Origin of the sequence: Clostridium sp. BL-8, assembly GCF_002006495.1 — a bacterium.
Classification (GTDB): Bacteria; Bacillota; Clostridia; order Clostridiales; family Clostridiaceae; genus Clostridium.
Window position 1 is genome coordinate 1 of sequence record NZ_LZZL01000004.1, and the last position, 57,671, is coordinate 57,671.

Below are 57,671 nucleotides of genomic sequence, written 5' to 3' on the forward strand. Positions count from 1 at the left end.
GGGGTGACAGGGATTGAACCTGCGACCTCATGGTCCCAAACCACGCGCGCTCCCAGCTGCGCCACACCCCGTAGCCATTTATAATTATATATTCAAGTGAGTTTTATGTCAAGGATTTTGATATTCATAGTAAAACAAGTATTTATAAAATTAATACATATAGTTACAACTTAAGAATTATAATATAAAAATTACAAGTTAATCTAGTTTATGAAAAATTTAAAGATTGAGAAAGATAAAGAATGAGCTAGAAAAAGAGGGGAATACGGACAATATACAGATATTACTAGGATAAACTAAATTCTCGCCAAATATAAGAATTGTCCATCTTTAATGAAAGTGTTATAATTGTTTGAGAATATAGATTGATGGAGGAGGGAAGGTTTGAAGACCGATAATGAATGAAGAGCAGAATTCTAGCTATTACGTTAGCGACAGTAATCGTTATAGGTAGCTCTATACCTGCGTTTGCGACGCCAGATAATCAACAATTAAGTGATTCGAGACAAAAATATGCAGATATTCAAAGTAAAATAACAGATATTGAAAATAAGATTTACGATTTAGATACGCAGATAGAACCGCTACAAGTAACAGTAGATAAAAATAAAAAAGAAATAACAAGTATAAATAATACTATTGATAATACTACAAAAGATATTGAACAATGTAAGAAAGATATTAATACATTAGATTTAGCTTTGGGTCAAAGAGTTAAAGCAATGTATACATCAGGAGATTTAGAATTTAGTTATTTAAATTTTATTCTTGAGTCAGAATCAACAAGTGATTTCTTTTCAAGAGCAGAAGCTGTAAGCAAGATATTAGGTAAAGATAAAGCTGCAATAGAAGATGTTACAAGTAAAAAACAGGAATTAAATGATAAAATTCAATCCTTAGAAGATAAAAAAGCTGAAATTGATAAGCTTAACAAAGAAATACAGACTAATTTAGATGAATTGGATGGAAAGAAAAAAGAAGAGGAAACATTATCAGCTCAAGCTAAAGATGAAAAAAGTAAGTTTGATGCGCAATATTTATCACAATTAGAAAGAGACACTGTAAAGACTCAGTTTGATGTTATAGATAATTCTAATAGTTCAGCATCAGATCTTCAATCAGCGATTGATCAATTAAGAAATATTAGAGATAATCAAATTAAGAGTGAAATTGTTACTTCTGAAATAAATGATAAAATAGAGAAAGCCAAAGCTGCGGTATCAACTAAAAAAGCAGCTGAAGTAAAATCTGCTACTTCTACAGCAAGTAGAGGTGGAAGAGTGGCTGTGCCATCAGCTGGAAATGCTCAAGCTATTTTAAATGAAGCATATGCACAATTAGGAAAACCATATGTGTGGGGAGCAACTGGTGCAAATAGTTTCGATTGTTCAGGATTTACTCAATATGTATATGAAAATGCTGCAGGCATTGATATATCGAGGACAACTTATTCACAAATAAATCAAGGACAAGCTGTTAGTCAAGATCAGCTTCAACCGGGAGATTTAGTATTTACACATCCAGGTCATGTTGGAATATATGTTGGAAACGGCCAAATGATTAATGCGCCACAAACAGGTGATGTAGTCAAAGTAGCACCAGTATATAGTTTTTATGCAGCAAGAAGAATTTTAAACTAGTTAACATAAGAAATTAGTTGTTAACATCTGATTTCAAGAGATAGTCCTTCTGTTTAAATACAGAAGGACTTTTTTTATTTGATTTGCGATGTTATAATGTGGAATGTATATAAGATCTATAATTTTATAGAAATATTAATAAATTTATAAGAGTATAAGTAAAATTCACATGAAGAAGTCAGAGGAAAAATAAATGGATAACAAATTAGAATATATAAAAGAAGATGAGACAGTAGATGATTTACAACTTAAAGGATTAAATTTGATTCAAAAGAAGGATGGATTTAAATTTGGCATAGATGCTGTATTATTATCTGATTTTGCCTGTGTAAAAAATAAGCATAGGGTAATTGATCTATGTACAGGAACAGGAATAATACCATTTTTAATATATGGAAAGTATGAGCCTAAGAGTATATATGGGTTGGAAATACAGGAAGATATGGTTGAAATGGCTAAGAGAAGTGTGAAACTAAATTCTTTAGATGAAAAAATTTGCTTTATAAATGAAGATTTAAAAAATGTAGATTTTTTGAAGAAACTTGAAAAGTTTGATGTAGTTACAGTAAATCCACCATATAAATTGAATAATTCAGGTATAATTAATCCAAATGATAAGCTGGCAATAGCCAGACATGAAATATTATGCAATTTAGAAGATGTGATTCATGCAGCGAGAACTTTATTAAAAGATAATGGCAGGCTTTTCATGATACATAGGCCTGAGCGTTTAGCAGACATTTTTACTTTAATGAGGAAATACAAGATAGAACCTAAGAGGATAAAAATGATTCATCCTAAAATGGGAAAAGCACCTAATATTGTTTTAGTCGAGGGACAAAGAGATGGAGGAGCATATTTGAAATGGGAAGCTCCATTATATGTCTATGATGATAATGGAAAATATACTAAGGAAATTGATTCAATATACTGGAGGATATGATATGAGCAATGGAAAATTATATTTAGTGCCAACTCCAATTGGAAATTTAAAAGATATTACATTACGAGCATTAGAAACTTTACAAGAAGCTGATTTTATTGCGGCGGAAGATACAAGACAAACATTAAAATTATTAAATCATTTTGAAATTAAAAAGCCTTTAATTAGTTATCATAAATTTAATGAACAGATAAAAAGTGATAAAATTATAGAATTGCTTATGGAAGGTAAAAATGTAGCATTGGTTTCAGATGCGGGAACACCAGGAATATCAGATCCGGGAAGCGTTATTGTTGAAAGATGTATAGAAAAAATGATTGATTTTGAAGTACTTCCAGGAGCAACAGCAATAACTACAGCGTTAGTTTATTCAGGTTTAGATACAACTAAATTCCTATTTAGAGGCTTTTTACCTAGAGAAAATAAAGATCGAAAGGTAGTGGCAGAAGAGCTTTTGCAAAGCCAAGAGACAATTATATTTTATGAGGCGCCTCATAGATTGTTAGATACGTTAACATTTTTAAATGAAGCATTTGGAAATAGAAAGATTGCAGTATGCAGAGAGTTAACAAAAATATATCAGGAAATATTTAGAGGTACTATAAACCAGGCGATTGAGTATTTTATAGAAAATAAGCCTAGAGGAGAATTTGTGCTTGTAATTGAAGGAAAAAAACTTGAGGAAATAAAGGAAGAACAAAGAGAAGCATGGATAAGTTTATCAATTGAAGACCATATAAGAAAACACATAGATGAAGGAATGGATAAAAAATCAGCAATAAAGCTTGTGGCTAAAGAAAGAGATATGCCAAAGAATGAAGTATATAAGTTTTCGACTAATATATAATAGTAGATTACTAAATTTAGATGTTTGAAGGAAGAATTAATAAAGTTAGAATAAATATTTATGTAGAAGAAAGACTATCTCAAAATTATTGAGATAGTCTCTTTAAAAATAAATATACAATTTATTTATTATTTTACAATAGGTAAACTTATTAAATAAAAATATTATCTATTATTTTTAATTTCATCTAAACATTTAGTACAAATGTTTTTACCTTTGTAGTTAATTACATCTCTTGCATCTCCACAGAAAATACAAGCTGGTTCATATTTCTTTAAGATTATTTGCTCACCGTCTACATAAATTTCTAATGCATCTTTTTCAGCAATATCTAAAGTTCTTCTAAGTTCTATAGGAATAACTATTCTTCCTAACTCATCTACTCGTCTAACTACACCTGTTGATTTCATACAAAACTCCTCCTAATTCCATGATTCGACATTCTACTATGATATATTACCAAGTATGTAATATAAAGTCAATGGATATTTCTCTTTATTTATAAGAAATTACAAATTTCAACCTTAATAAACATCTTATATAAAATATACTACCATATTTTAGAAAAGTCAAGAAAATTTATTTGCTAAATTATAGTGGGGATTTTAAAAAATAAATCAATAAATCCAACTTATAACAACAATTGAAAAATATTAATGTGTAAAGTAAGCAAATTGTCTATAATATGCTAAAATTATTTTACAAAAAAAAGAATAAAATCAGTATATTAACTATTTTGCAGAAACGCGGAGAATATAAGTGATAATGTCGAGCAATTACATAAATTAGATATTTTTTTATTACTATTCTACTTTGGATTTCATTAATCACATAATTATAATAATTTGGGAAAATATATATTTAGGAAAAATAAATTAGTAAAACGCTGTTTGAAGTAACTTGTAACGAGTTCATAATTACTATATAATCTATATATATTTAAAATTGGAAAGTATAGGTGTATAAAATGGGAAAAAAATTTGATTCTAATTATATAAAAGAGTTAGCGGAGGAAATGTCAAAAAATAGTTCGGTTTCATATGAAGAGCTTCCTAAATATGATTTGTTTTTATCCCAAGTAATAGATTATTTGAATGATAAATTTGTGGATGAAAGGTTTACTAATAACATAGTTCAAAATTATACTAAAAGCGAAGTTATAACAAAACCAGAGGATGGTAAAAAACGGGGATATACTAAAATGCATTTAGTTCAGTTAGTATTACTAGGTTATATGAGACCACTCTTAACTACAGAAGAAATAAAAAAGGTTTTTAGACTTGCTTTCAATGAAATTAATGATAGAAATGATGATATATTATCATGGGAAGATGCTTACAAGACGTTTACACAAATACAAAAAGAAAGTTTTGATGATTACTTTTTAACTTCATTAAACCATGAGAAAAAAATAGAAGAAATAATTAAAAATTTCGATTTAAAAGAAGATGATGAAGAGAGAATAAAAATTTTTTTATTAGTTCTTTCACTAATCGCTCAAGCAAGCGTTATTAAAAAGTTAGTTCAAAAAATAGTTAATGAATATGAAACAGAATAGTAAAATAAATATATAAATATGTTAAGAACACTTACTTAATTTGATGCTTAAATAGTTATAATGCAAATTAAGTAAGTGTTTTACGTGTAAGGTAAAGAACTAAAAGTTAACTTATATTATTCGAAATAGTGTTAGAAGTTATTACAGAGGAGAATAGAGATGGATAAGGTTATAATAAAGGAATCTGTAAGAAATCTAGTTGAGTTCTGTCTTAAGAGTGGTGACATAGATAATAGATTTTCGGGAAGTGCCAGAGCGGTGGAAGGTACAAAGGCACATCAAAAACTTCAAGATGATAATTTGAGTATTTATAAAAATTATGAAAAAGAAGTATATTTAAGTTATGTCTTTGAAACAAAAAAGAGTTTAATAAATATTGAAGGACGAGCAGATGGTATTATAATACAGGATGATAGAATAATAATTGAGGAAATTAAATCAACCTATAAAAACTTTGCATATATAGATGATTTGAATGAAGTACACTGGGCGCAGGCAAAAGTATATGCTTTAATTTATTGTAAACAAAATAATATTCAAAATACTTATGTAAGGTTATCGTACGTGCAGCTTGAAACAAGTGAAGTTAAAAGTTTTGAAAAACAATTTACTATAGAAGAATTAGAGAAGTTTATAGAAGCAGTATTAGAGGAATATGAGAAATTTGTTAGTTTGATTTATCAACAAAAAAATAGAAGAAATGAGTCTATAAGAACTCTTAGTTTTCCTTTTGATAAGTATAGAGAAGGACAAAGAAAACTAATAAATATAGCATATCAGACGATTAAGGAAAAAGAAATTCTATTTGCGCAGGCACCAACTGGTATAGGAAAAACAATATCAACGATATTTCCGGCAGTAAAGGCTTTAGGAGAGGAGATTGGTGAGCGGATTATATATCTAACAGCTAAGACCATAAATAGGCAGGTTGCAGAGGAAACGTTTGAAAGATTGAGGACAAAGGGCTTGAAGTTTAAGAGCATAGTAATTACTGCTAAAGAAAAAATATGCAGCAATGATAACTTTGATTGCAATCCAGAGAAATGTAAATATGCAAAGAACTATTATGGTAAGGTGAAAGAAGTAATATTTTATATTTTAGAGAATGAAGAAAGAATTTCCAGGGAAATATTGCAGGAATATGCTGAAAGATATGAAGTGTGTCCTTTTGAGTTATCTTTAGACTTAAGCCTTTATTGCGATGGAATTATTGGAGATTACAATTATATTTTTGATCCGAGGGTATCATTAACACGTGTGCTAGAAAGCAAAGGGAATATAGCCCTAGTTGATGAAGCGCATAATTTAATAGATAGGTCAAGAAACATGTATTCTGCATCTTTATGTAAGAATGAAATATTAAAGTGCAAAAAGTTAACTAAAGGCAAACTTAATAAATTACATGCTATATTAAGAAAAATCAACGATTATTTTGTTGAATTAAGAAATGAGTGTGAAGATAAAGAAGTAACATGGCTTTGTGAGGAAGGCTTACCAAGTGAACTAAGTAAGCACTTACAATTATATCTAAGAGAGAGTGAAGAAATTTTAGTAAGAGGAAACAAATTTGAAGGATATGAAGAAATATTGCAGTTATACTTTGACATAAATGCTTTCGTTTCTACAATGCAGTTATATGACGAAAATTACAGGACTTGCATGGAAAAAGAAGCACAAGAACTTATGTTAACATTATATTGTATAAATCCAGCTAAAAACTTAAAAGAATATTTAAAACGATGTAATTCAGTAATATTCTTTTCAGCGACACTAACACCACTAAAATATTATATTGAAATGCTTGGAGGTACTGATGAAACTTATAGAATAAAACTTCCATCGCCTTTTAATAAAGAAAATTTAAAAGTTTATGTTAGCCCAATTAATATTAGATATTCGCATAGACAAAGAACATTGAAATTGGTTAAAGATAAGATTTTAGATTTTGTGAAAGATAAGCTGGGAAATTACATAATTTTCTCACCATCATATGCATATATGGAATTATTATATGAGGAAATAGGCAAATCTCCTATTGAAGGCTTCGAATTTGTAAAGCAGAAGAAAAACATGAGTGAGGAAGAGAAGAGTGAATTTTTAAATGAGTTTAAAATAAAGAATAACTTGCTGATGTTTTGCGTACTTGGAGGTATGTTCTCAGAAGGTATAGATTTGCCAGGAGAGCAACTAATAGGAAGCGTTATAATAGGTGTAGGCTATCCAATGATAGATATGAAAAATGAAGTTATAAAAGAATTTTATAGAGAACGTGGATATGAGTATGCATACATATTCCCAGGAATAAATAAAGTACAACAAGCCGCAGGGAGAGTAATAAGAACAGAAAATGATAAAGGCAGAGTTTTGCTTATTGATGACAGATATGTAAGCAACAATTATAAAGTATTACTGCCTAGTGAGTGGTACCCCATTGGCAAGTTATGAGTTATGAGTTGAGGAAGAAAAGCTGCTGGCTTTTCAAAAAACATAATTTAAGAAATCTCCGAAAGAGATTTCAACATTAACTCATAACTTTTAACTTATAATTCTTAACTTATCAAGAGTACGTTGTTAATTGAAAATAAGTATGTTAAAATATTCATGTTAGTTTTTTGGAATGAAAGACGTTTTGGATAAAATTTGAATATTTGCTAAGTTTAGTTGAGTTAAAATGATAAATGTATAACTCTTCAATAAATAAGAAGAATTATTATAAAAATAACATATTTTCGTAAAATTAAGGAGCGAGGAAAATGAATATTCCATTAATTGATTTAAAAGCTCAATATAAATCTGTTTCTGAAGATTTAGATAGAGTAACTAAAGAAGTACTTTCTTCTGCAAATTATATTATGGGTAAGAACGTAGTAGAATTTGAAAAGGAATTTGCAGAATATATAGGTGTTAAGCATGCAATATCAGTAGGAAATGGAACAGATGCATTAGTTATTGCATTAAAATCTTTGGGGATAGGAAGCGGAGATGAAGTAATAACTTCTACATTTACATATTTTGCTTCAGCAGAGTCTATTTCAGCAGTTGGTGCGACTCCAGTTTTTGTTGATGTGGAAAAAGAAACATTTAATATAGATCCAGCTAAGATAGAAGAAAAGATCACTAAGAAAACAAAAGCCATTATACCTGTCCATATTTTTGGGCAAAGTGCTAGAATGGATGAAATAAATGAAATAGCAAAGAAACATAATTTAAAAGTTATAGAAGATGCGGCTCAAGCAGTGGGATCTAAATATAAAGGAAAGATGATAGGAACTTTAGGCGATGCAGCATGTTTCTCATTTTTCCCAACTAAAAATTTATCATGTGCCGGAGATGGTGGTATGATAGTTACAAATGATGATAATATAGCTATAGTAGCAAGAGCCTTAAGAACCCATGGAAGTGGAGAAAATGGACAAAAAGCTTTTAACTTCTTGAATAATATAAAAGAAGAAATAGAAACTTCTAAGGATGGCGATGATACTGTATATAATCCTTTAAAATATTATAACTATTTAATTGGCTTCAATTCTAGATTAGATGCTATTCAGGCAGCAATTCTAAGGGTTAAATTGCCACATTTAGATAAATGGAATGAAGGAAGAAGAAAAATAGCTAAAATATATGATGAAAAACTAAAAAATTCAAATGTAGTAACACCAGTTGTGGATAAAGAAAATGACCCTATATATCACCAATATGTTCTTCAATGTGAGGATAGGGAAACTATGCTTACAAAGCTTAAAGAAAAAGGAGTTGCAACTGGAGTTTATTATCCAGTTCCATTGCATTTACAAAAGGTATATAAGGATCTGGGATATAAAGAAGGCGATATGCCGGTTGCTGAATACTTATCTCATAGAACTTTTGCAATACCAGTTTATCCAGAGTTAACAGAAACTGAGGTAGATTATATTATTGAAAGCATAAAAGCGTAGAATTTGTAGAGTAAGATTTTATTTTGATACTTATAGAATAAATATGAATATGTGGAGACTAATATTATGAGCGATAATTATTTTGTACATGAGTCAAGCTATGTAGATGATAATGTGAAAATAGGAGATGGAACAAAGATATGGCATTTTTCTCACGTAATGAGCAATTGTGAAATTGGGGAGAAGTGTAACATAGGCCAAAATGTTGTAATATCACCAGGCGTAAAAATTGGAAATGGTGTAAAAATACAAAATAATGTGTCTGTTTATACAGGTGTTATTTGTGAAGATGATGTATTCTTAGGACCATCATGTGTATTTACCAATGTAGTAAATCCAAGAAGCTTTATAGAAAGAAAAAGTGAATATAGGGAAACTGTAATTGGAAAAGGTGCATCTATTGGAGCAAATGTTACGATTGTATGTGGACATAATATAGGCAGATTTGCACTAGTAGGAGCTGGAGCAGTAGTTACTAAACATATACCAGATTATGCGCTAGTTGTAGGAAATCCAGCAAATATATTAGGATATGTGTGCGAGTGTGGAGAAAGACTTGAATTTAAGGATGAACATGCAACTTGCAAAGCTTGTGGAAAGAATTATAATAAGAATGATGAAAAAGTAGAATGTATAAATGACTAATAGATAGAAGTGAATATTAGGATTAAAAATATAAAGAAATTCTTTAAGAATTTTATCATTAACTGTTAACTGTATATTGCTTGCAGGATACCATAAGGGCATAAACTGTTAACTGAAAATTGTGGAGGTATAAGATGTCAATGTTAAAACAACAATTATTAGACAAGATAAACAATAGAACTGCAAAGGTTGGTGTCGTTGGACTTGGATATGTTGGATTGCCATTAGCGGTAGAAAAAGCTAATGCAGGATATCAAACTATTGGTTTTGATGTTCAAGAACAAAAAGTACAAATGGTTAATGAAGGAAAAAATTATATAGGTGATGTAGTAGATGAAACTCTAAAGAAGTTAGTAGAAGCAGAGACTTTACAAGCGACTACAGATTTTAGTTTTGTTAAAGATGTAGACACTATTTGTATCTGTGTTCCTACACCATTAGATTTATATAAGCAGCCAGATTTATCATATGTTGTTTCTTCAACAAAGAGTGTTGCAGAATATTTACATAAAGGTATGCTTGTAATCCTTGAAAGTACTACGTACCCAGGAACAACAGAAGAAGTTCTTAAGCCAATTTTAGAGGAAAGTGGCTTGAAATGTGGAGAAGACTTTTTCTTAGCGTTCTCACCAGAAAGAGTTGATCCGGGAAACAAGGATTTCAACACTAAAAATACTCCAAAAGTTGTTGGAGGATGTTCTGAAGATTGTACTGAAGTTGCAGCAGCATTATATAGAAATATATTAGAAGGGGATATACATACTGTATCATCACCAGCTGTAGCAGAAATGGAAAAGATATTAGAAAATACTTTTAGAAACATAAATATTGGATTAGCTAATGAAATGGCTATTTTATGTAATAGAATGGGAATAGATGTATGGGAAGTTATTGATGCAGCAAAAACAAAACCATATGGGTTCATGCCATTTTATCCAGGTCCAGGTCTTGGAGGACATTGTATTCCACTTGATCCATTTTATTTAGAATGGAAAGCAAAAGAATATGATTATCACACAAGACTAATTGAAACATCAGGGGAAATTAATGATTCAATGCCAGAATTTGTTCTTGATAATGTTATGAAAATTTTAAACAAGAATAAAAAAGCGTTAAATGGAGCTAAAGTTTTATTAATGGGTGTTGCATATAAAAATGATATAGATGATTATAGAGAATCACCAGCATTTAAAGTAATAGAATTACTAGAAAAGAATGGTGCGGATCTAAAGGTAAATGATCCTTATTGTCCAACATCTAAATATAAAGGTAAAGTCTACAATTCAGTAGATTGGAAAGAAGTTATTGATGAGGCTGATATTGTAATCATAACAACAAATCATAGCTGCTATGATTATGAATCGATTGTTTCTAGAGCCAAGGTTGTATATGATACAAGAAATGCTACTAAAAATGTAGTTAACAATAGAGATAAAATTTATAAATTATAATAAAATTTTAATAGTACATTTACATGTAAAAGGGTATATTCGTGAAGTTTTTTGTCAAGAATATATCTTTTTGCTTGTACTACAATAAAAGCTTTGATATTTTTGAAAAAATTTATAAAAAGCTAATTTCTATATAAATTAATGAATGTTTTATTGACACTGGTAGGTATAGAATAATATTATAAACATAGAGTAATTTACTCTATTGAAGAATATTTTTATCAATAAGTTAACTTTTACAAATTAGTAATTTAACGACAAAGAGGTTGTTGCATAATGAAAAAGATAATAAGCTTAATAATACCGATAATTATCGTAATATTTATTACAATTACGATGAATACAATATTAGATAGACAAATACAAGTATTAACCAAAGAAAAAGATGTAAGTGCTCTTGGAAAACTAAGATTTGATACAGTAAAGGATAAAAGCTCGTTAGATAAAAAAATGTTGTCTGATAACGGAAATATGTTTTTGCTTGGATCATCCGAACTTGGGATAAGCGTTCCTCAAAATCCATTAGATTTTTTCCCGTTTAATGGCGCTAATTATAATTTAAGCTGTTTTGGAAGACCATTTACTCAAGATTTACAAGAAGCGTCATATTTAGGAGGAGGAGACCTAGAGGATAACCAGAAAGTTGTCTATGTACTCTCCATTCAGTGGTTTGAAGATGAGGATGGATTACAGCCAGATCAGTATGCAGCAAATTTTTCAGAAGTACAGTTTTACAATTTTTTGAAGAATCCTAAAATAAGTGAAGAAAATAAACGATATTATGCTCAAAGGGTATATGATTTTCTAACAAAAGCTAAAGAAAATCAACCAGAAGCATATTATGCAAAGCTTTATTTAGATTCAAGCGCTTTTGCCAATATGCAAAAAATTGTACTTTCACCATATTATGAAGTTAAGCAATATTTATTAGGCATTCAAGATAAAGCATTAATTTACCAGAAACTTAAGGGGTTACCTAATAAGAACTCTGGACCAATATTAAGAACTATAAATTGGGATGATGAATATGCAAAAGTTGAGAAGGACAATGAAAAGATTGTATCTACGAATAATCAATTTAATTTGGAAGACAAGCTTTATAATTGGACTTTAAAAGATAATATTGATAAGCATAAAGGGGAGTCTGAAAATGAAAATCTCATGACATCTAAAGAAATGGATGATTATAAGTTCTTCTTAAGTGTATGTAAAGATCTTGATATAAAACCTTACATAGTTATACCTCCAGTTAATGGATGGTTTTATGATTTTCAGGGGCTTACTAAGGACAAAAGAGAAGAATGGGATAAAAAAGTAAATGAAATCGCAAAAGATAATAATCTTAATGTTCTTGATTTACAAGCCTATGATTATAAAAAACATTTCTTAGTAGATACAAAGCATTTAGGAGAAGAAGGGTGGCTTAGGGTAAGTGAAGGAATTTATAAATATTTTAATAAATAATAAAGATTTTAAGAGATCTGCAATGCTGACAATTGCATTAGTTTTAATATTAATGGTATATATTTTTCAAGCATCAACAGATTTGCCATTTGTTTATAGTCAATTTTAAGTTTAATTAATGTTTATAGAGTTAAGAAATGCTTAGCGATGAGGTTTATGGTCATAAAGTAATGCTAAGAACAATGACTACGATAATTATTTAAATTAGTATATAGTTATGAAATTGGCAGAAATGAACTTATGGAGGAATTGAAATGACATTAGTTGAATATGGAGATTATTTTTATTTATATATACTCGCAATTGCATTAATACCAGCTATTATTTTAGGAATTTTAGAGAAGAATATTAAATATTATGGAATTTTTATATCAATTCTAATGATATTAGCAATAATGGGGATAGGGAAGGTGTTTCCGTTATTCTTGGTCGGAGAGATTGCTTTAATTAAGATATATTCTGCTTTAAGAAAAAAAACAGACAATAAATATTTATATTATTTTATTCTATTTTGTTCGATGCTACCGCTAATTATTTTAAAAATAAGTGGAGTATTTAGTATAAAGACCATTGGATTTATAGGACTTTCATATATGAATTTTAAGGCTATTCAAATGGTTATCGAAATATATGATGAAAGCATAAAAGAAGTCAGTATATTAAACATACTATATTTCTTTATATTTTTTACGACATTAACTTCTGGACCAATAGATAGATCTAGAAGATTTGAAAGTGATTTAGAAAAGAAAATAACTAGAGACGAGTATATAAATGATTACTTAGGTTTTGGTGTAAAAAGAATAATAATAGGTATAGTATATAAATTCGTTATAGCTAATTTAATTAATTCGTTATGGATGAATCAAATTCCATCACTTGCAGGCATTCAGGCAAGATCATTAATACTTAAATATTCAATAAATTATATGTACTCGTATAGTTTGTATCTATTTTTTGATTTTGCAGGATATACAGCTTTTGCTGTAGGGACAAGCTATATTTTAGGAATTAAAATGCCAGAAAATTTCAATAAACCTTTCTTAAGTAAAGATATGAAGGAATTTTGGACTAGATGGCATATATCATTATCTAAATGGTTTGGAGATTATATATATTCAAGATTTGTATTAAATAGTATGAGAAAAAAAAGATTTAAAAACAGATTTATTGCTTCTCATGCAGGGCAAATGTTAACAATGTTTATTATGGGAATGTGGCATGGACTAAAATGGTATTACATAATATATGGAATATATCAAGGATTAGCATTAGTTGCAACTGATATATATCAAAGAAGATCTAAATTTTACAAAACTCATAAAAAGAAAAAATGGTTCCAATATGCTCAAGTCGTGATAACATTTCATATAGCGTGCTTTGGACTATTAATTTTTTCAGGATATTGGTTTAGTAACTAATCGTTCAAGTAGTATTAAATATATTAATACTATATATAATAAAGTTTTTTAATGACTATCTTTATATTTTGAAGATAGTCATTTTTTTATACAAAAAGCTATATGATTTTCTCAGTTGATAAAGTTTATGGGACTAGGAAATATAGAAGTTTTAATTAACAATTGAAATGTAGCAGAGTCATTTAGTTATATGAATTAATCCCAACTTAGAATATTCTGAAGAGCTTTATCAAATAAGACTGACATTAGTACTGACAATCACTATATTACATAGAATTAATAAAAATAGAATAAAATAAGTATTGTAATTTTAAATTGAGTGTTATAAAAGTAAATATTTTAAGGGAAGACTGGTGAGAGGAACATATGATGATTAAAAATTTAAAGCATAAAATAAACTTATTAATGAGTCTTATAGAAAAAGTAAAAAAAGATGATGTATTCGCATTAGCATCTCAATTGGCATATTATCTAATGCTATCATTCTTTCCATTTATATTGTTTTTAATGACATTAGCAGGTCTTAGTAGTTTGAGTTCCAGTGATGTATTAAATCAGCTCAGCGTAATGCTGCCCAAAAGTATATTAGATTTAACGCAATCAACAATACAGGAAGTATTTGATAATGAGTATACTGGATTATTAGGAATATCTATTCTCCTAATGGTATGGACGTCATCATCTGCTTTTAAAGCTATAATTAATAGTGTAAATAAAGCATATGATTTTAAGGAAAATAGATCTTTTATTAAACTTTCGATTATTTCAATCGCAGGAATATTGGCACTAGCATTAACTATGATATTGTCTTTAATAATATTGGTCTTTGGGAATATAATAAGTGAATACATTGAAAAATTTCATTCGGTTTACAGAATAACGTTGGCTCTTTGGGGTATATTTAGATATACGTTTATATTTATTATTATGATAATTATATTTGTTGGTATCTATATATTTGCACCAGCCCAAAAACTTATATGGATAGAAGTTATTCCGGGATCCATATTTAGTACTATAGGATGGATTATAGTATCCTTAGGATTTTCTTTTTATGTTGATAACTTTGGAAATTATTCAAGATTCTATGGAAGCCTTGGCGCCGTATTTATACTTATGACTTGGTTATTTTTAATATCAATTATATTTATTCTAGGAATAGAAATAAATTTTGTTATAAATAAAAATAAAACACATGTAATAAAATCATAAATAAATTTTTTTATTTTAGGTGAATATAAATTATTGAACTGGATATAACTTTAGAAGAAAAATATTCAGGAGGTAAGAAATGAATAAAATAATATTATTAGGAAGATTAGTTAAAGACCCTGAACTTAGGCACACTGAGAACGGTGATAAAATTTATACTAAATTTACTATTGCAGTACAGAGAAATTTTAGATTACCCGATGGAGTTAGAGAAGCCGATTTTATACCAATCAAAGTTTGGGGAAAAAAAGCTGAGGTTATTGTTAGGTATATGAAGAAAGGAAGTCTTATAACATTAAGTGGAAGGCTTAGAACAGGTAGTTATGAAGATAAAGATGGAAACAGAAAATATATAGCAGAAGTTGTAGCAGAGGATTTTAAGTTTCTTGAAAATAGAAAAGCTCAAGCACAAGATTTTGAAGATTAGTAGTTGATTTACATATTAATTTTAGTAAAAATAAATATATAAAGCGACTTGTACAAGAAGTAAAAAGGTTATCTAGATTATGTTATTGAGGTGAATTGATATGAATTTAGATAACTTTTTTATATAAGCCTTAATTTTGGAAATATATATATTTAATAAAAAATTAGATGTATAAATAAATTATTTTCTCTAAAATAGTTCATTAATGAAATGTTGGGTTTTTATAAAGAGTATATTTAATGAAAAGATAACAACTTCAATTGATAAAGGTTATAGTAAATAGTATACTCTTTTTGTGTTAAGCGTTCTAAGCATAGAAACATATTTTGTATGTTCTTAAGATGAAAAAAATTTTTCAATCCAATTAAATAAATTTTTTTAAAAGTGTTGTAATTATGTGAATATATGTTATAATAATAGCATGTAAACGATATCCATGATATATTTCAATTGTGGTAAAGTAGAGAGAGATTTTGAGGTAAAAAAAGAGCTGTTAGCTCTTTTTTTATTTTACAATAAATACAAGGCACATTAAAATATGCATATAATATTTAAAGAGAAAATATTGGATTTCGACATATAGTATTTAAAAAATAAGGGCTTTAAGTATCTATATGTTGTAAAAGCTAAATGAAGAAGTTTTATTGTCAATAAAAAATATATAAATATTGAAAACATGGACATGCTTTGACAATTTATTGATATGCTATGTGATAGTATAAGGTTGTAGGCAAAAATATTATATTAGGGAGTTGAGAGGTTATGAATTTAGTTGAGGAGTATTCATCTATTAATTGTGATGGTGATGTAGAATTTAGATATGCATATAGACTCATAAAAAAAGATTATAAGGGAATAACTGCATACGGTATTGAAATTGAAAGAAAAGATTATGTTGACTTAAAAAATGTAAACCTAGAGAGAGAAAGAATAGATATGATATCAATTCACAGGCATAAAGTGAAACAGATACTAATGAAGTTGTATAATAATCAAGTATCTCCACTTCACTTAGTTGATATTGTGGGTGCATATGCAGATGAACATGTATACGAATTTGATACTGGAATAAATGAGAAAGTTATAAATTAGGCTGAAGGTATAGCAATAATTAAATATTTACGCTAATATATGGTAAGATATTACTAAGAAAGGCGGTCAAATATGATTATTGGAATTGGCACAGATATAATAGAAATCAATAGAATAGAGAAAGCAGTAAATAGAACAAAAAATTTTATTATAAAATCATTTACTAATAGTGAAATTGAATATTTCAACTCAAAAGGACTCAAAAGTAATATAATTGCAGGTAATTTTGCAGCCAAGGAAGCTGTCAGTAAAGCATTAGGAACTGGTTTTAGAGGATTTGGACTTAAAGATATTGAAATATTACGAGATTCATTGGGAAAGCCAGTTGTGCATCTTAGTGATAAGCTTTATAAGCTGATAGGCATAAAAGAATTCAATATCCATATTAGTATTTCACATAGTAAGGAAAATGCAATTGCCTATGCAGTAATGGAGGTAATATAATGTATGAAGTTTTTTCGGCTAAACAATGCAAGGAAATGGATAGACAGAGCATTGAGGAAATTGGAATACCTGGAATTGTGCTTATGGAAAATGCTGCAATAGGAATATTTAAAGAAGTGGTAGAAAAGGGAGAATCATTTTTAATTTTATGTGGTAAGGGCAATAATGGAGGCGATGCATTAGCATTATGCAGACATTTGGTATTTGCCGGAAAAAGGGTAAAGGTTTATATTGTTAGCAAAGATAAAAGTTATACAAATGATTTTAGAGTTAATTTTAATATCTTAGAGAAATTAATTGATAAAAAAGATCTTGTGTTCATAAAGTCAGAAGATGACATAAATGATGATGTAATCGATGATTTGAAAAATTACGATGTAGTGGTTGATGGAATTTTTGGGGTTGGTCTTAATAGAGATTTAGAAGGAATGTTTAAAAAAATAATAGAGCATATAAATTATTATGCAAAGTTAGTTACAGCTATTGATATTCCATCTGGCTTGGATAGTGATTCAGGGAAAGAGAGAGGAATTGCCGTACATGCAAATATTACATATACATTTGAAGTTGTTAAGCAAGGATTTTTAAATTATGAAGCGATTAATTGTGTCGGAACTTTAAAGATATTAAAAATAGGAATACCAGAGCAAATAAAAAAGAGTAATTCTGAGAGGTTTTATATTCTTGAAGAAAAGGAATACAAAGGATTTCTTCCAAAAAGGCTCGTGTATGGACATAAGGGCAATTATGGCAGAGCATTGATTGTAGCGGGAAGAAAAGGATTTACAGGTGCAGCTTTGATTACAACGGAATGTACTATTAGGGCAGGAGCTGGATTGACTACATTAATATGTAAGGAAGAGGTTCAATCAGTACTAGCAGGTAGAATACTAGAAGCTATGACATTAACTTGGAATGAGGATGTAGGTAAGTTATTAAGGAATGCAGCGACTATTGCTTTTGGACCTGGAGTTGGAACTGGCGATAGAGAGATGAATATGCTGGAGAAAATTATAAATGAAAGTAAATGCCCAATTGTTATTGATGCAGATGGGATTATTTTATTAGGAAGAAATAAATCTTTATTAGATAAATTAAGAGGCAGGGCAATTATTACTCCACATCCAGGTGAAATGGCACAATTTCTTGGAGTGACTATTGATGAGGTAGAATCAAATAGAATTAAAATAGCCAAAGAAGTTGCAAAGCAATATGGGATAGTTGTGCTATTAAAAGGATATAATACTGTGATTTCAAATGGAAAGTATATTTATATAAATCCTACCGGTAATAGTAAAATGGCATCGGGAGGTATGGGAGACGCGTTAACTGGAATAATAAATGCATTTCTTTCACAGGGAGTTAATTTAGAACAATCAGTTCTTTTAGGTGCATATATTCATGGGAATATAGCGGATAGGTTAGGCAAAGAAGTTTACATAGTAAATGCAAGAGATATTATAGATGAATTACCTAAAGAAATTAACAGTATTATTACTTAATTAAGAATAAAAGTCTCAAAGTTTTCATAAATAGTATACATAGTAATAAAACTTTGGAGGACTTATGTATTTAAAAAAACTTTTAAATAATAAAGCTTTAATAGCTGGAATACTTATACTTATTCCAATATTTATAATCTTGTTAATCGTTTTATGCAGGCATGTCATTATGCCCTCGGATGAAGATATAGTTAATGATTTAAAGAATACTAAATGTTATAGCAGTAAAGTAGAGTATTCATTCATAAATTCAAAATCAGAATCTAAGGAGAGCACAATGCAATATTATAGCTTGGGAAAGGGTTCGCGGATAGAATTTAATGATGGATACAAGCGAGTTAAAGTTTATAAAGGAGGGGAAATTAAAGTACAAGGGGAGGATGAAGAGTTTACACTTGATAAGGATATAGATGTAATCTATCCGCTAGCATTCATAGAAAATATATTATCAAATCCACAGAGCGGAGATATTAAAGAAGTGAAAGCTGAATGGGGTGATGGAGTATATTTGCAGGTAGATATAGAATATAATAATAAAAATAAGCACTTAAATAAGGCTGAATTTTATATAGATAAAAATAAGAAAGTTCCAGTTCTATTAAAAATTTTAGATGATAATGATAAAGAAAGAATATTGATAACTTATAAAGATTTTAAAAAAGAAAAAAATTTAAATGATAATTTGTTTTAAATTCAAAAAAATACTAAATAAAATCAGGCCAAGCATTAACATTAAAAGAGGATGTACCTAAGTAGAATGTATCAATTAAAGTACATATAGATTGTAAAAGAATTTAGAGTTAAATAAAAAAGGGCATGTATGATATGTAAAATTAATTATACAAATCCTTTGACAAATTGACATAATTTGCAATATAATCATAGTTAGAAAAACTTTTTACTACTATGGAGGCGGAACTATGTCAATAAATAGTCTAAATAGCGCGAAGAATAAAAAAAGTAGAAATATAGAAAACAAGAAAATTAGAAAAAGTAGTGGAATTATGGAGAAATCGTTAATACAATATATTAACGAAGGAATTTCGGCGGACTTTGAAGAGCTAATGAAAAAAGGTTATCAAGAAATGGCTGAAATAAACTTAGAATATTCTAAATTAGGTTTTGAATATATGTTAGATGATGTTAATGAGTATGAGGCATGGATTTGCGGAGTGTGATTAATTAAAAATGGCAAACATTGTAGTAAAAAGAGGGGAAATTTTTTATGCGGATTTAAGTCCAGTTATAGGTTCGGAGCAAGGTGGCATAAGACCTGTTATTATAATACAAAATGATATTGGAAATAGATATAGTCCTACGGTTATTGTTGCCGCAATAACATCACAAATAAATAAAGCAAAACTTCCCATTCATGTTGAGATTTCATCAGAGGAATATGGATTAAATAGAGATTCTGTTGTCTTACTAGAACAAATAAGAACATTAGATAAGAGAAGATTAAAAGAAAAAATTGGACATATGACTGAAGCTGACATGAAGAAGGTTGATAAGGCATTAGCAGTAAGCTTGAACTTAAGTTAATGTAAGAAATGAATAGAAAATTATTCAGAGGTCAAAGTGAAGAGCTAATTCAATGACCAAAGTTGAATATATATTTAATTTTATTTAATAAGTGCCTAATTGGTGGTAGGATTAAATTTTGATTTTAATATTTATGGTGAAGAAGAAGAGTGGTATAAATGAAATTTATGCTACTCTTTTTATATAAACATGTTGTATTATATAAAAAATAAATATAAAAAGTATATCACATATTTAAATAGAGTATACAAATGATAATTTCTGTGTTAGAATAATTATGTTAAAAAGGAAACATAATATTAAATGTTCAAATAGATTAATAACAGGGGGTTGTGTAATGAATAATGAATACAAACTTGAAGAAGTTTCAAAGCTAATGAGAAGAGATATAGTATCTATGCTCACAGAATCAGCATCAGGACATCCAGGAGGATCTTTATCAATAACTGATGTTATGGCAGTATTATTCTTTAAAGAAATGAATATAGATGTATCTAAGCAAAATGATCCTGATAGAGATAGATTTGTTTTATCAAAAGGACATGCAGCGCCAGCGTTATATAGCGCTTTAGCTAGAAAAGGATATTTTGGAGTAGAGGAATTAAATACTCTAAGAAAAACTGGTTCAAGATTACAAGGACATCCTAATATGAATGATCTGCCAGGGATTGATATGTCTACAGGTTCTTTAGGGCAAGGTATCTCAGCAGCTGTAGGAATGGCATTAGCAGGAAAGCTTGATAAAAAAGACTATAGAGTATATGCAGTTTTAGGTGATGGAGAGCTTGAAGAAGGTCAGGTTTGGGAAGCATCAATGTCAGCAGCTCATTATAAATTAGACAACTTGACTGCATTTGTAGACAATAATGGATTACAAATAGATGGTAATATAGAAGATGTAATGAATCCAGGGCCAATAGATAAAAAATTTGAGGCCTTTGGTTGGAATGTATTAACTATAGATGGCCATAATTATGATGAAATCATAGATGCAATCGCAAAGGCTAGAGAATTTAAAGGAAAACCAACTGTTGTAATATGTAATACAATAAAAGGAAAAGGTGTTTCATTCATGGAAAATAATGCAGGATGGCATGGAGCAGCTCCTAATAAAGAACAATGTGAGCAAGCATTAAAGGAAATTGGAGGAATAAACTAATGGGGAATAAAGTAGCAACTAGAGAAGCATATGGTAAAGCATTGGTGAAACTTTCAAATTTAAATAAAGATGTTGTAGTATTGGATGCGGATTTATCAAAATCTACTAAGACAGCAGAATTTAAAGCTGTTTCACCAGAAAGATTCATAAATATGGGAATAGCAGAAGCAAATATGATGGGAGTTGCAGCAGGTCTTTCAACTTGTGGAAAGATTCCATTTGCCAGCACTTTTGCAATGTTTGCAGCTGGAAGAGCTTTTGAACAAATTAGAAATTCTATATGTTACCCTAATTTAAATGTTAAAATCTGTGCAACTCATGCAGGATTAACAGTTGGAGAAGATGGAGCTACTCATCAATCAATTGAAGATATATCATTAATGAGAAGCATTCCTAATATGACAGTAATTAATCCAGCGGATGCAGTAGAAACAGAAGCAGCAATATTAGCTATAGCAGAATACAAAGGACCTTGCTATGTAAGATTAGGAAGATTAGCAGTAAGTACTATAAATGATGCAGAAAGTTATAAGTTTGAAATTGGCAAAGGTATAACATTATCAGAAGGTAATGATGTTACCATAGTTGCAACAGGAATGATGGTTGAATTAGCATTAGAAGCTAAAGAAGTCTTGTCAAAGGATGGAATTAATGCTAGAGTAATAAATATACATACAATAAAACCAATCGATAAGGAACTATTAGTTAAAGCTGCTAAAGAAACTAAAGCCATAGTTACAGCAGAAGAACATAGTATAATTGGCGGATTAGGTTCAGCTGTTGCCGAAGTAACAGCTGAAGAGTGTCCAGTTCCAGTTTTAAAGGTTGGAATAAAAGATACTTTTGGTGAAAGTGGAAAGCCAAACGAGCTTTTAAAAGCTTATGGTTTAACAGTAGAAGCCATAGTAGAGCATAGTAAAAAGGCTATTTCTTTGAAGAAGTAACACAATCTTGAGTTCTTACTCGTAAGAAGTCATTTAAGATTAAATGTAGAATTAATTAAATATTGAATAATAAAAGTGCAGGATTGTGGCTTTGCAGAATAGTTACATCCTGTACTTTTTTTATTTTTGAATAATGCAAAATAAACAAGGAAAACTAGGAAGGAAAATTTTAATATTAATAGAAATGTAAAGGGGAAGATAAAATGAAAACATCAAAACTTAAGGAGTATAGCATAATAACCTTTGGAATAATTTTAGTTGCATTTGCAATTGAATACTTCTATGCACCCAATAATATTGCTGCAGGAGGCGTTACAGGAATAGCAATAATTCTGAATGCAGTTATCCCAACCCTATCAATAGGTGTGATAAGCTTTGTTTTGAATGGATTATTATTTATAGTTGCAGTCATATTTATAGATGGTAAGTTTGGAGTAAAAACTATTTATGCAAGCTTAGGGTTATCTATAATGATATGGGCAATTGAAAGGTTCTTGAATCCAGTAGCTATAACACACGATTTGATGATAGCTACTATATTTGGAGCGCTAATTTCAGCTATTGGAATGGCTCTTGTATTTAATGAAAATGCATCAACTGGAGGAACAGATATATTAGCTAAAATGCTAAATATATTTTTTCATTTAGAAATAGGGAAATCTTTATTAGCGGTTGATTTTGTAATAACACTTGTAAGTGCACTTGTGTTTGGTGTAGATGTGGCATTGTATTCCATGTTAAGTATAATATTGCTTGGGGTACTAATTGATAGAGTTATAGAAGGATTTAATGCGTGTAAAAGTATATTTATTATCAGCAATAATAATTATGAGATAAGTAGATATATAATAGATACATTAGATAGAGGATGTACATTTCTAACTGGAGTAGGAGCATATACAGGAAAAGAGAATAATATTCTTTATGCAGTTCTAAGCAGAAATGAATTTATAAAATTAAAGAAGTTTATAAAACAGATAGATCCTGAAGCTTTTATAACAGTAGGAGAAGTTCATGAAGTACTCGGGGAAGGATTTAATGATTTAAAGTAAAATTATAGATATTTAACGTATAAACTAAATTGGTAACATTAAACTTCTGTCTTTGATAGTTATAACTGATAAGATATAAGTGACAAGTTAAGGATGAAGCTAAAAGAGAAAGTTCTGCTGAAAAAATACAAGATTTGGAGCATGACCTTTCCCCTTCAGGGATTTCTGAAATATATGTTTTTGAGGAGTCAGACGTTTTTTATTCTTAACTCTTAGCTCGCAACTGTAAACCATGAATTATAAACTAGGGTAAGTTTTTCAATTATTAATATTTTGCTCATTGATTAAATCGTAGGTTCTATAAGGTACCTTCAACTTAAAAAGCTGGACTTGCCAATGGAATGGTATGTTATACACAAAACATAATAATTGTCAATAATGGATTAATATTTAATAAATTTGTACAACATTAGGAGGTATTATTATGTTATAATTGATTTTGTAGGTTTTATAATTAATTTGTGGGATATGCAATAAAGAAGGAGTGTTTAAATATGATCGAATTTAGAGGAATATCTAAAGTTTATGACAATAATGTAAAAGCTTTGTCGGATATTAATGTCGAGATAGAAGCAGGAGAATTTGTATTTTTGGTAGGACCAAGTGGATCGGGAAAATCTACTTTCATAAAAATGCTTCTAAAAGAAATTGAACCTACTAATGGGAAAGTTATAGTTGGAGACAAGGATCTATCAGCAATTACAAGAAAGCAAATACCTTATTATAGAAGAAAGATAGGAATGGTATATCAGGATTTTAGATTAATACCAAGTCTTAATGTATATGAGAATGTTGCGTTTGCAATGAGGGTTGTAGAAGCACCACCAAAAGATATAAGAAGAAGAGTCCCAATGGTACTGTCTTTAGTAGGATTATCTCACAAATATAAAATGTTCCCTAATGAGTTATCAGGAGGAGAACAACAAAGAGTTTCCTTAGCAAGGGCGTTAGTTAATAATCCATCTGTGCTAATAGCAGATGAGCCCACAGGTAATTTAGATCCAGATACCGCAAGAGAAATAATGTCATTACTTGAGGATATAAACAAGTCTGGAACTACTGTCTTAATGGCCACTCATGCTAAAGAAATTGTTGACTATATGAAAAAAAGAGTTATAGCTATTGAAAAAGGGGAAGTTGCTAGAGACGAGAAGAGAGGTAAGTACGAAGATGAAAATTAATACTATTATCCATTTTATTAAAGACGCGTTTAAAAGTTTAAAAAGAAATAAAACTATTAGTATTGCTTCAGTGGTTACTGTTCTTATAACCTTTTTTGTATTGGGAATATTTTTGTTAATGGCTAGCAATATAAATAAAGGAATTGATAACGTACAAAGTAAAGTAGAATTAAAGGTTTTTCTGAAAGATGACATAAAACTAATAGATCAAAGAGAGATTGAGATTAAGTTAAGAGAAATTGATGGCGTTAAGGATGTAGTATATCAATCTAAGGAAGATGAATTCAACAATTTCCAAAATACGACAAACGATAATGATGGGTTATTAAAAGGATATACATTGCAAAATAATCCATTTAATGCATCATTTACGGTAAAACTAGAATCTCCAGAATATGCGTCAGCTGTAGCTGATGGAATAAAGGATCTTCAAGGAATTGAAAGTATAGGGGATCAACAAGAGCTTGTCAATAAGATTGTAGGAATAGTAAAAGGAATAAAGTTAGTTGGAGCTGTATTATTTGTAATACTAATAGGAGTTTCAGTTTTCTTAATAATGAATACAACTAAATTAACAGTATATTCAAGAAGAAGAGAAGTTGGGATTATGAAATTTGTAGGGGCCACTGACTGGTTTATTAGATGGCCGTTTGTTATAGAAGGTATGGTAATAGGTCTAATAGGAGCAATTTTGGCGTGCGGAGCGTTATTAGTTGCATATAATGCTTTGGTTGGATGGATATCTAAACAATTAGTGTTTATAAGTTTGGTACCAGTGACATATATTTTAACAATATTATCATGGCAATTTATGATTGGTGGAATTGTAATTGGTGGACTTGCTAGTATAATTGCATTAAGAAAGTTCTTGGTGGTATAATTTTTGCAAATAAGTATAATCATAGAATATAGGGAATAAAATCTAACACCATAAAATCTAAAACTTGCATGATAATCCAGTTTGTCTATAAAGATATCAAAGTGGGATTATGTTTATAATGCATATGAAAGGAAGTCTTTATAGGTGAAGGACTCAAGAAGATATATATTTGCAAATAGTAGAAAAAAGAGAAGTGGGATAATATCAATAATTTATTTTGTTGGTATTATCGCTTTTATAGGAATCATTAGTTTTATCTCATTATATGCAGGAAACTACATGGCCACAAAGGGAATATTTTTAGTGAAGACTCCATCTTCGCAAGTTGAAAGTACTGCAGAACAAATTAATGATAAGAGTAAGTATTCAGCACTTTTTACAGTTAGAGATAAGCTGCTTGAAAAATATGATGGTGACATTGATGACAACGCTCTTTTAGAAGGTGCAATTAAAGGTATGACCAGCTCGTTAGGAGATAAATACACAGTATTTATGAATGAAGAAGAGTATGAAGATTTCATGAAACAAAGCAATGGAAGCATCACTGGGATAGGTGTAACCGTAGCTTTGAAAGATGGAAAAGTTGTAATTTTAGAAGTAGTTAAAGGAGCGCCAGCTGACACGGCAGGTTTGCAGGAAAATGATATAATAGAAAAAATAAATGATGTAGACGTTTCTGGTGATGATTTGGATAAAACAACGTCTATGATTGCGCAAGCTAACGGTTCGGAGATAAAATTAACCATTAAAAGAGCTGAACAAGAAGACTTTGATGTGAATATAGTTCCTGAAAAAGTAAAGATTGAATCAGTGGAAGGCAATATGCTGGATTCTTCAATAGGGTATATTCGTATAAAAACTTTTATGAATGAGAACACAGCAGAAGATTTTAAAAATACGGTTGATGAGCTAAAAGGTCAAGGCATGAAAGGTATGATATTGGATTTGAGAGAAAATCCAGGAGGGCTGTTAAGTGAAGCTGTTGGAGTTGCATCTCAATTTATACCAAAAGGAAAGATAATAACCTATACTATTGATAAATATGACAATAGAAATGATTCCTTATCAGTTGGTGGGGATGCCGAAGATATTCCATTAGTTCTTTTAGTTAATGAAAACAGTGCAAGTGCGTCAGAAGTAGTTACAGGTGCGCTAAGGGATTATGGAATTGCAACAATCGTGGGTAAAACAACTTTTGGAAAAGGGATAGTTCAACAATCATTTAAATTTGATAATGGAATTGGTGGTCTTAAGGTGACTACCTCTAAGTATTATACGCCAAATGGTGAAAACATTCATCAAAAGGGAATAACACCTGATTTTCAAGTAACCACACCAGTAGGTATAGATGAAAAAGGATATGATAAGAATTCAGATGAGCAATTAAAGACAGCAATCCAAAAAATAGAGGAAAAGATACAGTAGGGGGAAATAAAATGAGTCTATTTATATATACGCTAAGGAATGTGGCAGGAGCAATAGTAACTCCCCCATTAGCTTTTCTGCTAATAATCCTAATGGTAATTCTATATCTTAAAAATAAAAAAATAATAGCAATGCAAAAATTGATTTTGGGAGGTAGTGTAAATTCATCCGTTGAACTTACACTATCTCAACTTGTTTTTGGAATTTTAGGCGGAAGTATAGGAAGCTTGATTTTCTCAAGTTTAGGCATAGTTTTTACTGAAAATTCAGGGATAATGTTTCTGTTCTTTATATCGATATTATTAGCTTTTGCAAAACCAAGGCTAATATGCTTTTCATATTCTGGAGCTATTTTAGGAGCTATAAGTATTTTAATTAAATTAGTAAATGAATTTAGTTCGCAATATTTAGGCAACTTAATATTGGACATTGATATACTTGGTTTAATAACGTTTATAGGAATCTTTCATATTATTGAAGGCATACTAGTAATGCTAGATGGAGACAGAGGTGCGATTCCTGTATTTACAAATAAAGATGGGAAGATTCTAGGTGGATATGCGCTAAAAAGATATTGGGTATTGCCTGTAGCCATAATGATTGCAATTTCTATGAATAATTCTTCAATAGATTATTCTACAGAAATAATACAAAGTCCAAGTTGGTGGCCATTGCTGAGCACACCATCAAATTTGATTTTACTAGCCAGCAGTGTAATATCAATATTTCCTTTCTACACGATGCTTGGATATTCATCAGTTACATTTACGAGGAGTAAAAGAGGAAAAGCAATATCTTCGGGATTGTACATTTTAATTTATGGGGTAATATTAACTATTGTGGCTCAAACTGCTAGATTTGGAATACTGGGTGAAATACTGGGTATAATTTTCATGCCTGCAGCTCATGAATTTATGTTAAGATATCAGGTGAGAAATGAGAATAAGAGAAGTCCAAAATTTGTGAGTGATGAAGAGGGACTGACGATTTTAGAAATTGCATCAGATTCTAAGATTAGAGAATTTGGAATTAGCATTCAAGATAAGCTTATATCAATTAATGGGACGAATATTAATTCAGAGTCAGATGTGTATTCGATTATAAAGAAAAACTTATATAATGCAAGTTTGAAAATAAAGGATTCTAATGGAATCATACGTGATATTGAATTTAGGCACGATAAGAAATCAAGACTTGGAATTTTATTAGTTCCTAGAAATATAAATAAGGAAGAGGTTGTCCCAGTTAATGAGAATAGCTTTAGTAGTGTTTTAAGTGATCTTAAAGATTCAAAAGATAAGATTAGTGATGATAAAAATGAAAATAAGAAATTATAATCAGAGAAGGTGGCATAGCCACTTTTTTCTTTAAGCAATTATAATATTTTAACTTTAAGATCATAATTAGAAGAAATAATTAATTAGAAAATTAACTGGATAATTTGTTGACTTAACATCTATTGAAAAGTAAAATATACATATGATGCGAATATCTGTTCGAGAAGGAGGCATAATCATGGGAGAATTTAAAATACATTCTAAATTTAAACCTACAGGAGATCAGCCACAAGCTATTGATAAGTTGGTTGATTCAATAAAACATAGTAACAGAGGACAGACCTTGCTTGGGGTAACTGGTTCAGGAAAAACATTTACTATGGCGAATATTATTGAAAAACTTCAAAGGCCTACTTTGATTTTAGCCCATAACAAAACTTTAGCAGCACAGTTATGTTCGGAATTTAAAGAGTTTTTTCCAGATAATATAGTCGAATACTTTGTATCATATTATGACTATTATCAACCTGAAGCATATGTACCTCAAACGGATACATTTATAGAGAAGGATGCATCTATAAATGATGAAATAGATAAGTTAAGGCATTCAGCGACTTCCGCTCTTTTTGAAAGAAGAGATGTAATAATTGTTGCATCTGTTTCGTGTATATATGGTCTTGGTAATCCAGATGAATATAAAAAATTAACAATAAGTCTTAGGACTGGCATGCAGAGAGAAAGAGATGACATTATAAAGAAACTCATAGAAATTCAATATGAGAGAAATGATATAGATTTTTCTAGAGGTACTTTTAGAGTTAGGGGAGATTCCTTAGATATAATTCCAGCTTCATATTCTAATAAAGGAATTAGGATTGAATTTTTTGGAGACGAAATTGATAGAATAAGAGAATTTGATGTGTTGACGGGAAGTATCCTTGGAGAAAGAAATCATGTTGCAATAACTCCAGCATCCCACTTTGCAACTTCTAGGGAAACTATCGATAAGGCAATTGGAACAATTGAAGGGGAGTTAGAAGAAAGACTTAGGGAACTTAATGCTCAAGATAAGCTTTTGGAAGCACAGAGATTGAGACAGAGAACCAATTTTGATATTGAAATGATAAAGGAAATGGGTTATTGCAGCGGAATTGAGAATTACTCAAGAATATTAGATGGAAGAGGGCCTGGAACGCCTCCTAAGACTTTAATAGATTACTTCCCAGAAGACTTCTTGATGTTTATTGATGAGAGTCATGTAACTCTGCCACAAGTTAGAGCAATGTATGCAGGAGATAGATCAAGAAAAAATACTTTGGTTGATTATGGATTTAGGCTTCCATGTGCATATGATAATAGGCCTTTAAAATTTGAAGAATTCGAAAAGAAAATTAACCAAATAGTTTTTGTAAGTGCAACACCAGCTGCGTATGAAATAGATAATTCAGAGGAAATTGCAGAACAAATAATAAGGCCTACAGGATTACTTGATCCAGAGATTGTTATAAAACCAATAAAGGGACAAATAGATGATTTGTATGGAGAGATTAAAACAACTACAGAACGTGGATTTAGGACATTAATAACAACCTTAACTAAGCGTATGGCTGAAGATTTGACTAAATATTTAACTGAACTTGGAATTAAGGTTACTTATATGCATTCGGATATTGATACTATTGAAAGAATGAAAATTATAAGAGACTTAAGACTTGGAGAATACGATGTATTAGTAGGAATAAATCTTTTGAGAGAAGGTTTGGACATACCAGAAGTTGCATTGGTTGCGATTTTAGATGCTGATAAGGAAGGTTTTTTAAGATCAGAGACATCATTAATCCAAACTATAGGAAGAGCAGCTAGAAATTCGGAAAGCAGAGTTATAATGTATGCTGACAATATAACAAAATCGATGGATAAAGCTATGAAGGAAACTGAAAGAAGAAGAGCTATACAAAAAGATTACAATGATAGAAATGGAATAATTCCAACAACAATAATAAAGGACGTAAGAGATGTAATAGAAGCTACGAAGGTAGCTGAAGAAATTGAAGAGTATAAGGCTGGAGATAAGAAGAAGCTTAATAAGAAGGAAAAAGATAAGCTAATTAAGGATCTTACAGAAGAAATGCTACTTGCAGCAAAGAATCTTCAATTTGAAAGAGCAGCAGAACTTAGAGATATTATAAATGAACTAAAAGGTGCTAGTAAGTAATATTTTAAATCGGAATATTGTATTAAATAAAAGTAAAGAATTAAGAATAAGAACTGTTAACTATTATTTGTTAATTGTTAACTAAATTTTCAGGGGGTTGTAATGAACGATAAAATAATAATTAAGGGTGCAAAAGTTAATAATTTAAAAAACGTAAGTTTAGAAATACCAAGAGATAAATTAGTTGTATTCACAGGCTTATCAGGTTCAGGTAAATCATCTTTGGCTTTTGATACATTATATGCAGAAGGTCAAAGGAGATATGTAGAGTCATTATCTTCTTACGCAAGACAGTTTTTAGGGCAGATGGATAAACCTAATGTAGAGTATATAGAAGGACTTTCACCAGCCATATCAATAGATCAAAAAACAACAAGCAAAAATCCAAGATCAACGGTTGGAACAATAACTGAAATATATGATTATTTAAGATTATTATATGCAAGAGTAGGTATTCCACATTGTCCTAAGTGTGGAAAAGAAATTACTAAACAATCTGTGGATCAAATTGTTGATAAAATTATGAGCTTTGGGGATAAAACTAAACTTCAAATTTTAGCTCCTATAATTAAAGGACGAAAGGGAACACATGAAAAAGTACTAGAAAATATAAAGAAAAATGGTTTTGTAAGAGCCAGAATAGATGGAGAAATATATGATTTAACTGAAGAAGAAGTTAAATTGGATAAAAATAAGAAGCACAATATTGAAGCAGTTATAGATAGAATTGTAATAAAAGAAGATATTGAAGGAAGGCTTACAGAGTCAATAGAAGCAGCCTTGAAAATGGCAGAAGGATTAGTGATTGCAAGTGTTATTGATGGTGAAGATACCCTGTTTAGCGAAAATTTTGCCTGCCCAGATTGTGGAATAAGTATTCCTGAACTAGAACCTAGATTATTTTCATTTAATGCTCCATTTGGGAAGTGTGATCATTGTGATGGACTTGGAACTTTAATGGAGATTGATGAAAAATTAGTTATCCCTAATAAGGAATTGAGCATTATGGAAGGTGCTGTAGCCAGCTGGGGAAGTGGAAGACTTAAGGATGATTCTTGGACATATGCAATACTTCAAGCACTATCAAAAGAATACGGATTAGATTTAAATACACCTATAAAGGATTTGGATAAAAAGCATGTTGATTTACTATTGTATGGTACAGAAGGAAAGAGACTTGAGGTTAAATATATTAAAGATGGAGTTAAATCGACATATTATTATGCATTTGAAGGAGAAATTAATGCATTAAGCAGGAGATATAGAGAAAGTAACTCAGATCTTATAAAAGGTGATATAGAGCAGTATATGAGTAATGATTTCTGCCCTAAATGCAAAGGTGCTAGATTAAAAAAAGAAGTATTAGCAGTTACTGTTGGAGGAAAGAACATATATGAATTTACAAGCATGTCAATAAAAGATGAGCTTGATTTCATAAATGGAATAGAATTCTCTGAAAAGAATAGAATTATTAGTGAGCAGATTGTAAAAGAAATTAAAAATAGATTACAGTTCTTATTAGATGTTGGTCTTGATTACTTAAATCTAGCAAGAAGTTCTGGAACCTTATCAGGAGGAGAATCACAAAGAATAAGGCTTGCAACTCAAATAGGATCAGCGCTTATGGGAGTTTTATATATTTTAGATGAGCCTAGTATTGGCTTGCATCAAAGAGATAATGACAGATTGATACATACTTTAAAGAACTTAAGAGATGTTGGAAATACAGTAATTGTTGTAGAACATGATGAAGATACTATGAAGGAAGCCGATTATATTGTTGATATTGGCCCGGGTGCAGGCGAACATGGAGGAAAAGTTGTTGCTGCTGGAACTTTGGAGGAAGTAAAGGCGTGCAAAGACTCAATAACAGGACAATATTTAACTGGAAGCAAATCAATTCCTACACCAAAAGTACGGAGAAAAGGAAATGGACAAAATATAAAAGTTATAGGTGCGAAAGAAAATAATTTGAAGAACGTAAATATATCAATACCTCTTGGGACTTTAACTATAGTTACAGGGGTTTCGGGTTCTGGAAAAAGTACTTTAGTAAATGAAATACTTTATAAGGGATTAAATAAATTGGTTAACAAAAGTAAAAATCCAGTGGGTAATCATAAAGAAATAACTGGATATGAAAATATAGATAAAATCATAGATATAAACCAAAGTCCCATAGGAAGAACTCCGCGTTCTAATCCAGCAACATATACAGGTACTTTTGATATAATAAGAGAATTATTTTCACAAACTACAGAAGCTAAGATGAGAGGATATAAGCAAGGAAGGTTCAGTTTTAATGTTAAAGGTGGAAGATGCGAAGCTTGTTCAGGTGATGGAATAATTAAAATAGAAATGCAATTTTTATCAGATGTATATGTGCCATGTGAAGTTTGTAAAGGAAAAAGATATAATAGAGAAACTTTAGAAGTTAAGTATAAAGGCAAAAATATAGATGATGTGCTAAATATGACAGTTGAAGAAGCCTTGAAGTTCTTTGAGAATATACCTAGAATTGAAAATAAATTAAGAACATTAAATGATGTTGGACTTGGGTATATCAGATTAGGCCAGCCATCAACTCAATTATCAGGAGGAGAAGCTCAAAGAATAAAATTGGCATATGAATTGTCAAAGAGAAGTACAGGTAAGACATTATATATATTAGATGAACCAACAACAGGTTTGCATATAGATGATGTTAATAGATTAGTAGAAATACTTCAAAGGTTAGTAGAGGCGGGAAATACTGTAGTTGTAATCGAGCATAATTTAGACATGATAAAGTGTGCAGATTATCTTATTGATTTAGGTCCAGAAGGCGGAGATAAGGGAGGAACTATCATAAAAACAGGTACACCAGAAGAACTCTGTGAGGTTGAAGCATCATATACAGGAAAATATCTAAAGAAAATCCTTAATTAGTGAGCTAAGTATGAAAAAGTAATATACAAAGTGTAATTAGAAGACTAATGATTAATTATAAATAATTTAAAATTGACAATTGAAGCATTATGAAAGAAAATATGGTATGAACGTGTTTTACATAAATCATAATATAAAAAATAATTAAGAAGCTTAATTTTAAGAAGTATTTAATATACCATATTTACTTTTTTATTGTATAATCATTAGTAAGACAGTTATATGTACAATTTAATAAGTATGCATTTAAGAATAATTATTTTTCATATGCTTGTTAAAAGATGGAAATAGATATATTGAGGTGGAAATATGAGTTTTTCAAAAATAATTGCTGGGATTTTTGGAGTAGTTTTTATTGTTATACTATATGTAATAATATATTATGCATTAAAGATAATGTATAGAGATGTTAAGAATGGTGGTAAGAAGAGAAGACCACCTATGGTAAAAGGAAATTATGGATTAGAAATAATAAGTTCTGGAGAAAGCAGGGATTTAAAAGAGGGAGCTATAATTCCAATAAGATCAGATTTGACAATAGGTAGAAAAGACAATAATTCAATTGTTTTAGGAGATCAGCATGTTTCGGGATGTCATGCAAAGATTATAGTGAGAAATGATACGTTATATTTAGAAGATTTGAATAGTACAAATGGTACTTATTTAAATGGTAATAAGCTAAATGGTAAAGCAAAATTAGCTAATAAAGATGAAATAAAGGTTGGAACAGCGGTTTTTAAAATTTTAAGATAAAAACACATAGATATCAAACATGAAAACAATAATTATAACTTATAATTATTGTTTTTGATGAGTTAAGGCAAGGTTTAGATGTCAAGGAAATAGACATAACGGGGTGATACGGATTGAAAATAAAAAGAGATGAAGTAAAGTTATTGGTTTTGACATATTTATTATGTATGGCGCTTTTTACTAATTTAGCAGTATTAAAAGATCAACTAGATAAAGGCGCTATATATATGGGAGTAGTAGTATGTGTATTAATAACAGTTACTCAGATTGTAATACGAAAGTTTTATCCCCAGGGAGATAAATTTTTAATTACATTTGCATGTATATTGTCAGTTATAGGAATAGCTATATTATATAGGTTAGATACTAGCGTATCTATTAAACAATTGATTTTGTTTGCAGTAGGAGTTGTTATATTTATTGCTCTAGTAGTAGCGATCCCGGATATAAGGGAATTCGTTAAATATAAGAAGATATATATGATAGCAACTTTATTAATTATGCCAATAGCACTTTTAGCACATCAAGAAGTTTATGGTGCAACTAACTGGGTTACAATTGGTGGATTTAGTATTCAGCCATCGGAATTTGGTAAGATAACCTTTGTGATATATTTGGCTGCAGCTTTACATGATTATGAAGACAAAAATAATATTATAGAGGATTTTAAGCAGCTTTGGCAGCCAGCTTTAGTAGTTATGTATTCACTTGGATGTTTAGTTATTCAAAAGGACTTAGGATCAGCTTTAATATTCTTTGGTATTGCATTAACAATGCTCTATGTTGCTACTGGAAAGAAGAAATATGTATTGATAACACTTGTACTATTCGTTCTAGGATCTATAATATCATATAAATTGTTTTCTCATGTAAGAGAGAGAGTAATAATATGGCAGAATCCTTGGAAGTATTCAGACACAACTGGATATCAAATAGTTCAAGGATTATATTCAATTTCTTCAGGTGGAATGTTTGGAAGCGGACTTGGCCAAGGCTACCCAGGCTTTGTACCAGTAAATACTTCAGATTTAATTTTTGCAGTAATATGTGAAGAATTGGGAATGGTATTTGGTCTTGGAATTATGATAATATATTTCTTGTTTTTCTATAGAGGAATGAGAGCCGCATTTAGAGTTACAGATAGATTTTCCATGCTTAATACGGTAGGTTTTAGTGCTATGATAGCTTGTCAGGTTTTAGTTATAATTGGAGGCGTGTTTGCAGTTATACCATTAACAGGTATCACATTGCCTCTTATTAGTGCCGGAGGTTCATCAATAATAACTATGTTTTTTGCATTAGCAATACTACAAAAGATATCGGAGGAGGGCTAAAAATTGAAAAATGTTTCTAATAGTATAAAACAAGTAATGATAGTATTTTTATTCTGCTTTGTAGCTCTTATCTCATATATAGCATATTTTCAAGTCTTTTCAGCACCTACTATAGCAGAAGGAGCAGGAAATCAAAGGCTTTGGGCCAAGAGAAACGAAGTTTTAAGAGGAACTATATACGATAGAAATAAAAATCCTCTAACTCAAAGTGCACGTGTAGATGCTCTTACACAAAAGAGAACGTATGTTGGTGGAGACTTATATGTTCATGCTTTAGGTTACGTTGACCCTAGATATGGTTTAACAGGCTTAGAAGAAAGTTATGATAGCGAATTAACAACTTATAGTAAACTCTCTAATAATCTTTTGAATCTTTCGAAAGACTTTAGTATAGCTAAATTAAAAGATATGTTTGAAAATAGAAAAGAAGATGAGGATAAAATCGGTAATGGCATTATAACAACACTTGATCCAGCTCTTCAAAAAATAGCATATGATGCTCTTGGAAGTAATAAAGGAGCTGTGGTTGCTTTAAATCCTAAAACAGGTGAAGTACTAGCAATGGTTTCAAAACCAACATATAATCCAAATGATTTGGAAGCTTCAATGAAGGCTGCAAATGCAGGTACAGCTGATAATAGCCCTTTAATTAATAGGGCAACTTCTGGAAAGTATCCACCAGGATCAACTTTTAAGACAGTTACGCTTAGCAGTGCTTTAGAAAATATACCAGGTGTTACAAATAGAACTTTTAATGACACTGGTAAAATAGTATTTAATGATACACAGTCCCTAAGCAATGATAATGGAGAAGTAAATGGTGAGATAAATTTAAAGGATGCATATAGATTATCAAGTAACTTTGTATTTGGAACTTTAGCAATGGAGCTTGGAAATGACAAGCTAAAAGCTACGGCTGAAAAATTCGGCTTTAATAGTACTATCGATTCTGATGGCTTTACTATTGCACAAAGTCAGTTCCCGAAACTCTCAAAGGCTGAGGTCGGCAATATAGCCCAATCTGGTATAGGACAAAGCAGTATCTTAGCAACTCCAATGCAAATGGCATTAGTTGCAAGTACAGTAGCTGATGATGGTAAGATGATGGAGCCAAGACTTGTAAATCAAGTAATAGATAAGGATGGAAATGTACTCAAAACAATTCAGCCCAAATTAGATAAGCAGGTTATAAGTAGTGGAGATTCGGCTATCATAAAAGATTATATGAAGAATTTAGTTGATTCAAGAGTCGATTCTTCATGGGGATTCTTTAAAGGAACTAATGCAGCCGGAAAGACAGGTACAGCAGACTATAATCTTGCAAATGGTCAAAGTGCAAAACCTCACTCATGGTTCATTGGATTTGCACCGGCAGATAATCCAAAGATTGCAGTGGCAGTTATAGTAGAAAATGGAGGATATGGAGCAAGTGCAGCAGCGCCAATAGCGGGAGAGATGATGAGTGCAGCTGTAAATAATAAGTAATGTAATACAAAAAATACCCCAGGAGAGTAGCTTCTGGGGCATTTGTTACCATAGACGTTAATGTGGAGGTGAATATTATGTTTGATTTTAAAGCCCAGCTAAAAATTTTACCTGATAAACCAGGTGTCTATTTAATGAAAAATAGCCTTGGTGAAATCATTTATGTGGGTAAAGCAAAGGTGTTAAAAAATAGAGTAAGACAATACTTCCAAAATTCTAAGAATCATTCAGAAAAAGTAAAAGCAATGGTTAAAAATATTTCTGAATTTGAGTATATAGTTACCGATTCCGAAATGGAAGCATTAATTCTAGAATGTAATTTAATAAAAAAATACAGTCCTAAATATAATATATCCCTAAAAGATGATAAATTTTATCCCTTTATAAAAATAACGACTAACGAAGATTTTCCAAGAGTTTTCATAACCAGAAATTATGCAAAGGATGGAAATAAATACTTTGGACCATATCCTAATGCAGGGGCTGTGCATGAGACAATAAATATGATCAGAAAGATTTTTCCTTTGAGAACTTGTAAAAAGTTGATTATAGAAGGTGGAAAACACACAAGACCATGTCTAAATTATCATATAAAAAAGTGTAATGCACCATGTGAAGGCCATATTTCAAAAGATGAGTATAGACGTATGATAGATGAAATTATGGATGTATTAAGTGGAAGAGATAGAACTCTTATAAATAAATTAAAGGAAGAAATGCAGGAAGCTTCATCATTATTAGAGTTTGAAAAAGCTGCATCTTTAAGAGATAAAATTTTATCTATAGAGAGCATAGCAGAAAAGCAAAAGGTATTTAAATCTCAGGAAAATGATGAAGATTTCATAAATATATATAAAGATGAAAAGGACTGTTGTATTCAGGTATTTTTCTCGAGGGATGGAAAGGTTACTGGAAGAGAACATTTTGTTATTGAAAATAGTGCTCATGAAGATGATAAAACAGTTATTTCACAGTTTATTGTTTCTTTCTATGGTGGTACTCCAAAAGTTCCTAAGAATATTTATATATCAGAAAGTGATGAAATAGAAGCTTTAGAAGAATTCTTGAGTATAAAACGTGGCTCAAAGGTTTTTGTTAAAATTCCTATAAAAGGTGAAAAGAAGGATATGCTGGAACTAGTCAAAAACAATGCGAAAGTTACATTGGACCAGTTTAAAGACAAAATATTAATGGATAAGGAGATAAATAGGGTAAGCTTAGAGCAAATACAAGATTTGCTTGAACTGGACAGTTTACCTTTAAGAATTGAAGCTTATGATATATCAAATATACAAGGTGTTGACTCTGTTGGATCAATGATTGTATTCGAAGATGGTAAAGCTAAAAATAGCGATTATAGAAGATTTCGTATAAAGACAGTAAAAAGTGCCAATGATTATGATAGTATGAGAGAAATATTAGAAAGAAGATTTTCTCATGGCTTAAAGGAAATACAAGAAATTCAAGAGAAGAAAATTAAATTTTCTAATGGGAAATTTTCTAATTTTCCAGATTTAATCATGATGGATGGTGGAAAAGGGCAGGTAAATGTAGCTCTTGAAGTTCTAGAAAAATTGGGAATAAATATACCAGTGTGTGGATTAGTTAAAGATGATTATCATGCAACACGAGGAATAATTTATAACAATAATGAATTGATAATAAATAGAAATTCAAACTTAATGCAATTGATACGAAGAATTCAGGATGAAGTTCATAGATTTGCTATCACATATCATAGAAGTTTGAGAGATAAGAGAACGCTACATTCAATATTAGATGATATACCTAATGTTGGGCAGAAGAGAAGGATGGCACTTCTTATGAAGTTTGGAAGTATTGACAATATAAAAAAGGCAACGCTAAGTGAATTAATGGAAACGGAGTCAATTGATAGTAAGGCCGCAAATAGTATTTTGTCATATTTTAAAAAACATGAACAAAACAAATAAATTATGCTATAATAGTACGGAATAAAAATTTACTTGATTAAACTAGTAGGAATGTAAGTTACTTTTAATTTTGTTCGAAGATTAGTTATTTTATATCGCGTAAATAAATGAGATTAATAGAAATATTTGAGGAGTTTTAACATGGATCATTACGGAGAACATAAGGATTTGTTTAGCAAGATATATGAGGAATCACAAATTCAGCTAGATGCAAAAATGAGCGAACATATTTACTTTAAAGTTGGAGGACCAGTTGATATACTTTTAACTCCAAATAATGTTCAGCAAGTAAAAGAAACTATCACTATTTGTAAAGAAAATAAAATTCCATTTTATGTTATAGGAAATGGATCAAATCTTTTGGTAAAAGATGGCGGAATAAGAGGCGTTGTAATAAAACTATGTGATTTAAATAAAATAGAACGTATTGGAAACAAGATTACAGCAGAATGTGGAGCCTTGCTTAAGGACGTTTCAGCAGAAGCAGCCTTAGGAGCTTTAGCAGGATTTCAATTTGCATGTGGAATTCCAGGAAGCGTAGGTGGAGCTGTATTCATGAATGCAGGAGCTTATGATGGAGAAATATCATTCGTTATTGAAAGTGCAGAAGTACTAGATGATAAACAGGAAATAAGAACTATTCCAAAAGAAGAATTAAATTTAGGTTATAGACAGTCTGTAGTCATGCAAAAAGGATATGTGGTATTAAAAGCTACATTCGCGTTAGAATCTGGAGATAAAGAAAAGATTGAAGCGAGAATTAATGAATTAACGAGAAGAAGAGAAGAAAAACAACCATTAGAATATCCATCAGCAGGAAGTACATTTAAGAGACCGGAAGGACATTTTGCAGGCAAATTAATTGAGGATGCAGGCTTAAAAGGATTTACAATAGGAGGAGCTTGTGTTTCGGAAAAGCATGCAGGTTTTGTTATCAATAAGGATAATGGTACAGCAAAGGATGTATTAGGTGTAATAAATCATGTTAAAGAAGAAGTAAAAAGACAATTTGGAGTTGATTTGTATCCAGAAGTTAGAATTTTAGGGGAAGATTAGTAAAGTATATGAACTAGATTTATAACTTATAATTGTGTGCAGCATAATCTAAAAAATTATAAGTAATAAATTAAGTTTCTGATTTGGTTATCTATAAGTTGTATGTATAAATAAAAAAATTTTCAGGTGGAGTTTTTTACTCCACCTGAATTTAGTTAAGTTAATGGGGTTAAAATATTTTATACTTAAATGAAATAGTATTAATAAAGACTTTTAGATGGAGTTTTAAATAGCATGTAGCACATGAAAATTAGGACTCAAGGAGTTTGGAGTTTTTGTGATTTAATTAAGATAGTATGATATAATTTTAATATTAAGATTCAGAGTATTAAGAGATAATGAGAACATATATCTAAAAGTATCTTTGGCAAAAGGGAGTGTGTGATATGAGATTTGTTATAGTTACAGGATTATCAGGAGCAGGAAAAACAGAAGCAACAAGGACCTTAGAAGATTTAGGATATTTTTGCGTAGATAACCTTCCACCAAAGTTAATCTCAAAGTTCGCAGAAGTATGTACGCAAAGCGGAGGAAGCATTGAAAAAGTAGCGTTAATTATAGATATTAGGGGCGGAGTTTTCTTTGATGATTTTTTTGAAGCTCTAAACTATTTAAAACAGAATGAATTTAAATATGAAATATTATTTTTAGAGGCAAGTGATGAAGTTCTCATAAAGAGATTTAAAGAGACAAGACGAAGTCACCCGTTATCACCAGATGGAAGAGTGTTAACTGGTATTACACAAGAAAGAGAAAAACTAAGAGAAATCAAAAATGCTGCAGATATGATTATTGATACCTCTAAGTATGAAATTAGACATTTAAGAGAAAAGATAAATAAAACCTATGGAAATCATACGTATCCAGAAAAACAGCTATCAATTACAGTATTGAGTTTCGGTTTTAAATATGGAATACCTGTAGATTCAGACTTGGTTTTTGATGTTAGATTTATACCAAATCCTTTTTATATTCCAGAATTAAAGCAATATTCAGGAAATGATGAACCAGTTAAGGAGTATGTATTAAAGCAAACAGAAACAGTTAATTTCATAGAAAAATTAATTGATATGTTAAAGTATTTAATTCCTAACTATATTAAAGAAGGAAAGAGACAATTAATAATATCTATAGGATGCACAGGTGGAAGGCATAGATCTGTTGCAATTGCTAATGAGGTTTATGAGAGATTGAATAATGAAAGCTATAATTCTAAAATAGAACACAGGGATGTAGCTGAAGATCTTCATAAAGGAGAAAAGAAGCTATGAGGATACGTGATTGGCTTAAAGTAGGAATTAGAGTAAAAAGATGGCTGGCATTTGGAGTTTTTGGTATTTTGTTAATAGCATTTGGCTTTACTGAGCTTGTAAATCACAGAGTATATAATTGGTATTATTTAATCTTTTATATATCTTTAAATATTACAGGAGTTTTTGTTTTATATATTGCGGTTACAGAAACTATGAGGTCTATAATTGCATTGGTAAATAGAGGCTATTTAAAGGTATCTTTAGACAGTAGAAAAATTGAAAGTTTAATATATGAAAAAAGATTATTAGTAAAAGGGCCTAAAATAGTTGTAATTGGTGGAGGAACAGGTCTTTCAACAATGCTTAGAGGGCTTAAGTACTATACCTCTAATATTACAGCAATTGTAACTGTTGGAGATGATGGCGGCGGCTCTGGAGACTTAAGAGAAGATTTGGGCATGCTTCCACCAGGAGATATAAGAAACTGCATTTTGGCATTAGCTGATACCGAACCTATAATGGAAGACTTGCTTCAATATAGATTTTCAGATGGAAGATTAAAAAATCAAAGCTTTGGAAATTTGTTTTTGGCAGCTATGGCAGGTATATCTGATAATTTTGAAGAAGCAGTCCAAAAAATGAGTTCAGTACTTGCAGTAACTGGGAAGGTTATACCAGTTACACTAGATAATATGCAATTAATTGCAAAACTTCAAAATGGCAAAATAGTACAAGGTGAATCTCAGATTCCAGAAGAGGCTATTGAGCAAAATTCCAGAATAGAAGAATTAAAGATAGTTCCAGAAAACGCAAAGGCGCTTCCAGAAGCATTGCAAGCATTAAAGGAAGCTGATGCTATAGTTATGGGACCAGGAAGTTTATATACAAGTATAACATCTAATTTATTGGTTAAAGATATTGCAAAAGCAGTAAGAAAAAGTGATGCAGTTAAGATTTATATATCAAATATAATGACTCAGCCTGGAGAAACTACAGGATTTAAAGTATCTGATCACTTAAAAGTTCTATTAAAATATGGTGGAAAAGATATTGTAGATTATGTAATTGCTAATACTGGTGAAATTACTGATGAGTTAAAGGAAAAATACCAAAAAGATGGAGCTGAACTTGTTAAATTAGATAGAGAAGATATAATAAGCTTAGGCATAAAAATAGTTGGTGAGGATTTAGTAAAAATAAAAAATGGATTAGTAAAACATGATTCTGATAAATTAGCAGAAATATTAGCAGATACAATTATGGAAAAGAAGCTTCTATATGATAAAAAGAAGATCATAGAATATATGTATTTATCACAGCGTATAAAAGAGAGAATAAGAGAGGAAAAAGGGCACGAAATAGACTAATAATTACCAATAAACAATGAACAATTGATAATTACTAATGAAACTCTCATAGGAGTTTCATTGAAATATATTTATAAAATCTGCAAGGTTTTGTTCCTAAATTGATAATTGTCCATTGCAAATTGTTAATTGAATCATAATACTAAAGGTAAGGAAGGAAACGAAATGTCATTTTCATCTAAAGTTAAAGGAGAAGTATGTAGATATATAGATATTTCCAAGGAAGAAGCCTTAGCAGAAATATCAGCTATAATGAAGGTTAGTGGCACATTAGCTTTTAGTGGAAGTGGACTAAGTTTTAAAATGACCACGGAAAATCCAGCTAGTGCTAGATTAATTTTTACACTTTTAAAAGAACATTTTGATATTCATTCAAAATTAATGGTTAAAAAAAGTAATTCATTAAAAAAGAATAATATTTATATGGTTGTGATTTCGGAAGAAATGGGTGTCAGAGGGCTGTTAAGTGAAACTGGTATACTTAAAGAAATTGATGGAATAATGAGCTTGGATTATAGAATAGAAAAGCACATATTTAAAGATGATGATATAAAAAAGGCATATATAAGAGGAGCATTTATAGGTGGAGGAAGTATAAGCAACCCTGAGAAGACCTATCACTTAGAATTTGTAACCCATAGTGAAGAATATGCTAGAGATTTATCAAATTTAGTTAATACGTTTAATTTAAATTCGAAAGTAATACAAAGAAAAAACAGTTTTATAGTATACATTAAAGAAGGCGAACAGATTGTAGACTTACTTAATGTAATTGGAGCTCATTCTTCACTATTAGAAATTGAAAATATAAGAATAATGAAAGAAATGAGAAATAATGTTAATAGGCTTGTTAACTGTGAAACTGCAAATCTTTCAAAAACAGTAAATGCAGCTGTAAGGCAGGTTGAAAGCATAAAATTAATACAGTCTCAAATAGGACTTCAAAGATTACCTGATAATTTAAGAGAAATTGCAGAATTAAGATTAAATTATCCAGATGAGTCATTGAAGGAATTAGGAGAAATGCTAGATCCACCAGTTGGAAAGTCAGGAATAAATCACAGATTAAGAAAAATAGAAAAAATAGCAGAAGAATTAAGACAAACAACTTAATGCAGTTTACAGTTGTAAGTTCACAATTTAGAAACAAAAACTGTAAATTGTGCATTGTAAACTGTAAATTAAATAAATGGAGGTGTGTTATGTTTACACATATTGTACTTTTTAAATTAAAGGAACCAACAACAGAAAACATAGGATTTGTAGCAAAAACCTTATCATCTATGGATGGGAAAATTGAGGAATTAAAACATCTAGAAGTAGGTGTTGATGTAGTGAAAAGTGATAGAAGCTACCATGTAGGAATCATAACAAGATTTAATAACAAAGAAGATTATATGTCATATGATGTGAATGAATTTCATGTTGAAAAAGTAAAGAAAGTTATAGGATCATATTTAGAAGACAGTAAAACACTAGATTTTTAAATGATAAGTAAAAATCGAAGTTTATATTTTTATAGCAAATTTAGTTAAATTATATATGTAATTAATAAAAATCAGACTATAGGGTAGTAATTTAATGAAATTACTGTGCTGTAGTCTGATTTTATGTATCATTAGAGTAGTTAAATATGGATTTTGCTTTGCAATAGCCCATATAAAATATCTAAAAATAATAAAATTAGGACATAATTTAGTTATGATTTGTGAATAAGGATAGAAGTGGTGTATTAGAAGTAATTATAGTTTAAAACTGATTATTATTTTTTACTTAAAAAATATATAATTAAGGCACATGAAAATAAATAACAAGTCTAAAGTTGCCATGGATATTTTTCATCAGGCAAGAAGACAAATTGCCATCATAGCGGGCTATTAGGTTAATTTGTCGCCGTAGGATTATGGAAAATAGGCTGGCAAATGGACTTATTATTTATTTGATTGTGCCTAAGATAGTAAGGTTTATGTCATATTTAAAAGTTGCATATGTATAAATGACAATTACAAGGTACATTGTTATAATTAATATGTAGATAAGTTGAATATTTTAAAATTATAAATAATCATGAAGAAAGGAGGAGCTTAATGGAAAAGGAATTTGTACATCTACATTTACATACAGAATATAGTTTGCTAGATGGCTCAGGAAAAATAGGCAATCTAATGAAAAGAGCAAAAGAACTTGGAATGAAGAGCATTGCCATAACTGACCATGGAGTTTTATATGGGCTTGTAGATTTTTATAAAGCAGCAAAGGAAAATGATATAAAGCCTATTTTAGGATGTGAAGTATATGTAGTACCTAAATCTAGGCATATAAAGCAGCCTGATAAGGAAAACTCAACTTACCATTTGGTTTTATTAGTCAAAAATCAAATTGGATATGAAAACTTAATGAAAATAGTGTCAACAGCATCAATAGAAGGGTTTTATTATAAACCAAGAATTGATCATGAATATCTAAGAAATCATAGTGAAGGATTAATAGCATTAAGTGCATGCCTGGGAGGGGAAGTACAATCATATCATCTTAAGGATAATTATGAAAAAGCTAAAGAGACAGCTTTAATATACAAAGAAATATTTAATGGAGATTTTTACATTGAATTGCAGAATCATGGTATGGAAGAGCAGCAAAAGGTGAATGAAGCGAATATTAAGTTAGCAGAAGAGACCGGTATACCATTAGTGGCAACCAATGATGTTCATTACATAAAAAAAGAAGATTCTAAATCTCATGACGTTTTAATGTGTATACAAACAGCTAAAACCATAGATGATCCTCATAGAAGAAGATATCCATCAGATCAGTTTTATTTGAAATCAGCAGAAGAAATGTGGGATATGTTTTCTTATATACCAGAAGCATTAGAGAATACTGTTAAAATTTCAGAGGAATGCGGTTATGACTATAAATTCCATGAATCTAAGCTGCCTAAGTTCCCATTAGAAGAGGGGCAGGATCCTTATGAGTATTTAAGGGATACTTGCTATAAAGGCTTAATAGAAAGATATGATGTATTTGAAGATATAAGAAATAATGATTTAAATTATAATGAAATTAATAATCTCACAGAAAAGTTTGAAGATGCTAAGGAATATGTTGAAAGACTAGAGTATGAACTTGGTGTAATCAAACAGATGGGATATGTTGATTACTTTTTAATTGTTTGGGATTTTATTAGATTCTCATATGAAAGTGGAATTCCAACAGGTCCTGGCAGGGGGTCGGCGGCAGGCTCTATAGTAGCTTATACACTTGGAATTACTAAAATAGATCCAATTAAATATAGCTTGATCTTTGAGCGTTTCTTAAATCCAGAAAGAGTATCTATGCCCGATATCGATAGTGATTTCTGTTATGAAAGAAGAGAAGAAGTTATTGACTATGTTGTTAAAAAGTATGGAGTAAATAATGTTTCACAGATAATAACTTTTGGTACAATGGCAGCAAGATTATGTATAAGAGACGTAGGAAGGGCTATGAATTATAGTTATGCTGAAGTTGATAGAATTGCTAAGATGATACCAACAATGCTTGGAATAACTATAGAAAAGGCTTTAGATTTAAATCCAGAGCTTAAATTAGCTTATGATACTGATGAAAGGGTGAAAACCCTAATAGATGTTTCTATGGACTTAGAAGGGCTGCCAAGGCACTCATCAACTCATGCAGCAGGAGTAGTTATTGCTTCAAAACCTTTAGTTGAATATGTACCACTACAGAAGAATGATGAAATGATAGTAACTCAATTTGGTATGAATACTTTAGAAGAGCTTGGATTACTTAAAATGGACTTCTTAGGGCTCAGAACATTAACTGTTATGAATGATGCTATTAAAATGATTAAGGAAAATAGAGGAACAGATGTAGATTTAGATAAGATAGATTTTGAAGATGAAGAAATTTATAAGATGATTGGAGAAGGTAATACAGCGGGCGTATTCCAATTAGAATCACCAGGAATGACTGCATTTATGAAAGAATTAAAGCCAGATTCATTTGAGGATATAATTGCAGGAATCTCCCTGTATAGACCAGGCCCAATGGCTGAAATACCAAGATATATAGAGGGAAAGAAAAATCCGGAAAAGGCTACTTACCTAACTAAAGAGTTAGAACCTATATTAAAGGTAACCTACGGATGTTTAGTATATCAAGAACAAGTAATGCAGGCAGTTAGAGATCTAGCTGGATATTCCATGGGACGAAGCGATATGGTTAGAAGAGCTATGTCAAAGAAAAAACATAAAGTCATGGAAGAGGAAAGAAAGAATTTCATTCATGGTATTGTTGAGAATGGTGAAGTGGTGGTACCAGGCTGTATAAGAAATGGTATTTCTGAAGAAGCAGCAAATAAGATTTTTGACTCAATGATGGATTTTGCATCTTATGCATTTAATAAGTCTCATGCAGCAGCTTATGCAGTTGTAGGGTATCAGACAGCATATCTTATGAAGTATTATCCAGTAGAGATGATTGCGGCTACGCTGAATTCGATTATGGGAAGAGATGAAAAGGTAGCATATTACATTGGTATGGCGGAGAACTTAGGGATACAAGTATTACCTCCTAACATAAATGAAAGTTATTCAAGATTTACAGTTAAGGGAGATAAAATTAGGTTTGGTATGGCTGCTATAAAAAATGTTGGAGCTAATGTTGTAGACAGTATAGTAAGGGCAAGAGAAGAAAAAGGAAAATTTGAATCTCTTGTAGACTTTATAAATAAAATGGACACATCAGCAATAAATAAACGTGCAGTTGAATGTCTGATAAAAGCAGGAGCTTTAGATGACTTTAATGTTTTTAGATCAAAGATGCTGGCAGTTCATGAAAAACTGATTGACAATATATCAAGCGATAAGAAGAGAAATATTGATGGACAGATAAGTTTATTTGCAAGCGAGGAATTAAAGAATCCAGAGGTTAATTATCCTAATATAAAAGAGTTTGATAAAAGAAACCTATTAGCAATGGAGAAGGAAATGACTGGACTTTATATTACAGGACATCCTTTGGATGATTATGCACAAAGCTTAAAGATGCAGACTACAAATGAAATATCCAAGATATTCATAGGACAAGAAACCCTTGATGATACATTAGAGGCTGATATGCCAGAGGTTGCTATATTTAATAGAGAGGATACTCTGCAGGATAATGATAGGGTAATTCTTGGAGGAATTCTTGCAAGTGTTAATCAAAAGATAACTAGAAATAATTCAATAATGGCTTTTTTAACTCTTGAGGATTTAACAGGGACAATAGAAGTAATAGTTTTTCCTAAAACACTAGAAAAAGTTAAGGATTTATGTGTGACTGATAGCCTGGTGATAATAAAAGGACGTTTAAGCTTAAAGGAAGATGAGCAGCCTAAGTTAATATGTGAAAACATAGAACCTTTAGAAAAGATAAATAGTTCGAAAATATATTTAAGGGTTGAGGACACAATAGCAGCTAAAGAATTAAATAAAAAGCTCAAAGAAATATTAGTTTTAGATTATTTGGGAGATACACCTATTTATATATTTGAGAATAAAGGAAAACAAAAGTTCAGGGTGCCAAGGGATCGATGGGTTTCATTAAATAGTGATGTTACAACATTGCTTAGAGGAACATTGGGAGAAGAGAATGTTAAAGTATTAGATTCATAAACAAGACATAATCAAAAAATAACAAGTCCACCTAGTAGGATATTTTCAATCATGCTAGTTTTGGACTTGTTATTTTATTTCATTTCATGTGCTTAAATTATAAATTAATTGCAAATAAAGAGCTGGATTATATTAAATAGGTAAATGAAAAATATTACAAAAATTAAAGTGACAAAAATAATAATAATTTATATAAATTTATCGATTATTGGTTATAATATAAGGAGTGATTATATTCACATATAGTAATATTGTTATCTAAAAAGTAGTTAATATATTTAAAAATATTTGTATATAAATTTATGAAATAGTAAAAATTATGAATAATATGTATAAAAATAAATAAAAGAATAAATAGATTATTCAAGATATAAGATTTTTCATAAAATTAAGACAATTATTTCAGAATTATATCAGAAGTTGCTTAAATATGATTGATAATTCGATCAATTTTATGTACAATTAATCTTGGTTAATGAAAAATGGTTAAATTATGTACATAAGGGTCTCCAAAGGTCCCTTAAAGGTATTTAAGGAGGAAATATATATTATGAAAAAGATAGCTGTGTTAACAAGTGGTGGAGATGCACCAGGAATGAATGCTGCAATTAGAGCGGTAGTAAGAACTGCGCTTTATAATGGAATTGAAGTTATGGGCGTGCAAAGAGGATATAGTGGACTAATCAATGGAGAATTATTTAAAATGGATAGAAACTCTGTATCTGATATAATCCAAAGAGGTGGAACTATCTTAAGAACTGCTAGATGTCCTGAATTCAAGAACGAAGAAGTTAGAAAAAAAGCTGCTAAAATACTACAAGCTTATGGAATAGAAGCTTTAGTAGTTATAGGTGGAGATGGATCATTTACAGGAGCAAAATTATTATCAAAGCTTGGAATAAAGACAATAGGTCTTCCAGGAACTATAGACAATGATTTAGCTTATACAGATTTTACTTTAGGTTTTGATACAGCATTAAATACTGTAGTAGATGCCATAAATAAAATTAGAGATACTTCAACTTCACATGAAAGAGTTTCAATTGTAGAAGTTATGGGAAGAGATTGCGGAGACTTATCTTTATATGCAGGTATTTGCGGTGGAGCAGAAGCAATTATAATTCCAGAAATGGAATTTGACAGAGATGAACTTTGCAGAACTATTTTAGAAGGTAAAAACAGAGGAAAGATGCATAACTTAATAATTCTTGCAGAAGGAATTGGTGGAGCATTTGAACTTGCAAAGTATGTTGAAGAAATAACAGGAATTGAAGCAAGAGCAACAATCTTAGGTCATATTCAAAGAGGTGGAAGTCCTAGTGCTACAGATAGACTATTAGCTTCAAGAATGGGAGCAAAAGCTATAGAAGTACTACTAGAAGGAAAAACTTCAAGAGTAATAGGAATTAGAAATAATCAAATAATTGACCAAGATATAGATGAAGCTCTAGACATGGAAAGTAAATTTGATAAAGAGTTATATGATGTGGCTCAGATATTATCATAATAGTTATTTAGCTTATAGTTTATTTATATAAATTCTATAAATTAATCCAAGAAAGAGGAGTGTTAGTTTAATGAGAAAAACTAAAATGATTTGTACTATTGGTCCAGCAAGTGAAGATATTGAAATATTAGAAAAGGTTGTGCTTGCAGGAATGAATGCCTCAAGACATAATTTTTCACATGGAGATCATGAAGAACACGGTGGAAGAATTGCAAAGGTTAAAGAATTATCAAAGAAATTAAATAGAGAAATTGCTATAATTCTTGATACTAAAGGACCAGAAATCAGAACAGGAGTATTTGAGCCAAAGAAAGTTGAATTAACTAAAGGCGCTGAATTCACAGTATATGCTGGAGATATGTCAGTAATTGGTGACACTACTAAATGTGCTGTTACTTATGAAGGATTAGCAAATGACGTAAAACCAGGAAACACTATTTTAATAGATGATGGTTTAGTAGGATTAACTGTAAAATCAGTTGAAGGAAATGCTATAAAGTGTGAAGTTCAAAACACTGGATTTGTTGCAACTCATAAAGGAGTAAATGTACCTGGAGTTTCAATTAAATTACCAGCACTTACTGAAAAAGATAAAGAAGACTTAATCTTTGGATGTAAAGTTGGAGTTACTATGATTGCTGCTTCATTCATAAGAAAAGCAGAAGACGTTAAGACTATTAGAAAGATTCTTGATGAAAACGGCGGAGAAAGAATATTAATTTGTTCAAAGATCGAAAATCAAGAAGGTGTTGATAATGTAGATGAAATCTTAGAAGTATCAGACCTTTTAATGGTAGCTAGAGGAGACATGGGAGTTGAAATTCCAATAGAACAAGTACCTGCAGTTCAAAAGATGATGATTAAGAAGTGTAATGAAGCTGGAAAACCAGTTATCACTGCAACTCAAATGTTAGATTCTATGATGAGAAATCCAAGACCAACAAGAGCAGAAGTTTCAGACGTTGCTAATGCTATTTTAGATGGTACTGATGGAATCATGTTATCAGGAGAAAGTGCTAATGGAGATTATCCAGTAGAAGCTGTAGCTACAATGGCTAAAATTGCTGAAGAAACTGAAAAATCTTTAAAATATAAAGTGGCAGTTTCTCAAGCTAAATCACACGTTCCAGCTATTGCAGGAGTTATTTCAAGAGCAGCTAGTAATGCAGCTAACGAATTAGAAGCAGCAGCTGTAATAACTTCAACTCAAACAGGAGCAACTGCAAAGAGAATTTCTCAATGTAGACCAGAATGTCCAATTATAGCTGTTACTCCAGATGAAGTAGTTGCTAGACAATTAGCATTCTCATGGGGTGTATATCCAATAGTTGCTGATAAGATGGTATCAACTGATGAATTATTAGAAAAATCAGTTGAAATAGCTAAAAACCATGAATTTGTTAAATCAGGAGATACTGTTGTAATAGCAGCAGGTGTACCTGTTGATCAAGTTGGAGCAACTAACTTATTAAAGGTTGATGTTGTTAAATAAGATTAAAATTTAACTTTTTATACATAGAGAGACTTTAGTGATTTTCACTAGAGTCTCTTTTTATAAATAATTAATTAACAAAAAATTAACAAAAAATTAACAATTATATATGAGTAATTTAATATATAATGTATATTATTGCTTTTAACAGGGAATAATATTTGAGTAATTATGGAATTAAATGGCAACTGATTCTGTATTAGGCACATGAAAAAATATCAAGTTAATAGATTGACTCAATATTTTTTGAATGTGCATTAAGCACCGCAAGGTGCTCTTTTTTTATGTCATAACAAATTAAATATAGTTGATTGGCCTATTATAGATATTATAATTTCTATTTATATATGATAGAATGTAGAAAGGAATTTTAAGCAGTTATACCTAACAACGAAGGAAGTGTGTATGTGTTAGAAAAAAATAAGGAATATATAGTGAAAATTGATTCTTTGGGATATGAAGGAGAAGGAGTAGCTAAAATAGATAGATATCCAGTATTTATACAAGGAGCATTAACAAATGAAACTGTTAAGATAAGGATTGTTAAAGTTAAGAAAAATTATGCTTACGGAAAGCTTATAGAGATAGTAGAACGATCTGATGAAAGAGAAATACCAAAATGCAGTAATTACGAAATTTGTGGCGGTTGCACATTAATGCATTCTACTTATAGAGGACAGCTAGATTTCAAATATAATAGAGTTAAAGAATGTATAGAAAGAATAGGCGGACTAAAAAGCGATGTAGTTAAGTATCCTATAGGCATGGAAAATCCATATAGATATAGGAATAAAGGTATATTTTCTGTTGGATTAGTGAACAATGAACTTTCTATAGGTTTTTTCAGTGAAAAAACTCATGAGATAATTGATATGAATGTTTGTCTTCTTCAAGATAGAGAAAGCGATGAAATAATAAAGATAATACGAGAATGGATGAAAGCTTATTCTATAACAGCAGCAAAAAAGGATGGAGTATTTTTTAAGCAAGGATTAGTCAGAAGTATAATGGTTAGAAAAGGATATAATACAAATGAAATAATGGTTGTATTGATTACTACTGATAAAGAAATCCCTCATAAAGAAGAATTAGTTAATAAGTTGAAAACAGATGTAAAAAATGTAAAGAGCATAATTCAAAATATAAATGCTAAAAATACTGGTGTGGTTTTTGGTGACAAATGCGTTACGTTGTGGGGAGAAGATTCTATATCTGATTATATAGGCAAATATAAATTTAACATATCACCTTTATCGTTCTTTCAAGTAAATCCAGTGCAGACAGAAATTCTTTACAATAAGGCTTTGGAATATGCTAATTTAAGTGGAGATGAAGTTGTATTCGATGCTTATTGTGGAACAGGTACAATAACATTATTTTTAGCTGAAAAAGCTAAAAAAGTATATGGTGTTGAAATAGTAGAGCAAGCAATTGAGAATGCTGTAATTAATGCAAAAGTTAATGGAATAGATAATTCAGAATTTCTTGTTGGGAAATCTGAAGAGGTAATTCCAGAGCTTATAGAGCAGAGAATTAGTCCAGATGTTATAGTTGTTGATCCGCCAAGAAAAGGATGCGATACTAAACTATTAGAGGTCATTGGAAAGACAAAGGTAAAGAAAATAGTTTATGTATCCTGTGATCCAGGGACTTTAGCAAGAGATTTAAAGTACTTAGCGAATATGGGATACAAAGTACTAGAAGTGCAGCCGGTGGATATGTTTCCTCATACTAAACATGTGGAAACGGTGACGTTATTAGTCAAGGAATAGGGCTGTTTTAAAGGTATCATAAAGCCAAAATATAAGCATTTGCCACCGTAATGCCACCATAAATTATAGCGTGGTGGCAATGCTTTCAAATATATCAACTGATTCATCTTTCATAGATTCCGTATTGTGGACATATTGATTTAATGTAATTTTGATATCAGAATGGCCAAGCCTTTCTTGAATTCCTTTAATATTTGCACCATTTTCAACTAAAATCGTTGCATGAGTGTGTCTTAGAGAGTGATAATTAAACGCTATATTCAATTCATAATTAATAACTCTTGAACAATACTTAAAGGAATCTGTTGAGACTAATTGACCATTTTCTTTCCTACAAACCATATCAGCTTTTCGCAAAGTACAAGGAATAGATTTTTCAATTTCAATTAGTCTAAATATTTCATCACCTTTTTCATCTTTTTCTGGTTTCATATAGATATCAGTATAATATTCACCATACATTATTGAATTTTCAAGTTGAACCTTTCTGGCCTTTTTTAGTGCCTTATATAATGTATCACCAAATTTTACAGTTCTATTTGAGGTAAATGTCTTAGTACTTCCAAAATACCATGCGGACTTTTCTTCCTTCTTTCCCTTTGTCTTTAAAACCTGCCTCACATCTACACCATAATTTCTTTTAACGGTGATTTTATTTACAGTGATTACCTTACTTTCAAAATCAATGTCATCCCAAGTTAATCCAAAACATTCACCTATTCTTAATCCAGTGTAATATCCGATAAGAAGCGGAATATAAAAGGGACTAGATTCGGAAAATCTCTTGATAATTTTATTGAAATCATCTGGACTAATGATATATCTAACTTCTTTCCTTTTACCTGTATATTTTGGATATTTGATTCTGTCACAAGGATTTACTTGAATAAAGTGTAATGGTTCAATTGCATAATTTAAAGCACCAGACAATGTTGTAATTATATTAACCAAGTGACTTTTTGCATATCCTTTTAATTTCAAGTTATTCGCAAATTCTTGTATTGTTAAACTATTTAGAGCTTTTAATTTATAAGTTCCAAATGCGGGCTTCAAATGATTTTCAATTGTTTGAAAATAAGCTAGTTGAGTATTGTATTTCAAATTCATTTTGCAATATTGATCAAACCATAAGTCTAAATAATCTGAAACACTAATTTCAGATGGTTCAAAACACAGACCAGCATTATTATATTCTGTTAGTGCTTTTGCAAGAGCCTGTTCAGCATCTTTTTTAGTTCTGAAGCTACCTTTTTCCTTACGTTTTCTTTTTCCATCGACTTTGCCAAGATCAAAATAATATGACCATGTATTTCCACGTTTTCTAACTGAACCTGTCATAATGTACCTCCTTAGTTGAATAATAAGTATATGGTTAGAAAAATCGCAATTTTAATAAAAACTATATAAGATTTGTTGTCACCTTGTCACATAGTCTTAAAAGCTTGATGTTACAAGCATAGAGAGTGATGTATAGAATGTCATTTTATTTGTCACATTTGTTTTTCAATTTAAATAGTTCAAAGTCAATAAAATTCTTTAAATTACTGTATAGTTGCTCAAAATCGGATAATGATACATCAAATTTTTCATTTGTATTTAAATTAGTAATTTTACCTAAAGGTAAAGTGTTACTTTGTATTTTTTCATCAATTTCGTAAGCTTTTTCTTCAGTGTGGCAACTCCAACTATAATATTCGTATTTATAACCATGTAGTAACATTAATTGCGATACTAATTCAGATTGAGATATATATTTAAATGTTGAATTAGATTCATATTTTTTGAATAGTTCTAAGGAATCTCTAAAATCTTTACTTTCTTTGTTATCATTATTATTTTTAATTTGGAATAATTCTTCACCAAATCCATCAATCGGTATATTTAGTGCTTCGCATATATCTTCGATAACTGATATTCTTGGTTCTCTTTCTCCACTTTCGTATTTTCTTATAGTTATTTCTTTTCTATTGATCCTCTCAGCAAGTTGTTTTTGTGTTAATCCTGCTTTTTTTCTATAGTCTTTAATTTTTTCTCCTATGTTCATATAGCACCTCCGATAATTTATGTATCGTATTATAGCATAATAATATAAAAAAAGATACAAAAAAGATTGACTTCGTTAAAAAATAATTGTAAGATAAAATTGTTACTGAGCGATATTTTTTGTATCTATTAGCTATAAATAGATACAAAACTGATGATACCTTACTATATATTAGCCAAATTACTTAAAAATATAACGTTATGGAGGATTAAACAAATGATAAATACAAACTTAGAAAATGTATTATTAACAGTAAATGAGGTGGCTAAAACGCTAAAAACAAATTCAAATACTGTCTATGACCTAATAAATAGAGGAGAATTAAAAGGATTAAAACTTGGAAGAATAAAAATTCCATATTTTGAATTAGAGAGATTTTTAAGAGATAACTTAGGAAAAGAGGTCATATAGAGAATGGAAGACAATGTATTCGAGAGAGCAAAAAGAGAGATAAATTTAAAAGACTATATAGTTTCAACATGCCAAGTTAAGGCTAACGGGAGCAGTGACACATGGAACATTGAACCTAATCCAATAGATTTACAATCTAGAGGAAATTTTAAAATATCTTTTAAAGATGGTGTGTGGCTTTATAATGCTTTTAATGCTGGACAAGGAGGATCAATAATTGATTTCTTACAGGAGAAAGAAGGATTAAAAGGTGAGCAATTAATAAATAAGATTAAGGAGATATTAGCTGATGATCAACTATTAGCTGAACCAGTAGTTAGTAATGATAAATTTCATAGCCAAGAAGATATTAATAGGCTAATACCTTTAATAGATACTACTAAAACAGATTATTTTAAAGGCAGAGGAATTTCAGAGGAGGTAATACAGAAATATAAACTAGGTTCTTCCAATAATGGAATAGTAGATGTTTATTCAGAGTTGAAAATGAAATCCCATCCCAATATGAAAGATTATAAGTATATAGTTCCTTGCTATGATGAAGAAGAAAATCTAAAATTTTTGGTAGCTAGAAATAGTAAAGAAATTATTTCAGATGGAACTAAGAAGACTTGGAATATTAAAGGTATACCAGCTTATTTTTTAAATCAGTTTTATGTAGAAGGGTATAATATAGTAAAAGGCGATATAATTGTATTAACAGAGAGCTGGGGAGATAGTCTGGCAGTTGAAAGCATTAATAATAATGTAAAAGTTGTATCATTACATTCAGTAGTAAATGTTAAGAAGTTAGGAGAATTATTAACTGTTAATAGGGAGAAATTTGATGGTGTAAAGTTCATAATTGCTTTTAATAATGACAAGCCGAAGAAAGATGTACAACCACCTGGAAAGGTAGCAACTAACAAAGCAATAAAAATAATGAAAGCTTTAAATCTTGAATATGAAGTATTTATGCCAACTAAGTATAATGATTTAAACGAATGGCTATTATCAGATAAAAAAGAACTTGAAAATGAGTTGAAAGTAGTAATCAATAAATTAAATTGTATAGATAGAATAAATCTTAAAGGTAACGCAATTGAAGCTTTCTTTAGCTGGATACAAGATAATTTAAGATACATAGTTAATTGTGATGATGAAAGAAGATTTCTATATTGGAATGAAGAATTGTGGTTAAGAAAGACAGAAGAAGAACTACGTTCATTGTATGGGAATTTTCTTAAAGCATGTGAAGATCAAGTTGAGGAGAATAGGGAAAAAGGAAAATATTCAACAGAGGAATATTATAAAACTATTAATAAAATTAAAAAATGGAAGAGCACAGCAAAAGCAAAAGAGTGTTTAAGTTTAGTAGGATATGATGAAAGGTTGATTATAGATATTAACGCGCATAAGAAGCAACATCATGTATATGTATCCGCAAATGGTATGATAATAGATTTAAAGAAAGGAGTTATAAGAGAAGCTAAGAAAGAAGATATAATTTTACATGCAAGTAAATATAATCTTGTGGACCAGGGCGAGGCAATAGAATTTATGGAAAACAAAGTACTAAAGTTATATAGAGATCATTCATTAGGGGAAGAAAGGCTCGAATATATTCTTGATTTTATTGCCATGAAAATCAGTGGCAGAAATTATCAATTTGCAATAATAAACATTGGGCCAAGTAAAAGTGGTAAATCAATGATGAAAAACTTAATAACAGGCTTATTTGATGGTGATATATCACATATACCGTATACATATTTAACTACAACGCATAAAGGAAATATGGGAGCTGAGAGAGATGATATTATCGTAAATCTTCATAATAAAAAGTTTTGTTTAGCGTCAGAAGCAGAAAAAAATAACGCACCAATCGCCATAGGAAGATTTAAGCATATACTATCAAATTCAATTACAGATGCTAGAGCAACAGGCGGTAAAATGCAAAATGGAATAGATTTAACACATTTAGATATGATTATTGATACTAATGATATGCCTTCATTTAGTGGCTATGATGATGCTATTGAAAATAGATTGGTATTTATTAATTGGCAAAGTTCAATACCTGTAAATGAAAGAATAGACAATTTTAATGGCGAGGTACTTGCACCTAATATGGATAAAATATGGTCATATTTCATTTATAGAGCGATTGATTTAAAGGATAAAGCATTAGTAATACCAGATATTATTAAGAAAGATAGTGCAGAACGTAAGGGGGAATTAGATAAGTTTACATCTAATGTGAATAAAAAATTAAAATATGAAGAAGGTGAATTTATTGAATTGAATACATTAGTAGAAGAATTAGAATTATTTAAATTATTACCAGAACTTAAAAATACAGATTCATTACATAAAAGGGTAACTGATAGGATTAAATCTGTGCCTGGATTTGAAAGAGTTA

At 30.1% G+C, this 57,671-nt stretch carries 45 protein-coding genes (1 of these 45 running past the window's edge); 42 read left to right on the forward strand and 3 right to left on the reverse strand.

Going from position 1 to position 57,671, the window contains the following annotated elements; translation table 11 throughout:
• Positions 1-401 precede the first annotated feature (401 nt).
• From CLOBL_RS01425 to rsmI, 3 genes are all read left to right on the forward strand, one after another.
• On the forward strand, positions 402-1,640 hold the full coding sequence (locus CLOBL_RS01425; RefSeq protein ID WP_077857366.1) for a C40 family peptidase: 1,239 nt from the start codon (positions 402-404) through the stop codon (positions 1,638-1,640).
• Positions 1,641-1,833: 193 nt separating this feature from the next.
• A complete protein-coding gene (locus tag CLOBL_RS01430) occupies positions 1,834-2,583 on the forward strand; it encodes a tRNA1(Val) (adenine(37)-N6)-methyltransferase (protein ID WP_077857367.1) in 750 nt (249 codons plus the stop codon).
• Between the two features lies 1 nt (position 2,584).
• Positions 2,585-3,430, forward strand: coding sequence for a 16S rRNA (cytidine(1402)-2'-O)-methyltransferase (rsmI, locus tag CLOBL_RS01435; protein WP_077857368.1), 846 nt, complete (start codon positions 2,585-2,587; stop codon positions 3,428-3,430).
• 164 nt (positions 3,431-3,594) lie between these two features.
• Here the strand turns inward: rsmI and CLOBL_RS01440 are convergent, their stop codons facing one another.
• Positions 3,595-3,840, reverse strand: a complete 246-nt coding sequence (locus CLOBL_RS01440; RefSeq protein ID WP_009172954.1) for an AbrB/MazE/SpoVT family DNA-binding domain-containing protein — start codon at positions 3,838-3,840, stop codon at positions 3,595-3,597.
• Between the two features lie 557 nt (positions 3,841-4,397).
• On the opposite strand from CLOBL_RS01440, the gene CLOBL_RS01445 reads away from it, so the two are divergent.
• The 37 genes from CLOBL_RS01445 to rlmD all read left to right on the forward strand — a co-directional run bounded on the left by CLOBL_RS01445 (position 4,398) and on the right by rlmD (position 52,815).
• A complete protein-coding gene (locus tag CLOBL_RS01445) occupies positions 4,398-4,988 on the forward strand; it encodes a DUF1836 domain-containing protein (RefSeq protein WP_009172953.1) in 591 nt (196 codons plus the stop codon).
• Between the two features lie 159 nt (positions 4,989-5,147).
• Entirely contained in the window at positions 5,148-7,433 is a 2,286-nt protein-coding gene (locus tag CLOBL_RS01450) for an ATP-dependent DNA helicase (protein ID WP_077857369.1), read from the forward strand.
• Positions 7,434-7,741: 308 nt separating this feature from the next.
• Entirely contained in the window at positions 7,742-8,923 is a 1,182-nt protein-coding gene (locus CLOBL_RS01455; protein ID WP_009172951.1) for a DegT/DnrJ/EryC1/StrS family aminotransferase, read from the forward strand.
• Positions 8,924-8,989: 66 nt separating this feature from the next.
• Positions 8,990-9,568, forward strand: coding sequence for an acyltransferase (locus CLOBL_RS01460; RefSeq protein ID WP_077857370.1), 579 nt, complete (start codon positions 8,990-8,992; stop codon positions 9,566-9,568).
• Positions 9,569-9,702: 134 nt separating this feature from the next.
• Complete coding sequence (locus CLOBL_RS01465; RefSeq protein WP_077857371.1) at positions 9,703-11,019, forward strand: nucleotide sugar dehydrogenase; 1,317 nt, start codon at positions 9,703-9,705, stop codon at positions 11,017-11,019.
• Between the two features lie 276 nt (positions 11,020-11,295).
• Entirely contained in the window at positions 11,296-12,483 is a 1,188-nt protein-coding gene (dltD, locus tag CLOBL_RS01470; protein WP_077857372.1) for a D-alanyl-lipoteichoic acid biosynthesis protein DltD, read from the forward strand.
• Positions 12,484-12,737: 254 nt separating this feature from the next.
• Positions 12,738-13,904 (forward strand): D-alanyl-lipoteichoic acid biosynthesis protein DltB, encoded by a 1,167-nt coding sequence (gene dltB, locus CLOBL_RS01475; protein WP_077857373.1) that lies wholly within the window; start codon positions 12,738-12,740, stop codon positions 13,902-13,904.
• Positions 13,905-14,270: 366 nt separating this feature from the next.
• Entirely contained in the window at positions 14,271-15,116 is an 846-nt protein-coding gene (locus CLOBL_RS01480; RefSeq protein ID WP_077857374.1) for a YihY/virulence factor BrkB family protein, read from the forward strand.
• Between the two features lie 79 nt (positions 15,117-15,195).
• Entirely contained in the window at positions 15,196-15,543 is a 348-nt protein-coding gene (locus tag CLOBL_RS01485) for a single-stranded DNA-binding protein (RefSeq protein WP_077857375.1), read from the forward strand.
• Between the two features lie 762 nt (positions 15,544-16,305).
• On the forward strand, positions 16,306-16,635 hold the full coding sequence (locus CLOBL_RS01490; protein ID WP_009172943.1) for a DUF6514 family protein: 330 nt from the start codon (positions 16,306-16,308) through the stop codon (positions 16,633-16,635).
• A gap of 72 nt (positions 16,636-16,707) precedes the next feature.
• Complete coding sequence (gene acpS, locus CLOBL_RS01495; RefSeq protein WP_077857376.1) at positions 16,708-17,079, forward strand: holo-ACP synthase; 372 nt, start codon at positions 16,708-16,710, stop codon at positions 17,077-17,079.
• Complete coding sequence (locus CLOBL_RS01500; protein WP_077857377.1) at positions 17,079-18,581, forward strand: NAD(P)H-hydrate dehydratase; 1,503 nt, start codon at positions 17,079-17,081, stop codon at positions 18,579-18,581. Before acpS ends, CLOBL_RS01500 begins: the two co-directional genes overlap by 1 nt.
• 64 nt (positions 18,582-18,645) lie before the next feature.
• Positions 18,646-19,272 carry a germination lipoprotein GerS-related protein gene (locus tag CLOBL_RS01505; RefSeq protein WP_077857378.1) on the forward strand — a complete coding sequence of 209 codons (627 nt, stop codon included), beginning with the start codon at positions 18,646-18,648 and terminating at the stop codon, positions 19,270-19,272.
• Between the two features lie 229 nt (positions 19,273-19,501).
• Complete coding sequence (locus CLOBL_RS01510) at positions 19,502-19,759, forward strand: hypothetical protein (protein ID WP_009172939.1); 258 nt, start codon at positions 19,502-19,504, stop codon at positions 19,757-19,759.
• A gap of 10 nt (positions 19,760-19,769) precedes the next feature.
• Positions 19,770-20,123 carry a type II toxin-antitoxin system PemK/MazF family toxin gene (locus CLOBL_RS01515; protein WP_009172938.1) on the forward strand — a complete coding sequence of 118 codons (354 nt, stop codon included), beginning with the start codon at positions 19,770-19,772 and terminating at the stop codon, positions 20,121-20,123.
• 337 nt (positions 20,124-20,460) lie between these two features.
• Positions 20,461-21,282, forward strand: coding sequence for a transketolase (locus CLOBL_RS01520; protein WP_077857379.1), 822 nt, complete (start codon positions 20,461-20,463; stop codon positions 21,280-21,282).
• Complete coding sequence (locus tag CLOBL_RS01525) at positions 21,282-22,226, forward strand: transketolase family protein (protein WP_077857380.1); 945 nt, start codon at positions 21,282-21,284, stop codon at positions 22,224-22,226. The genes CLOBL_RS01520 and CLOBL_RS01525 overlap by 1 nt, the downstream gene beginning before the upstream one ends.
• Positions 22,227-22,429: 203 nt before the next feature.
• Positions 22,430-23,278, forward strand: coding sequence for a YitT family protein (locus tag CLOBL_RS01530; protein WP_077857381.1), 849 nt, complete (start codon positions 22,430-22,432; stop codon positions 23,276-23,278).
• 494 nt (positions 23,279-23,772) lie between these two features.
• Positions 23,773-24,459 (forward strand): cell division ATP-binding protein FtsE, encoded by a 687-nt coding sequence (gene ftsE, locus CLOBL_RS01535; RefSeq protein ID WP_009172934.1) that lies wholly within the window; start codon positions 23,773-23,775, stop codon positions 24,457-24,459.
• Positions 24,449-25,339: a permease-like cell division protein FtsX gene (ftsX, locus tag CLOBL_RS01540; RefSeq protein ID WP_009172933.1), complete on the forward strand. Its 891-nt coding sequence runs from the start codon at positions 24,449-24,451 to the stop codon at positions 25,337-25,339. Before ftsE ends, ftsX begins: the two co-directional genes overlap by 11 nt.
• Positions 25,340-25,483: 144 nt before the next feature.
• Positions 25,484-26,764 (forward strand): S41 family peptidase, encoded by a 1,281-nt coding sequence (locus tag CLOBL_RS01545; protein WP_077857382.1) that lies wholly within the window; start codon positions 25,484-25,486, stop codon positions 26,762-26,764.
• Between the two features lie 11 nt (positions 26,765-26,775).
• On the forward strand, positions 26,776-28,101 hold the full coding sequence (locus tag CLOBL_RS01550; RefSeq protein ID WP_077857383.1) for a signal protein PDZ: 1,326 nt from the start codon (positions 26,776-26,778) through the stop codon (positions 28,099-28,101).
• 178 nt (positions 28,102-28,279) lie between these two features.
• Positions 28,280-30,256, forward strand: a complete 1,977-nt coding sequence (uvrB, locus tag CLOBL_RS01555; protein WP_077857384.1) for an excinuclease ABC subunit UvrB — start codon at positions 28,280-28,282, stop codon at positions 30,254-30,256.
• Between the two features lie 102 nt (positions 30,257-30,358).
• Positions 30,359-33,184, forward strand: coding sequence for an excinuclease ABC subunit UvrA (uvrA, locus tag CLOBL_RS01560; RefSeq protein WP_077857385.1), 2,826 nt, complete (start codon positions 30,359-30,361; stop codon positions 33,182-33,184).
• A gap of 309 nt (positions 33,185-33,493) precedes the next feature.
• Entirely contained in the window at positions 33,494-33,937 is a 444-nt protein-coding gene (locus tag CLOBL_RS01565; RefSeq protein ID WP_009172928.1) for an FHA domain-containing protein, read from the forward strand.
• Between the two features lie 113 nt (positions 33,938-34,050).
• A complete protein-coding gene (locus tag CLOBL_RS01570) occupies positions 34,051-35,271 on the forward strand; it encodes an FtsW/RodA/SpoVE family cell cycle protein (protein WP_077857386.1) in 1,221 nt (406 codons plus the stop codon).
• A gap of 3 nt (positions 35,272-35,274) precedes the next feature.
• Positions 35,275-36,756, forward strand: a complete 1,482-nt coding sequence (locus tag CLOBL_RS01575; RefSeq protein WP_077857387.1) for a penicillin-binding transpeptidase domain-containing protein — start codon at positions 35,275-35,277, stop codon at positions 36,754-36,756.
• Between the two features lie 77 nt (positions 36,757-36,833).
• The gene (gene uvrC / locus CLOBL_RS01580) at positions 36,834-38,708 is read left to right on the forward strand and encodes an excinuclease ABC subunit UvrC (protein ID WP_077857388.1); all 1,875 of its coding nucleotides are present in this window, start codon (positions 36,834-36,836) and stop codon (positions 38,706-38,708) included.
• A 141-nt stretch (positions 38,709-38,849) separates the two neighbouring features.
• Positions 38,850-39,764: a UDP-N-acetylmuramate dehydrogenase gene (gene murB / locus CLOBL_RS01585; RefSeq protein WP_077857389.1), complete on the forward strand. Its 915-nt coding sequence runs from the start codon at positions 38,850-38,852 to the stop codon at positions 39,762-39,764.
• A gap of 386 nt (positions 39,765-40,150) precedes the next feature.
• The gene (rapZ, locus tag CLOBL_RS01590) at positions 40,151-41,035 is read left to right on the forward strand and encodes an RNase adapter RapZ (RefSeq protein ID WP_009172923.1); all 885 of its coding nucleotides are present in this window, start codon (positions 40,151-40,153) and stop codon (positions 41,033-41,035) included.
• On the forward strand, positions 41,032-42,384 hold the full coding sequence (locus CLOBL_RS01595; RefSeq protein ID WP_077857390.1) for a YvcK family protein: 1,353 nt from the start codon (positions 41,032-41,034) through the stop codon (positions 42,382-42,384). The genes rapZ and CLOBL_RS01595 overlap by 4 nt, the downstream gene beginning before the upstream one ends.
• A 165-nt stretch (positions 42,385-42,549) precedes the next feature.
• Entirely contained in the window at positions 42,550-43,497 is a 948-nt protein-coding gene (gene whiA, locus CLOBL_RS01600) for a DNA-binding protein WhiA (RefSeq protein ID WP_077857391.1), read from the forward strand.
• Between the two features lie 89 nt (positions 43,498-43,586).
• Positions 43,587-43,871: a Dabb family protein gene (locus tag CLOBL_RS01605; RefSeq protein WP_077857392.1), complete on the forward strand. Its 285-nt coding sequence runs from the start codon at positions 43,587-43,589 to the stop codon at positions 43,869-43,871.
• A 600-nt stretch (positions 43,872-44,471) separates the two neighbouring features.
• Positions 44,472-48,044, forward strand: coding sequence for a DNA polymerase III subunit alpha (locus tag CLOBL_RS01610; protein ID WP_077857393.1), 3,573 nt, complete (start codon positions 44,472-44,474; stop codon positions 48,042-48,044).
• Positions 48,045-48,594: 550 nt separating this feature from the next.
• Positions 48,595-49,551 carry a 6-phosphofructokinase gene (gene pfkA, locus CLOBL_RS01615; protein WP_077857394.1) on the forward strand — a complete coding sequence of 319 codons (957 nt, stop codon included), beginning with the start codon at positions 48,595-48,597 and terminating at the stop codon, positions 49,549-49,551.
• Positions 49,552-49,621: 70 nt separating this feature from the next.
• Positions 49,622-51,043, forward strand: coding sequence for a pyruvate kinase (gene pyk / locus CLOBL_RS01620; RefSeq protein WP_077857395.1), 1,422 nt, complete (start codon positions 49,622-49,624; stop codon positions 51,041-51,043).
• 407 nt (positions 51,044-51,450) lie between these two features.
• Positions 51,451-52,815, forward strand: coding sequence for a 23S rRNA (uracil(1939)-C(5))-methyltransferase RlmD (gene rlmD, locus CLOBL_RS01625; RefSeq protein ID WP_077857396.1), 1,365 nt, complete (start codon positions 51,451-51,453; stop codon positions 52,813-52,815).
• A 63-nt stretch (positions 52,816-52,878) separates the two neighbouring features.
• Here rlmD and CLOBL_RS01630 read toward each other — a convergent pair whose 3' ends face one another.
• Both CLOBL_RS01630 and CLOBL_RS01635 read right to left on the reverse strand, forming a co-directional pair.
• A complete protein-coding gene (locus CLOBL_RS01630; RefSeq protein ID WP_077857397.1) occupies positions 52,879-54,153 on the reverse strand; it encodes a site-specific integrase in 1,275 nt (424 codons plus the stop codon).
• Between the two features lie 145 nt (positions 54,154-54,298).
• Positions 54,299-54,859, reverse strand: coding sequence for a helix-turn-helix transcriptional regulator (locus tag CLOBL_RS01635; RefSeq protein WP_077857398.1), 561 nt, complete (start codon positions 54,857-54,859; stop codon positions 54,299-54,301).
• 216 nt (positions 54,860-55,075) lie between these two features.
• On the opposite strand from CLOBL_RS01635, the gene CLOBL_RS01640 reads away from it, so the two are divergent.
• Positions 55,076-55,270, forward strand: coding sequence for a helix-turn-helix domain-containing protein (locus CLOBL_RS01640; RefSeq protein ID WP_242953767.1), 195 nt, complete (start codon positions 55,076-55,078; stop codon positions 55,268-55,270).
• A gap of 3 nt (positions 55,271-55,273) precedes the next feature.
• On the forward strand, positions 55,274-57,671 hold the 5' portion of the coding sequence (locus CLOBL_RS01645; protein ID WP_077857399.1) for a hypothetical protein. Its footprint extends 59 nt past the window's final position; 2,398 of the gene's 2,457 nt are visible here — the first part of the coding sequence; it begins with the start codon at positions 55,274-55,276; its stop codon lies off the right edge, out of view.

What these genes read in the sequence shown, in the direction of transcription:
- CLOBL_RS01595 (WP_077857390.1), top strand. Translation starts at nt 41,032, where the DNA reads ATGAGGATACGTGATTGGCTTAAAGTAGGAATTAGAGTAAAAAGATGG.
- dltD (WP_077857372.1), top strand. Translation starts at nt 11,296, where the DNA reads ATGAAAAAGATAATAAGCTTAATAATACCGATAATTATCGTAATATTT.
- ftsX (WP_009172933.1), top strand. Translation starts at nt 24,449, where the DNA reads ATGAAAATTAATACTATTATCCATTTTATTAAAGACGCGTTTAAAAGT.
- CLOBL_RS01505 (WP_077857378.1), top strand. Translation starts at nt 18,646, where the DNA reads ATGTATTTAAAAAAACTTTTAAATAATAAAGCTTTAATAGCTGGAATA.
- CLOBL_RS01425 (WP_077857366.1), top strand. Translation starts at nt 402, where the DNA reads ATGAAGAGCAGAATTCTAGCTATTACGTTAGCGACAGTAATCGTTATA.
- CLOBL_RS01465 (WP_077857371.1), top strand. Translation starts at nt 9,703, where the DNA reads ATGTCAATGTTAAAACAACAATTATTAGACAAGATAAACAATAGAACT.
- CLOBL_RS01500 (WP_077857377.1), top strand. Translation starts at nt 17,079, where the DNA reads ATGTATGAAGTTTTTTCGGCTAAACAATGCAAGGAAATGGATAGACAG.
- murB (WP_077857389.1), top strand. Translation starts at nt 38,850, where the DNA reads ATGGATCATTACGGAGAACATAAGGATTTGTTTAGCAAGATATATGAG.
- CLOBL_RS01480 (WP_077857374.1), top strand. Translation starts at nt 14,271, where the DNA reads ATGATGATTAAAAATTTAAAGCATAAAATAAACTTATTAATGAGTCTT.
- pfkA (WP_077857394.1), top strand. Translation starts at nt 48,595, where the DNA reads ATGAAAAAGATAGCTGTGTTAACAAGTGGTGGAGATGCACCAGGAATG.
- CLOBL_RS01455 (WP_009172951.1), top strand. Translation starts at nt 7,742, where the DNA reads ATGAATATTCCATTAATTGATTTAAAAGCTCAATATAAATCTGTTTCT.
- CLOBL_RS01635 (WP_077857398.1), bottom strand. Translation starts at nt 54,859, where the DNA reads ATGAACATAGGAGAAAAAATTAAAGACTATAGAAAAAAAGCAGGATTA.
- ftsE (WP_009172934.1), top strand. Translation starts at nt 23,773, where the DNA reads ATGATCGAATTTAGAGGAATATCTAAAGTTTATGACAATAATGTAAAA.
- CLOBL_RS01630 (WP_077857397.1), bottom strand. Translation starts at nt 54,153, where the DNA reads ATGACAGGTTCAGTTAGAAAACGTGGAAATACATGGTCATATTATTTT.
- rsmI (WP_077857368.1), top strand. Translation starts at nt 2,585, where the DNA reads ATGAGCAATGGAAAATTATATTTAGTGCCAACTCCAATTGGAAATTTA.
- CLOBL_RS01490 (WP_009172943.1), top strand. Translation starts at nt 16,306, where the DNA reads ATGAATTTAGTTGAGGAGTATTCATCTATTAATTGTGATGGTGATGTA.
- CLOBL_RS01640 (WP_242953767.1), top strand. Translation starts at nt 55,076, where the DNA reads ATGATAAATACAAACTTAGAAAATGTATTATTAACAGTAAATGAGGTG.
- CLOBL_RS01525 (WP_077857380.1), top strand. Translation starts at nt 21,282, where the DNA reads ATGGGGAATAAAGTAGCAACTAGAGAAGCATATGGTAAAGCATTGGTG.
- pyk (WP_077857395.1), top strand. Translation starts at nt 49,622, where the DNA reads ATGAGAAAAACTAAAATGATTTGTACTATTGGTCCAGCAAGTGAAGAT.
- rapZ (WP_009172923.1), top strand. Translation starts at nt 40,151, where the DNA reads ATGAGATTTGTTATAGTTACAGGATTATCAGGAGCAGGAAAAACAGAA.
- dltB (WP_077857373.1), top strand. Translation starts at nt 12,738, where the DNA reads ATGACATTAGTTGAATATGGAGATTATTTTTATTTATATATACTCGCA.
- CLOBL_RS01550 (WP_077857383.1), top strand. Translation starts at nt 26,776, where the DNA reads ATGAGTCTATTTATATATACGCTAAGGAATGTGGCAGGAGCAATAGTA.
- CLOBL_RS01450 (WP_077857369.1), top strand. Translation starts at nt 5,148, where the DNA reads ATGGATAAGGTTATAATAAAGGAATCTGTAAGAAATCTAGTTGAGTTC.
- CLOBL_RS01510 (WP_009172939.1), top strand. Translation starts at nt 19,502, where the DNA reads ATGTCAATAAATAGTCTAAATAGCGCGAAGAATAAAAAAAGTAGAAAT.
- CLOBL_RS01565 (WP_009172928.1), top strand. Translation starts at nt 33,494, where the DNA reads ATGAGTTTTTCAAAAATAATTGCTGGGATTTTTGGAGTAGTTTTTATT.
- CLOBL_RS01520 (WP_077857379.1), top strand. Translation starts at nt 20,461, where the DNA reads ATGAATAATGAATACAAACTTGAAGAAGTTTCAAAGCTAATGAGAAGA.
- CLOBL_RS01430 (WP_077857367.1), top strand. Translation starts at nt 1,834, where the DNA reads ATGGATAACAAATTAGAATATATAAAAGAAGATGAGACAGTAGATGAT.
- CLOBL_RS01445 (WP_009172953.1), top strand. Translation starts at nt 4,398, where the DNA reads ATGGGAAAAAAATTTGATTCTAATTATATAAAAGAGTTAGCGGAGGAA.
- uvrB (WP_077857384.1), top strand. Translation starts at nt 28,280, where the DNA reads ATGGGAGAATTTAAAATACATTCTAAATTTAAACCTACAGGAGATCAG.
- CLOBL_RS01460 (WP_077857370.1), top strand. Translation starts at nt 8,990, where the DNA reads ATGAGCGATAATTATTTTGTACATGAGTCAAGCTATGTAGATGATAAT.
- acpS (WP_077857376.1), top strand. Translation starts at nt 16,708, where the DNA reads ATGATTATTGGAATTGGCACAGATATAATAGAAATCAATAGAATAGAG.
- CLOBL_RS01605 (WP_077857392.1), top strand. Translation starts at nt 43,587, where the DNA reads ATGTTTACACATATTGTACTTTTTAAATTAAAGGAACCAACAACAGAA.
- CLOBL_RS01515 (WP_009172938.1), top strand. Translation starts at nt 19,770, where the DNA reads ATGGCAAACATTGTAGTAAAAAGAGGGGAAATTTTTTATGCGGATTTA.
- CLOBL_RS01485 (WP_077857375.1), top strand. Translation starts at nt 15,196, where the DNA reads ATGAATAAAATAATATTATTAGGAAGATTAGTTAAAGACCCTGAACTT.
- uvrC (WP_077857388.1), top strand. Translation starts at nt 36,834, where the DNA reads ATGTTTGATTTTAAAGCCCAGCTAAAAATTTTACCTGATAAACCAGGT.
- whiA (WP_077857391.1), top strand. Translation starts at nt 42,550, where the DNA reads ATGTCATTTTCATCTAAAGTTAAAGGAGAAGTATGTAGATATATAGAT.
- uvrA (WP_077857385.1), top strand. Translation starts at nt 30,359, where the DNA reads ATGAACGATAAAATAATAATTAAGGGTGCAAAAGTTAATAATTTAAAA.
- CLOBL_RS01530 (WP_077857381.1), top strand. Translation starts at nt 22,430, where the DNA reads ATGAAAACATCAAAACTTAAGGAGTATAGCATAATAACCTTTGGAATA.
- CLOBL_RS01440 (WP_009172954.1), bottom strand. Translation starts at nt 3,840, where the DNA reads ATGAAATCAACAGGTGTAGTTAGACGAGTAGATGAGTTAGGAAGAATA.
- CLOBL_RS01610 (WP_077857393.1), top strand. Translation starts at nt 44,472, where the DNA reads ATGGAAAAGGAATTTGTACATCTACATTTACATACAGAATATAGTTTG.